Here is a 57,671-nt window from a genome sequence, read left to right on the forward strand (position 1 = left end):
GATCAAAAGGAGCATGTACAACCGGGCGTCCTTCCGGCTCCTCCGGATCCGGATACTCACTCGACCATGAGTTTCACGGAACTGCGGCCAGAACCGTGAACGTCCCCACCCGCTGCTCGGGGTGGCCTCGGAGTTGCTCATGTTGGTTCCTCAGGTGTGCCTTGCTCCCGAGCCAAAGGGCTGGCCAGCCAGGAGGTTTGGGTGACTGTGCACGGCGGTTGGGAACGGCGGTCCGGGGCGAGCGGCCTTCTCGCATAGGCGGCAACGGGTTATGTGGGGCACTTAGGGTTCGATGACGAGGCGTTCGATGAGGCCGTCACGGAGTGTGAACTGGTAGCGCAGATCAATGGTGCCGCCCTGGAAGTTCCCCTCAAGGTGGTGGGTGGCGATGTAGCGAGTCGCGTCGGTCTGCTGGGCGTGGGTGAGGTGGATGGTGTAGGTGAATTCGGTGGCGGATCGGTTGAGCGACGCCTCGATCGCCTCGGTGCCCGCGTAGGTGTTGCCGTCGTCGATCACCGTGGCTTGGTCGGTGAACGCCGTGATTGCGGTGGCGATGTCGTGGCCGCGGTGCGCTTTCAGGTAGCAGGTGATCACCTCGGGCAGTGTGTCCGGGGTGCTGGTGCGGGGCTGGTTGTCGTGCAAGCCGCTCCTTGGGGTGGTGGCGGGTTCAGACGGTGGGGGTGGTGCCGCCGTCGATGACGTGTTCGGCGCCGACGATGGCCGAGGCGCGGTCGGAGACGAGGAAGGCGACGAGCTCGGCGACTTCCTCGGGCCGGTTGGGCCGGCCCAGCGGGATGCCGCCCAGGGAGTCCAGGAGTCGGCCCAGGGCCGCTTCCTGGGTGATGTCCGCGTCGTGGGCGATCCGGGCGACGAGGTGGTCGGCGGCTGAGGTCTGGACGAAGCCGGGCGAGACGGTGTTGACACGGACGCCGTGCGGGGCGACCTCGTTCGCCAGGCCCTTGCTGTAGGTGGTCAGGGCGGCCTTGGCGGCGGCGTAGGCCAGGGTGCCGTTCCACAGCGGCATACGGCGCTGGATCGAGGTGACGTGCACGACCGACCCCTTGCCCGTGGCGATCATGTGCGGCAGGAGTGCCCGGTCCAGGCGGACGGCGGCCAGCAGGTTGATGTTCAGCTCCCTGACCCAGTCGTCCTCGGCGAGCGCCGCGAACCCTCCGGCCGGCGCCTCGGACCCGCCGAGGGTGTTGACCAGGATGTCGACGCCTCCTACGCGGGCGTCCACCTCGGCGGCGACGTGGGCTGCGCCCTGGGCGGTGGACAGGTCGGCGGTGATGAACGTCTTCTCCTCGACGTCGTCGGGGCGGCTGCGGGCGGTGACCAGTACGGTTGCGCCGGCCTGGGCGAGACGTCGGGCGATGGCGGCTCCGGTGCCCTTGGTGCCGCCCGTGACCAGAGCGCGTCGGCCTTCGAGGGATTCGCTGAGGGGTGTGGTCACGGTGTGCTCCTTTCCCGGGCGCGGGCGCGGAAGGCACCGCTCCCGTGGTTACTGCTAAACAAGAATCGCCACCAATGTCACTGGGCGTCCGGGCCGTCCCGTGACATGACCGCCATTGCCTGGCCTCACGCCCGGATGGTGACCAGCTTCTGACCGTTGCCTGCGAGGATCTCAAAATGCTCGATGGCTCCCGGAGCCATGGCGACCGCTCCTGGGATCGTGGTGCTGGGAGGGTACTCGCCTGCCCGCCACGTAGCGCCGTCCGTCCTGGCCCCGCCGGGCCCGACCGCCTGCAGCCGACAGGTGATTCCCGCAGGTGCCCCCCCGGCGGAGATCTGCAGGACACTGCCCCAGGCAGAGGGCGAGACCTTCACCGAGGCGGTGACGCCGGTGGTGGGATCGGTTCCGGAGAAGGTGCGTGAGACAGTCGGCGCGGTCGGCCCGGGCGGCCTCGCCTGACTGCCGACGGATCCGATGGTCGCCAGCCATGTGCCGCCGGCCGCTGCCGCGATGAGCGTCAGCGAGACTGCGGCCCCGGCCAGTTGCAGACGCCAAGACTTGCGGCGCCTGGCCGCGGCCTGCTGGAGCAGCCTCTCCAGCACACCCCCCTCCGGCGTCTGTGACGCCGCGGGCACGGCGGGCTGTTCGGGCAGGGAGCCCTGCGCGCTTTCGGCTGCCCGTGCCACCAGCCGGTCGGTCAGGTCACTGTCGGCCGTCGGTACCGTCCGGCCCGAGGCTTCGGCTTCGGCCACCGTCGCCAGCAGCGCAGGCAATCCCGCCAGCTGGGCGTGTTCGGCCCGGCATTCGGCGCATGCCGCGAGGTGGACGCGCACCTGTTCCATTTCCGCCGAGGGCAGCGTGCCCAGGACGTATCCTCCCAGCGTCAGCCGGAGGGCGTCGTGCTCCGCACTCATGGTCGCCGCCTCCTGCCCGCCACGGTCATGGCTCGATCCCTCGTTCCTGCAGCGCCAGCCGCAGGGCGTGCAGGGCGTAGTACGTCCTCGACTTCACGGTGCCCAGCGGGATACCCAGCACCTGCGCGGCCTCCGCCATGGTCCGGCCCCGGTAGTAGGTCTCCAGCAGGACGGCGCGGTGGTCCGGGGACAGCGACCGGACGGCTTCGGCAACCGCCCAGCTCTGCAGTGCCTGCTCGATCTCGTCCTTGCCCGGTTGCTTCTCGGCGGCTCGCTCCAGCACATCGCCGCCGGCCTCGGCCGGCCTGGACTGCCGGGCCCGGTGGGCGTCGATGACCAGGTGCCGAGCGACCGTACACAGCCATGCCCGAGCCGGGCCGCGTGCGGGGTCGAACGCGGCGGGATGCTGCCACGCTCGCAGCAGTGTCTCCTGCACCACGTCCTCTGCCCATTGCCAGTCTCCTGAGGTCAGTCGCAGCACGTAGTGGAACAGGGCGCCTGCGTGCTCCGCGTACAGAGTGCGCAGCAGTTCCTCATCTACGGTCGAAAGGGTCCCTCTACCAGAGACACGGTGCGCGGAGCGATCCGGATCGGTCCTGGGACCATGTTTTCGGGAACTCCAGGGCATAAGCCGATCATCGCGTATATACGCCGCTTTGTCCTGTACGGGCAGCTCGGCACAGGTCACGCTCTGCGAGTGGCGCGGGTGGCACCTCCTTGCCGGGCGTTACGGCCCCGCCGGGATCAAGCGTGTGTGGGGCCCGGGGGTCGGCTGATCTGCGGCGACCTCAAGAGGTCTCACAAAAGGTGTGTATCCACCGAACCGCAGGACCCTCACCGTCCGTGGAGACGGACAACAACCGACATACGCGCACCTCGTCATCGCTTCCCCATGCGGCAAAGGATGGAACAGAGGCGACCGAAATGCACATGCAACGCACACGCTCTCGCCACCGGCCACGCTCACCCCGCCCCCGCGCATCGGAAACCGGTGCCATCCTGCAGCCCCAGCCCGCGCCCTGCACACACCACGGCGACGGCTCCACGCACAGCGATCGGGGGCTGCGCGACCGCCGGGGCAGAGCTCCATCGGGGCCGGTCTGTGCATCACCCGTATGGGTGACGCCGACCTGCCCCGAGTCACTCGCGGCTGCCTGCGCGGGGGAACCGCCACAAGCCGCCTGCGTCATCGTGGCGTGGCAGGGCGGATGCGTGGCGCGGGCCACGCCGAGGCGGGCGGCCCGGCACGGGGCAGCACCATGCTCGTTCGCTGGGCCCCTGAGGGACGCATGCCCATGAACGCGGCATCCACCACACACATCCCTGCGGTGACGTGCGCCCGAGCCGGCGCAGTTGCTGTCTCCGTCTGATCAGTGAGGAACGGACACCATGTACTTGAACCTTCGCCCACCAGGTCGGCGATCACGTGCTGCGGCCGGGCTGGCCGTCACCGCTATTGCCACTGCCGGTGCGCTGGGGCTCCTCAGCTCATGCGGCCAGTCGTCGCATTCCTCGTCCATCGGGGCCGGCGCCATCACGCCCGGTCCGGGTCAGCACCATACGGCAGGAATGCCCGATGCCACGGGGCCGGGGAAAGCGGTGGGGTCCGCTCCCGGCACCTCCTCGATGCCCAGCATGAGCATGCCCATGAGTCCCTCGAGCACGGGCGCGGCGGCCGCGCCGGTGACCGGGAACGCCGTGGCGATCAAGAACTTCGCATTCTCTCCGGCCACGCTGAAGGTCAAAGCGGGCACGACGGTGACGTGGACGAATCAGGACACCGACGCCCACACCGTCACCAGCGCCGGATCGGGCAGCCCCTTGCATTCGGCTGCCCTGGCCACCCACGCCACCTACAGCTACACGTTCACCAAGCCCGGCACATACACCTACCTCTGCACCATCCATCCGTTCATGACAGCCACCGTGGAGGTGACCTGATGACCGACTACTACGACAGTCACGACGGAGAATCGGCCGACGACGCGGGTCAGCCTGAAACCGAACACGGTATGACTCGGCGTCAACTCATCCGGCACGCAGGGTGGTTCGGCGGCGCGGTAGTGCTGACCGTAGCCAGTGGAGAGGTGATCAGCCACATCGCGGACTCCCGGGACATCAACACTGGGGCCGCCGCCGGGGCTGTCGCATCGGGAAGCGGTGCGCTGCGGTTCGTACAGGTCTCCGACAGCCATATCGGGTTCCAGGGCCCGGCGAACATGGACGTGGCCGGCTCATTCACCGAAGCGATCAACCAGGTCAACTCACTCGGATTCAGGCCGGACTTCGTCATGCACAGCGGCGACCTGACCCATCTGTCCACGGCCGGGCAGTTCGACCAGGTCAAGCAGATGATGGCGGGAATGAAGACAGACCGTGTCTTCACCGTGCCGGGTGAGCACGACTCCATCGGTGATGCAGGCCGCGCCTACCGGCGGACCTTCGGCATGGGCACGCTCGGCGATGGCTGGTACAGCTTCGACACCTACGGCGTGCACTTCATCGCCCTGGTCAACACCCTGAGCCTGGAGAAACTCGGGCACCTCGGCAGCGCGCAGATCGACTTCGTCCGCAAGGACCTGGCGGGACTGTCATCGGACACCCCCGTCGTGATCTTCAGCCACATCCCGCTGTTCGCCATGTACCCGCAGTGGGGCTGGAGCACCGACGACGCCCTCAAGGTCATCGCCCTCCTGCGCCGCTTCTCCTCCGTCACCTGTCTCAACGGGCACGTCCACCAGCTGTTCACCAAGACAGACGGCAACATCACCTTCCACTCCGCCACCACCACCGCCTACCCCCTGCCCAAACCGGGCCGCGCCCCCGCCCCCACGCCCCAGGTCGTTCCTGCCAGGCAGCTCAGAGACGCACTCGGCATCCGCAGCGTCGGCTACCGCCAAGGCGACCGTGAACTGGCCATCAAGGACCAGAGGCTGGCATGAACACCCAAAGGTTCCGCGTCCCCATCCTGCGGGCGGCGACCGCCGTAACCCTCGCCGCCAGCGGATACATCCACGCCCAGCTCTACACCGACGGGTACCGCTTCATCCGCATCATCGGCCCCCTCTTCCTGCTCCAGGCCAGCGCATCCTTCGCCCTCGCTGCCCTGCTGCTGATCGGGAGACCACCCCTGCTGCTGAGGATCGCCGAGGCAGGCGTCGCTCTCGGCGCCCTCGGCGGCTTCACCGCTTCGCGCACCGTCGGCGTGTTCGGATTCACCGAGCACGGTCTGCAGCCAGCACCACAAGCCGTCCTCAGCCTCCTCGCCGAAACGGGCACACTGCTGCTCCTCGCCATCTGGCAGGTGACTGTGACCAGACAACACCGCGCTGTCCGACCGCCCGTCAGCACACCCATTCGGAACCGGGCCACCACCCGTACACCACCCAACTGAACCACCGCCACGAAGAGTCCGCGTAGTCGGTGAGAGCCGTGCGAGAGCTCGTGACACCTCGTGGTGGCCTGGGTGACGCCGGGGATGGTGTCGAGCAGGTCGAGGGTGTCCCGAAAGGGGGTCATCGCCTCCTCGATTCGCCCCGTGAGCTGGTCGATCATGGCGGTGAGCTGGTCGTACTGGTCCAGATACAGACGGACCAGGAACGCGTACGGAAAAGGTGACAGCAGGTCAGATGGGTCTTATGAGAGGAGCCCTGACGATGCCTGCCCCCGAGGAAATACCCGCTGGAGTTGCGTGAGCGTGCGGTTCGGACGTACCGGACCGCCGAGCCGAAGCCCGTGATCCGTCGCATGGCGGAGGAACTCGGCGGAGCTCGCCCGGCTGCGGCGCGAGGTGCGGGAACTGCGCCGCGCCAATAAGGTCCTGCGGAGGGCCGCGACTTTTGTCGCCGCTCGGTTCGACCCGACGCGGCCCAGGTGACCGCGCTCCTTACCGAGCACCCGCACCTGGGGGTCGAGCCCGTACTCCGGGAACTGCACATCCCCTCGTCCACCTACTACCGCTGGCGCCGGTTCGAGGACGTCACTTCGGCTGTCTGCGATCCGGGATGCCTTCTCCCGCAGAGTCGTGGCCTGGGAGACGTCCGCCCATGCGGGCGACGACCTGGTCCTCACTTCGCTCAAGTACGCGCTGGCCAGCCGCGAGGTCGCCCCCGGCGAACTCGTCCACCATGCCGATCGCGGCACGCAATACACGTGCATCAAGCTCATAGCACGCCTGATCAGAGCAGGAGTCCAGGCGTCCATGGGCTCGGTCGGAAACTCCTTCGACAATGCCCTGGCAGAGAACCTGTGGATGCTGGTCAAGACCGAGTGCATCCGCGGCCGAGTCTTCGCGACCAGGACCGAGGCGAATCTCGCGCTTCGAGTACATCGACGGCTTCTACAACCCCCGCCGCATCCAGAAGCCACTCGGCTACCTCAGCCCATCGAGTTCGAGGAGAAGCACCACGCCGACAAGGCAGCGGCCGAACAAGTGAGACGGTGGCGGATGCTTTGTCGGAGAAAAGCGGGCTCCCTGACCGTATGAACGATTCCCGGCCGACAGCGCGGCCTGTAGGCCGGGTTGTACAAATCCCGCCTGGTACGGGTCCGGGTCCAGGGTCCGGTCCCGATTCCGGAGGTGGGTTCAGCGGGCCAGGTGCAGTCGGGTGTGGAAGTACCCCGCCGACTCCTTCCCTGCCGGGTCCTCGCCGAAGGTGGTGACGGTGGCCACCGCGCGCTGCTGCTCCCGGGGGTCCGTGAAGCGCCGCTGCGGCTGGGTGGTGGAAGCCCGCTCTACGGTGAGGCCGTACGACTGCAGGCAGCTGGCGATCGGCCCGTAGTCATGGGTACGCAGGACGAAGGCCGCCACCGGCACGGGGTGGCCGATGGCGGTGAACAGCCGGGCAAAGGTGCGCTCGGTGAGGAAGCTGGTGCCGCCGGTGACGGTGATCAGGCCCGTCCCGGCGAGCGAGCCGCGCAGCCCCTCCCCCGGCTCGGCGCGCTCCAAGTCCACGCAGTGCCCCTCGTCGAGCAGCCCGACGGCCACCGCGTAGTCCAGGGCCGGTCGTGACACGTCGATGCCGATGGCCCGCACGGCGTCGGGACGTCGGCGGGCGGCGTAGAAATCGCGGTCGCGGTGGGCGAGTTCGGCGGTGGTGAGTTCGGCCACCCTGGCCGAGGTGTAGTGCGCGAAGAGTTCGTCGAGGGTGACGTCGTGGTTGAGGAGGGCGGCGTTGATCCCGTAGGAACAGCACATGTCGAGGACCGTGCGCCGCCCCGGCCCGAGTTCGGCGGCGAGCGCGCGGAAGACCGGCTGGGCGTGGCCCGGGGTCTGGTACTCGTACGGCCCGAGGGCGGCGAAGTATCCGCGGGGGTCGGGGAGGGCGTAGACGTCGTCGAAGCTGGTCATGCCGGCTGTGGTCATCGGGGTGCGCCTCCATTGGCGATCGACGGGAGTCCGGGCGGGGGCACGGTGCCCCAGGCGTACCCGGCCACGCGCCGACGCCGAAAGGCCGCCGATCCGGCCACCGGCGGCGACCGGGAACGTCAGCCAGGGGACATCAGCTCGCGCCCTTCGCCGAGCGGGCGAAGAAGCGGGGCGAAGAAGCGGGCCGCGTCCGCCGCCCCGACCCGCTCCAGAACGGCCGGGGACCAGCAGGGGGTGCCCCTTCTAGGTCCTTCGTCCAGGCTGAGTGGGTCAGGCGGGAGCGGTTTCGGAGTCACGATGGCACGAGCCTGCTTGTCGCCGGAGCTGTCAGCTAGGCGCGGCAGGCAAGGGCGGCTTGTCCGCCGGGGCGGAGGACGGCCGTACGCCTCGGCTCCGTCCGTGGGGATTCCTCGCCGGCGGGGAGGGCCCGGTGACCTCTACGGTGGCGGGGCGCAGCAGGTGGTCACCGAGACGGTAGCCGGGCCTGAGGACCGCCGAGCACACCAGGCGGTCCGCATCGGCGCAGACGTGGTGGGTGAGGGCGTCGTGGCGCGCGGGGTCGAACGGATCGCCCACCTCACCGAACGAGGCGACGCCCAGCGAGCCCAGCTGCTGGTCCAAACTGTCGGCGATGTCCTTCAGACCGGGTGTGAGCGGCTCGTGCGTCAACGCCCGGTCGACGGCGTCCAGCACGGGCAGCAGCGTCCGGAGCACGTTGGCCACCGCGATCTCACGCACGGTCAGGCGGTCCCTCCGCACCCGCTTGCGGTAGTTGTCGTACTCGGCCTTCACCCGCTGCAGGTCGGCGGTCCGCTCCTCCACCAGGCTCCGCAGCTGCTGCAGTTCAGTGCTCTGCGGCTCTCTCCCGGTCATCGTCAGCCAGCCTCCGGCTTGTCGTCGTCGACGATCTCGGCGTCCACCACCTCGTCCTCGGCCGGGCCGCCGCTCGTGCCGCCGCCCGCGGAGGCACCGGTGGGCTGCTCGGCGCGCGACTTCTCGTACAGAGCCGTGCCGATCTTCTGCGCGGCCTGTGCGGTGCGGTCGATCGCCTGCCGGATCGCGGCGGTGTCCTCGCCCTTCAGCTTCTCCTTCAGCTCGGCCAGCGCCGTCTCCGTCTCGGACTTGGCGTCCGCCGGGATCTGCTCGGCGTTGTCCTTCAGGAGCTTCTCGGTGGAGTAGACGAGCTGCTCGGCCTGGTTGCGGATCTCCGCCGCCTCGCGGCGCCGGCGGTCCTCCTCGGCGTGCTGCTCCGCTTCGCGGACCATGCGGTCGATGTCGTCCTTGGGCAGCGCGGAGCCGCCGGTGACGGTCATCTTCTGTTCCTTGCCGGTGCCGAGGTCCTTGGCGGAGACGTGCATGATGCCGTTGGCGTCGATGTCGAAGGCCACCTCGATCTGCGGTACCCCGCGCGGCGCGGGCGCGATGCCGGTCAGCTCGAACATGCCGAGCTTCTTGTTGTACGCCGCGATCTCCCGCTCGCCCTGGTAGACCTGGATGGTCACCGACGGCTGGTTGTCTTCCGCCGTGGTGAAGATCTCCGAACGCCGGGTCGGGATCGTGGTGTTCCGCTCGATCAGCTTGGTCATGATGCCGCCCTTGGTCTCGATGCCCAGCGACAGCGGGGTCACATCGAGGAGCAGGACGTCCTTGACCTCACCCTTGAGCACACCGGCCTGCAGGCTGGCGCCGATGGCCACCACCTCGTCAGGGTTGACGCCCTTGTGCGGGTCCTTGCCGGTCAGCTCCTTCACCAGCTCGGTCACCGCCGGCATGCGCGTCGAACCACCCACCAGGACGACATGGTCGATGTCCGACACCTTGATCCCGGCATCCTTGATCGCATTGTGGAACGGCGTCTTGCACCGCTCCAGCAGATCGGCGGTGAGCTGCTGGAACTGGGCGCGGGTCAGCTTCTCGTCCAGGTGCAGCGGGCCCTCGGCCGAGGCCGTGATGTACGGCAGGTTGATCATGGCCTCCGACGAGGACGACAGCTCGATCTTCGCCTTCTCCGCCGCCTCCCGCAGCCGCTGCACGGCCATCTTGTCCTTGGACAGGTCGACGCCGTAGTTGTTCTTGAACTGCTTCACCAGGTGGTCGACGACCCGCTCGTCCCAGTCGTCACCACCGAGGTGCGTGTCGCCGTTGGTGGCCTTGACCTCGATGACGCCCTCGCCCATCTCCAGCAGCGACACGTCGAAGGTGCCGCCGCCCAGGTCGAAGACGAGGACCGTCTGGTCGTTCTCCTTGTCCAGCCCGTAGGCGAGTGCGGCGGCCGTCGGCTCGTTGATGATCCGCAGCACGTTCAGGCCCGCGATCTCACCGGCTTCCTTCGTCGCCTGGCGCTGGCTGTCGTCGAAGTAGGCGGGCACGGTGATCACGGCGTCGGTGACGTCCTCGCCGAGGTAGCCCTCCGCGTCCCGCTTCAGCTTCTGCAGCACGCGCGCGGAGATCTCCTGCGCGGTGTACCGCTTGCCGTCAACGTCGCCGTGCTCGGGGAACCGCCAGGCGTGGTCGCCCATGTGACGCTTGACCGAGCGTGCCGTGCGCTCCACGTTGGTGACGGCCTGCCGTTTGGCGACCTCGCCGACCAGGACCTCGCCGTTCTTGGCGAAGGCGACGACCGATGGGGTAGTCCGCCCTCCCTCCGTGTTGGTGATGACGGTGGGCTCGCCGCCCTCGAGGACCGAGACCACCGAGTTCGTCGTACCAAGGTCAATACCAACCGCCCGTGCCATCTGGTTCTCCCTCCTCACCTGCTTCACATCGGGGCCTGATCAGGACATCGGCTCCCATCGGACAGGACCGGCCCGCAGCGGCGGCGGCTCAGGGTGGGCAGCCCCGAGCACCACGACATATCGCCATGCCGTCCGGCCGGCCGCGGCGGACGCACGTCCGGGCGCGTCCGCAGGCTCGTACGTCTGGTCGTAGGCCGCGCGCAAAGCCGGATCGCGAAGGGTCTCGTACGCCGCCCGCACCTCACCGAACCGGCCCGCGGTGGCCGCATCCACGCGGGTGTCGGGTCGCAGTTCCCGCACGCGGGCGCGGAAGGCGGAAGTGATCGCCTCGGCCGTCGCCGAGGGCTGCACCCCCAGCACCGCGTACAGGTCCGGTTCCTGCTCCCGCGCTGGCATGCGCGGCCACCTCCTCACCCATTCTGAGCTGCGACTTCACAGCCGGCTTGCCTACCTTCATGAAATAAAACTTGAGTCCTGCCTTGTCAAGTCTTGGCGGGGTATATGAGATGTGTCCTCGGTACTCGGTGAACTGCGGAATGCGTTCAGCAGGCGAACGACCTGAACGAGGGAGCCGGGCCGCCGAGCGTGGGCGGCCCGAGCGCCGAGAAACAGAAAGCGGGGTGCGGATCATGGCACTGTTCCTCGCGGCGCACTGGGAGAACGGCTGGGCCGTGCTGGAGATCAAGGGCGTCCTGGACGGGGCCACTGCCCGGGAATTGCGTGACTTCGCAGCCTCCGTAACCGCGCAGCACCGGCACCAGCGCCTGATCCTGGAACTGTCCGAGCTGACGCACGCCGACACCGACGGACTCAATGCCCTGATGTCCGTGCGGACGCTGCTGGGCCAGGACCAAGGGGAGCTGCGCCTGGTATGCCCGGAAGGGCGGACGGAGCGGCTCCTGCACACCAGCGGCGTCGCTTCCGCACTGCCCGTGTATCCCTCCCTCGACGCGGCCCTGTCAGCACCCCGGTCCGCCCCCGCACACCGGATGGGAGGTGCAGTGCAGTGATCACTGAACTCGCCGTCGAACGTGTCGAATTCACCTGCGGCTCGTGCTGGCACAGCTGGAGCGTCGACTACGACGTACAGTGCCTGCGAGCACTGCGGCCGCCGCTGGGTCGGACGCCTGGCAGCGCGTCGGCCCGTGCCGCTGTCCGGTGACGCCCAGGCGCCGTGCAGCCGTGTCCCCGCCGAGGGTGCCCTGCGCCCCGAGCGGCACACCGCACGATGCCGCACGCTGCCGGTCACCCCCAAGCGAAGTCCGGCACGCCAGGTGTCTCCTAGCCGTCCACCCCATCGTCCGGATGATCCGGACAGGCGCGCGCCGGCCTTCAGGGGCGGGCGCGCGCCCTCCGCCAGGAACTCCGTGCGCGCCGGCTTCGTACAGGGCACGTGCCGGGGCGCCCGAGAGCACCTGCGGACGAAGGCGGACATCACGCTTGACTGCCGGGGTGTGAGCTGCGGCATTGTCGGCCCACGTGGCCGGCCTCCACCATGGCCGGACCAGGGATGTCAAGGAAAGCAGCTCCTCATGGGTGATCATGTGCACGTGCGGCTCAGCCAAGGGCTGAGCGTGTCGGAAGAGGGAGAACTGATCGAGCACTCCCGCTGCCGATGCGGGGCCACCTTCACCAAGGTGTTCGACGCCGACGGCGGGGAGCCGGAGCGCCCGTCTCGCTCGTGACTCGCGCCCGGCGCCGCAGCCGAACACCCCCTGCGGGGTCGTCAGGGTACGACGGGCATTGCCGGCCGGTGGTCGGCCACGCCGCTCCAGGGCGGCGTCCTCCGCGATGGGCTTGCGGCACTCGTCCACGGTGGTGGCGCCCATCAGGTGCAGCTCACCGCGGGCGAGGGCGGGCTTGAGCATGTTGCCGGAGATCCATGGCACCCTCGCCGCCACTGCTGACGCCGACGACCGTGTGCACTCATCCATGAGCAGCACCAGTTCGCCGCCGCGTTCGTGAACCTCCCCAGCAACTTCCTTAGCTTCCTCGAACTCGTCCCGATCCTTGGTGGCCGCGGTGTCTTGCTGCGCCTGGAGAGGACCTCGACGGTCTGCTCGACCTCCTCATCCCGGCCTGGTTCCGGGCGGGCGCGGCTCCGCCGTACAGGGCTGGGCTGGGCGGGGCCCACACAATGACGAGCCGGTCCCGGCGCCCGATCCGGCCCGATCGGCCAGGTAACAGGCCGGAGGGTCAGCGGGCCGGGGTGACGGTGACGGGAACGTCCGGGCAGCTGCTGAGGTCCTCCGCGAGCGCGGCGTGCTCGGCGGTGTCGATGCTCAAGCCCCAGCCGGTCTTGTCCGCCACCCAGTCGGTGACGTAGGTGCAGCGGTAGCCGACGGCCGGCGGCAGCCATGTGGACGGGTCCTGGTCTGCCCTGGACCGGTTCGAGGCTGCCGAGACCGCGGTCAGCGCCCGGTCGTCACCCAGGTCGTTGGCGTGGGCCTCGCGTTCTTTCGCCGTTCACGCGGAGGCACCGGAGCGCCAGGTCTCGGCGAGCGGGACCAGGTCTTATCCGCCACCTGCTGAAAGGGTACTGCTGACGTTCGTGACATGAACGATGTGCACCATGTCCTCTTCGTGAGCGGTGCGTTATCCGGCACAGCAGTGGGATGCCGCTGACGGTGATGGCAAAGGGGAGCGTGGTGGCGAGTACGCAGCGCGTGGTCACGGCTCCAGCTGTGACCGGATCGGTCCGTACCCGGACTCGATGAGGCCTGTCGCCACTCCCGCCGCGCCGGTCAGGCTTGGGACCATGAGCCGAGCACTGATCGTCATCGACGTCCAGGAATCCTTCCGCGCCCGCCCGCTGTGGGAGACCATCTCCAACCCGAAGATCGCCGACCAGGTGGACCGCCTTGTCCGGCTCGCCCGCCAGGCCGGGGACCTGGTGGTGTGGGTGCTGCACTCCGAGCCCGGCAGCGGCGATGTCTTCGACCCTGCCCTCGGCCATGTCCGGCTGATGGAGGAGTTGCAGCGCCGGGACACGGAACCACTGATCCACAAGACCTCGCACAACGCTTTCACCACCACCAACCTGCAGCAACTCCTCACAGAGCGCGGCATCCACGAGCTCACTGTCTGCGGCATCCGAACCGAGCAGTGCGTCGAGACCACCACCCGCGTCGCGAGCGACCTCGGCTACCGGGTCTCCTTCGTCATCGACGCCACCGCGACCAACCCCATCCCGCACCGTGACGCTCCCGCAGACCAGAGCGTCGACGAACTGCTGGCCGACCCCCGCACCCTGAGCGCCGAGGAGATCATCAGGCGCACGGAGTACGCCCTCGCCGGACGCTTTGCCACCATCACCACCGTCGGTCAACTGGAGGCCTCGGCCGAGCCTCGGGCATGATGACCGGATCGTGAGCCACATTGCCTTTCTCCTGGTGCCCGGACTCCATCTGCTGGACCTGGCAGGCCCCGCGCAGGTCTTTTCCACGGCCTCCGACTTCGGGCACCCCTACACACTCAGCTACATCGCCGAGCAGCCGCTGGTCCCCACCGCTCAGGGCCTACCCCTGGTGGCCCGGCTCGACTGGCCCGAGCTCGGCCCCGAGGACCTGATCGTGGTGCCCGGCTGGCGGGCGCTCACCCTGGCGGGCGGTCCTGCCATCGGCGCGGCCCCCCTGCAGTCTCTCCGGGACCACCACGCCAGGGGCGGGACCGTAGCCAGCGTCTGCGCCGGAGCCGAGGCGCTCGGCCGGGCCGGCCTGCTCGACGGCCGCCGCTGCACCACCCACCACGATGTGCAGGACGACCTCGCACGCCGCTACCCCAGGGCGACGGTCATCCGCGATGTTCTGTACACCGCCGACGACCGGGTGGTCACCTCGGCCGGCATCGCCAGCGGCATCGACCTGGCTCTGCACCTGATCGCCACCCGGCACGGCCCCGCCGTCGCCGCACAGGTGGCCCGGGACATGGTCGTCTACGCACGGCGCAATGGCCATGAACCGCAGGCCAGCGCAATGCTCCGGTACCGATCCCACCTCGACGACACCGTGCACCACGCCCAGGACCTGCTCGACGCCCGCTTCGACCAACCGTTGCCCCTGTCCGCCCTGGCCGCGGCCGTCGGCGTGAGCGAACGCACCCTCACCCGCCTCTTCACCCGCGCCACCGGCGGCCTCACCCCACTGCGCTACCAGCAAGCCCTCCGTCTCGAACGCGCCGAGCATCTCATCAGCCACGGCGCCACGGTCGATGCCGCCGCCCGCGCGGTCGGCTTCGAGGATCCCCGCATGCTGCGCCGCCTGCGAGCTCGCGAGCACTGACCACTGGCAGCGCACGCCAAAACACAATGCAAAACACTCCTAGAGGTCCTAAGAGGTCGTTCTCACCTGTATCGCCTGACTGGGGGGCGATTTTGGGAGTGTGGGATTGCGGTGCGGAAGAGGTACCGGGTGCGGTCGGGGCCTGCGGGCTGGGCGGGGGGACTGGTGGGGCAGGATGGCTGGTTCCTGTCTCGTCCCAGGACCGGAAGCATGCCGACGCGACGCCCGTATCCGAGTGATCTGTCCGATGCCCGCTGGGAGTTGACCGAGCCGGTCCTGGCGGCCTGGCGCTTCGAGCGCCGCGGCAGAGCCCTGGACTTCGGCCGGCCGCCCGAGTACGACCTGCGCGACATCATGGACGCGATCCTGTACGTGGACCGCACAGGCGTGCAGTGGCGCTACCTCCCGCACGACTTCCCGCACTGGAACACGGTCTACGGCTACTGCACGAAGTGGCAGCAGGAAGGAGTCTTCGCCCATCTCGACGGTCTGCTCAGGAAGTTGCTGCGGGAGAAGGAAGGGCGGGACGCCGGGAAGAACATCGTGGGCAGGAAGCGGAGCATCGTCACCGACACGATCGGCCTGCTGCTTGCCGTGCTGGTCACAGCGGCGAGCGCGACTACTGGCGGGAGGGGGTTGTTCCGACCGTGCACCCCCCTCCGGGCGGCCGGCTGAGCTGGAAAGCTGAAGGGTCCTGGCCTCAGCCGGGATCAGTGGCGATCAAGCCCGCCGTCGGTGGGTTGGGGTCCTCTGTGCGAGTGCCCGAGGCACTCTGCGTGGGGCTGGTGGCCACCAGCAGTGCGGCGAGCACGAGGGGGCGGCTGTCTGGTACCCGATCCACACCTCACCCCCTGCGCTGCTGCCCTGCCACTCCATCAGGAGGCCGGCAAGCGCCGCCAGCACCCAGCCGCTGTCGTAGGCGACCATGATCCGCATGTAAGTGCGCATCGTGCGGCTTCGTACATATCCGATCTCGAACCCGCCACCGATCAGCAAGGCCACGCCAGAGACAACCATCAGCCAGGCGGGCACGCCGAGCAGACGACCGAGCGGGGCAGCGCCGGCGATGTAGACAGCGACGAGCGACACCATCCGACATCTCCCTCATCGATCACGATGCGGACGCTTCGTGATGGTCACTGCAGAAGAGCGCGCCCTTTCCCTTCTTTTCCCTCTTGTTGGCCTCGTCCTCGGCTCGGGCGGCGAGGCACTCGGCCCAGTCGCGTCGGGCGTAGGCGACCCAGCGGAGTGCGGTGTGGCGGTGCGTCCCGGTCACGTCGGCGAGGATCGGGCTGGGAAGACCAGCAGCAACGTAGCTGCGGTGTCCTTGTCGCCGGGCTTGAGGTGCTCAGGCGTCAGATGGCAGAGGCGTTCTGTGGACGGGCCGGACAGCAGAGTGATCGCGCCGGCCGCTCGGACGTCCGTGGGCAGGGCCTCGTCGGTCAACAGTGGAGGAGCGGCCATTCATCGTCCTCGTCGAGCAGGTTCTGGGGATCCTGCCTCGGGATGGAGCGGACGGTGAGTTCACGGTGAGCCGACGGCTTGTGGTCCATCGCGAACGCCCACACGGTCGAGCACTGCCACTGGGTCAACAAGACCGCGGCAGCTCTCCGAGCGGGGTCGGCTCGTCGCACTCAGATACGCGATCACGGCACTGCCCCGTTCCTCTTCGAGTACTTCGCCGGCTCCGGATGCGTCCACCATCCCGGAGACGAAGCGCGGGCGTCTTCTCCGCGCTCTTGGACCACTCCTGCCGGACATCCGCCAGCAGATGAGGGGCTGTTGATGCGACAGGTGTGGTAGCCCACATAAACGGGGAGCTGGTGGTGAGGGAGTCCGACCGGCCGGCGTTCGAGCGGCTGCAGCAGCGCCTCGCCCGGCGCGGGTCCGGTGCGGCGGATGCTGGCCAAGCAGCGGCAGCACACGGTCCGGAGGAGCTACCAGCCGATCCCACGTAGAAACCATCGTGATCAACGGGCATGAGCACGCGGCCAAGCTGGGGGGTGGCGAAGCACCATGCGTAGTCGGCGGGCTTCGCTGCCGCTGGAACAGCGGTAGCCCCTGGCCGAGTCGGGGCTGCTCGACTGACCGACTCGCGGGTGGGTTGTCCGGAGGCGACGAGACGGATACGGAGGGGGAAGCTGTTGCTGGCCGCGGGGCCTTTCGTGTGACTCCGCCGCAGGATGAGATGACGCTGTCGTCAGTCAGCAACCGTCACCGCGCCGTTGTGGAGCCGCGCCGCCGGCCTTTCCTTCGAGGGGCCCAGCGGCTCATCAAGAGCACCTCGCTAGGTCCGGCGTGCCCGGGCTGTGTCGCTGCGCGGAGCGGTCGCGTCGCATCAGCCCGGTGTACCTGGCAGCACACCAGCGCGTCTGCCCACGCCACCAGTCCACGCGCCGGAGGATCACCGAAGGCGGCACGGCCCCGACGCCCGCCTTCGCACGCGAGTTCCGGCAGCGCCCCCGATCCGGCCACACATCCGGCAATCCGTCGGAGCGTGACTGGCCGCACCTGAGGTCTACGACGCTGAGGAGATCCAGCGGGACGAGTACACACGCCCGCTCCTGCGTGCCGCACGGGAGACCACCGGAACGCTCCTCAGCCGTAGCGGTACGGCGGCGGAGCCGGACAGGCCGACCCGCGACGCCGTGTCATCTGACGGTGATTTGACTGAATTCGGGGACGCTGAAGATGTTCAGGGAAACATGGGAGAGTCTGGAGGAATAGCCTGCGGTGCCGTTCTGATACCACAGCGGAATGGACGGAACCTGCTGTGCCAGGATCCTTTCCGCCTGCTGGTAGGTGGCCACGGTCAGAGCAGTGGTCGGTTGGGCGTTCGCCCGGTTGACCAGTGCGTCGAATCGAGGGCTGTGGAAACGGGTGTCGTTGTATGTGCCGTCGGTGGTGTAGTTCGGCTGCAGGGAGTCCTGGATCAGTGGGTAGTCCATCTGCCCGGTGTAATTGAAGAGGCCGGTCTCGGACTTGCCGGCGATCTGGTCGCGCAGCTCGGCGAATGTCCCGACCGGGGCTCCGGCGCACGCGTGGTCGTCTCCCAGCACATTGTTGATGCTGTTGCACACGGCGTTCACCCAGTCCCTGTTCGTGCTGAGGTCGTCGTTGTAGGCGATGGTCATCCGCCCGCCGGGCAGCCCCCCGCCTTCCCTGATCAGCCTTCTGGCCTGCGACGGGTTGTACGTGCACACGGCGCCGCACAGCCCAGGCCGGTATCCCTCCGCTGCGCCGAGGACAGGCATGGTCCAATCGGTGGCCGGGGTGCTGGATCCGTGGAAGATCCGCTCGGCGATCGCTGCCCGGTCGATCGCCATCGAAATGCCTTGACGCAGCATGGCCGATCTCGGACCGGTCCACTTCGGGTCGTACATCGGAAAACCGACGGCGATCAGAATGCCGGCCGGCTGATTGATGAAGCGTGAACCCAGGTCGTGCCTGACGTTGACGAGCTGGTCGGCCGGAATGGTGTCGACCAGGTCGAGGTTGCCGGCCCTCAGATCGAGGTAGGCAGTGTGGGTGTCGGTGTACACCCGTAGGTCGACACCGTCGTTGCGCGCCTTGTCCGGACCCTTGTAGCCCTTCCACGTCCGCAGGCGCATCACCGATCCCTTGCTGTAGGAGGCGACCTCGTACGGGCCGTTGCCGATGGGCTTCTTCAGCCACGCCGCGTGATGGGTGAAGAACGCCCTGGGCAAGGGGAAGAACTCCACCGCGCCGAGTGTGTCGGGCCAGGTGGAGAACTTCTGTGTGAGTCGGACGGTGAATGTATAAGGGCCCGTTGCCACCAGCCCCGACAAGGTCTTGGCCGTCGGCTTGCCGGAGGCCGGGTGCACCCGGTCGTAGCCGTCGATGTAGGAGAAGAACGTGGCGTTCACCTGATGGTTGGTCACCAGAGCGCCATAGTTCCAGGCGTCGATGAACGAATGCGCTGTCACCGGTTCCCCGTTGGAGAACGTCCACCCTTTCTTCAGTCCGACCGTGAAGTTCTGCTGATCGGAGGTGGTGATCGAGTCCGCGATCCAGTTGCGTGCGGCGCCGGTCTTCGGGTCGTACTTCCTCAGTCCCCGGAAGATCATGTTCAGCGCCGTCATACCCCGTGTCTCGTAGGTGTTGGTCGGCGTCAACGGTTTTTGCGGGTCTCCCCACGGGGCACTGATGACGCCACGCGTTTGACCGTCGCCTCCACCGCCGCTGCAGGCCGCTGTTGTGAGCGCGGTGGCCATCATCAAGGCCGCCCAGGACAGGCGCGCGACCGGTCTCATCCGGCGTCTCCCTCACATCGCAGCACCACCCGGAATCCATGCAGTAGGCAACCTACCGGGCACCCGACGGCAGAAGACGAACCCAGGCGGCGGCGCCCAGATGAAAATCCCTCGATCGCTTTCATCGTTTAAGAGAAAACCAATTTGATTGCATTCTCCATTTGCTGGAAGGCACACCGGAGGCACACCCGAAGTTCTTGGGCGCTGCCCGCGGGTGGGGTTCGATGCTCATACGCGGCAGCTCGCCAGTTCCATCGCTTCGCGCAGCGGAGAGTGGAGTTCGTCTTTCGGCACACTGCCAGGGTCAACGCCCTGGTTCAGGGATCGCGGGGTCTCACACATGTCCCTTTACCATCGTCTGTCTCATCAGTCACAGTTCTCTCGGCATGCGGACCAGGCCGGTGGCCTTCCCACCGCACCTCCGGCACCCTCCGGCCGCACCGGTGCGGTCATCTCCGTGCTCCGTTGGCCCGAGCAGGCCAAGGAGATCGAGGCGTGCCGGCGGCGCAAACTTCCTCGCATGCTCCTGGTGGCACCACACGCCGAGCCGCCGCTGTCCGTGGATCCCCTGGAGGACTGGGTGCGCGCGCCGGTCGACGACGCGGACCTGCAGGCGCGGTGGGACGCCCTGACCGCTCGCGTGGCGCCGCGCAAGCCGGTCATCGACGGTCAGGTCCTGCACTTCAGAGGGCGGCGGCTGCTCCTCGCGGCCGGAGAGGCGGACCTGGTCAGGGTTCTGCTCGCGTCCTACCGGACGGTGGTGAGCCGGGAGGACCTCGCGGCACGGATCTGGCCGGCGGGCGGCATCGAACGCCGTAACGCCCTTGATGTGCGGATCCTGCGGACCCGCCGCCGCCTTGCCCCGCTGGGCCTTGCGATCAAGACCGTATGGCGCCGCGGCTACCTGCTCGACGTCACGGCGGAAGGAGAAGTCGTATGAACCACCGCGGCGGCTCGGCGGAACGAGAGACGGCAACGGCGGTGGGGACCGACGCCGGGGTGGAGCCCAGGGTGGGGAACGGGGCGGGGGCCACGGCGGGGGGCTGGCAGACGCTGGCCCATCTGAGCCGGTGGAACGCCCGGCACTGGCCACAGGCTCCGGCGATGCGGTGGCGGGACCCGGATGGCGGGTGGCGAGCGCAGACCTACGCCGAGGCTTGGCAGGCCACGCAGGAGACAGCCCGCGGGCTGCTGGCCCTGGGCCTGCGGCCAGGGGACCGTGTCGCCGTCCTCAGCAGGCTGCGGCCCGAATGGACCACCACTCTGCACGCCGCGGCGGCGACAGGGCTGGTGGTGGTCTCGCTGCTGCCCACCACCGTGCCGGAGGAGATCTCACATGTCCTCGGCGACTGCGAAGCGAGCGTCGTCGTGTGCGAGGACGCGGCGCAGCTGGCCAAGGTCCGTACGGCCTGGCCTCGGCTGCCGACGCTGAGGCAGGCAGTGGTGCTCGACGACCCGCAGGAGGGCGACGCAGTCCTTCGAGCGGAGGTCCTGCCTCAGGGCGAAGCGGCAGTCTCTCAAGCCGGGGCCGCAGCCATGCATGCCGCTCCTGACCAGGGCATCCGGCGCGCCATGACCCTGGCGCGGTTGCGGGAGCTGGGCCGGCGGGCGGTGAGCGCGCAAGAGCTGCAGACGTACGCCGATGCGGTGGGTGCCGAGGACCTGCTGGCGATCATCTACACCTCGGGCACCACGGGACCGAAGAAGGGCTGTGCGCTCACCCACGGCAACTACGTCAGCGTCCTCAGGGCACACCCGCAGCCCCCGCCCACGCCGGACGCCGGCCCCGCTCACACCAACGGCACTCTGCTGGTCGTCACCGGCCCTCATACCATCGCCATGCTGATGCAGATCCTCAGCTGGTGGTCGCGCTACACCCTCGCGTACCCCGGCGGCGGCCCGGACCATGTCGTGCGCGACGTCCAGGATGTGCGGCCCGAGATCCTGCCGCTGGTCCCCCTGGCTCTGGAGAAGCTCTACAGCGCGGTGCTGGCCTCCTTCGCCCCGCAGGATCAGCCGGAGATCAGGCGAGCAGCGCTCACCGGCCTGGCCGTACGGCAGAAACTCGCCAGGGGTGAGTGCGTACCCGCTCGGCTGCGGAACTGGTTCGAGGACATGGACCAGACCGTCTTCCAGGCGGTACGCGAGCACTTCGGCGGCCGCCTGCGCAGGATGACGGTCTCGGGAGCCGCCGTCTCCCAGGACATCCTGGCCTTCCTCCTCGGCTGCGGCGTGCCCGTCGTCGAGTGCTACGGCATGACGGAGACCGCCGCTGCGGCCACCTCCAACCACCCGCACGACTACCGCCTCGGTACGGTCGGCAAGCCGTTGCCCGGCATCGAAGTGGCCATAGCCGACGACGGAGAGGTACTGATCCGCGGCGCCAACGTCTTCGCCGGCTATTGGGGATACGACGAGGGCCGGTTCGGCGCGATTCGCGACGGCTGGCTGCACACCGGTGATCTGGGTGTCATCGACTCCGACGGCTATGTGAGCCTGACCGGTCGCAAGAAGGAACTGATCCAGCTGTCCAACGGCATGGCGGTCACGCCCCATCCGCTGGAACGGGAGCTGCGCACGAGCCCACTGATCTCCAACGCCGTGGCCTACGGCGAAGGAAAGCCTCATCTCGTCGTCCTGCTCACGCTGGACGAAGACGGGGCCAGGCAGTGGGCGGCCGTACGCGGACTGCCGGCCGACGTGCCGAGTCTGGCGCGCACCTCCCAGCTACGCCGCGAACTCGGGCACGTGCTCGAGGCGGCCAACGCACGGCTGCAGGAGTACTACCGCGCGCAGGCGTTCACGGTACTGGACCGCGATCTGTCCCTCGACGAGGGCGAACTGACCGTCTCCCTGAAAGTGGCCCGCCCGGTCGTCCTCGCCCGCTTCCACGACCTGCTGGAGTCGCTGTATGCCTGACGCCACGCCTTGCTCCGCGGCGCCCCGGATCCGCAGACCACTCGGCCGGCCGGTCCCCCGGGGACACCGCGCAGCGCACGGGCAGTCGCGTCTCGCGGGCTGCCTGAAGCACCAGTCCTTCCCGTGACGGAGACAGTCCCATGCACTGCACCACGTTCCCGTCTCACCGCCGGGTCCTGCGGTCCTCGCCCGTCTGTCGCCTTCCCTTCGACGAGGCGTCAGCGAGCACAGCCCGCCAGATGGTGAAGCGGTTCGTCCGCGAAGTGGACCACGGCTCCCTGGCGGACGACAGCCAGCTCGTCGCCTCCGAGCTGGTGGCCAACGCCGTACGACACGGTGTCGGCCCCGTCTGGCTCGCCCTGCGCCATGTCATCGACACCGACGGCGGCCAGGCCCTCCACCTTCTCGTCGGCGACCACGGACCGGGCTGCCGCCTCGACCCGCCGGCAGGCGGCGACCCCCTCAGCTGTCACCGCACTTCGGGCCGAGGCCTGTGCATCGTCGACTCCCTGGCCACCGTCTGGGGGTCCACCCTCATACGCGGCAAGCACGTCGTCTGGGCCGCCCTGCAGATCACACCTGCCGAGTCCGCCTTCGTGATCCTGCCTCGTTGACAGACGGGGCCGGCCCCCGGTGCGGACGCTCTCAGGCCTCGCAAGCGGATGCCGCTGCAGCGAGACGCTTCGTGCGGGCGCGCTGGTCCTGGAGGAACTCACGGACGACCGGTACGTGGCGGTTGTTGTCGAACTTCTGCAGCAGGCGCCGGAAGTGGGCTTCTACGCAGAACGAGGGGGACTGCTCCAACGAGTCCGATGCCTTTCCCGCCCACTGCACGGCCACGTCGACGTCTCCTGCAATGGCATGGACCAGAGCGATATGGACGTCGACGAGGGCGGTGTCCCGATCGGGTATCTCACTGGCGGCGCTGACGTCGAACAAGGGCAGCAGGTAGTCCAGGGCCTTGTCCGTCTCGCCGAGATAGGCATGGGCGAAGCCGGCCTGGATCAGGACGACTTCCCTCGTCATCCACTCCGTGCAGTCGAGATCGTCGTCGTGCCGTTCGGCGGTGTGACGTGCGAACGTCGCGTCGATGAGATGTGCCGTGGCGTCCGCGTCGCCCGCTATGCCGGCGGCCAGGGCGTGGGTGCTGGCGAAGGTGGCCAGCATGCGCGGGCTCGGACGAGAGGACGCGCACAGCCGCCAGGCCGCGTCGAGCAGATCGCGTGTTCCGGAGAGGTCCCACAAGTCGATCTTCTGTTTGGCGGCGACACACATCGCGTACGCCCCGCGCCGGGTGTCGCCTGCGGCGGCGGCGCAGCGCATGCTGGCGAGGAAGGCCGACTGGGCACGCATGTGGTCGCCCGACTCGACGGCGAGCCAGCCGGAGAAGGTCGCTGCGTCCGACGCGAGAGCCAGCAGCCGCGTCCCGGTCTTCTGGTCACAGGAGGCGTTGCGCGACAGATCCGAGATCATCCGCAGTTCGGCGTCCGCGAGCGGGCGCACCGGCCGGCCGCCGATGGCGGCGTAGAGCTGGTGCAGTTGTCTCTGGCGTTCTTCCATGACGGCCACGGTCGAGCCGGTGATGCGCTGACCGCTCTGTGCGGGCAGCCATTCGGGTTCGGCGGCTGCGTCGAGCCAGGACGAGGTCAGCTGCGCGATGCCCTGTTCGTCGGAGAGCAGCTCGTAGCGGTGATCGACCGCGCGCGGCGTGGTCCGGGTGGTGCTCTCCAGGGCCCGCAGGGCATCGGCACAGGTCCAAGGAGCTGTCAGCAGGTCCGCGTGGCCGGTGGCGGTGTACAGCCAGTCGGGCCAGCCCAGCCGGAGAGCCTCCGTCTGCGGGACCTGGTGGACATGGGCCATGGCGAGTTGCGCGGTGGTCTCGGGGGTGACCTTGCCGGATTCCCAGCGTGCGATCTTCTCGCGGCGGGCGGCCATGGTGCCGAGGCCGAGTTCGGCGTGGGTTCTGGCGATGAGCTGTGCGTAGGCGCCGTGTGACAGACCGGTCTGCTCACGCAGCAGGGCAAGGGGATGGCGGGCGGCCTGGAAGGTGTCCATGATGGTGTCTCGCTTGCATCAACGGGCACGCTGTGTGCTGTGTCATTCCCAGCCCCGACGCGGGTGGGGTACGACAAAATGAAACACATCGTTTGATTCCGGTGTAGTGGTGCGGGGGACCTTCTCACGAAGTGGATGGCGGGTCTGGTCGGCGGCCGGTTCGCTCGATGGGGTGTCGGCCAGACCGATGCGCTGGTGGATCCGGCGCAGCCAGCGGGGCGCGTACCAGGCGCGCTCCCCCAGAAGCCCGAGGCTCGCGGGCAGAAGGATGCCGCGGATGATGGTCGCGTCGACGAGGATGGCCAGTCCGCTGCCCAGGCCGAACATCTGCATGAAGCTGACCGAGCTGGTGGTGAAGGCGAGCAGGCTGATGGCCAGGAGCGCCGCGGCGGCGGAGACGATGGCCCCGCTTCGGGAGAGTCCTTGCGGAACGGCCTCGGTGGCCGGCAGGCCGCGGTCGTGGAGTTCCTTGACGCGGCTGAGGACGAAGACCTCGTAGTCGGTGGACAGGCCGAAGATGAGGCAGCACATCAGCAGGGTCATGGCGGTGTCCATCGGCATGGCGGTGAAGCCCAGCACCGTGGACAGGTGCCCTTGCTGGAAGATCCAGGTGAGCAGGCCGAGGATCGCGCCGAGCCCCGAAGCGTTCAGGACGAGGGCGCGAAGGGGCTGTACGAGGCTTCCGGTGAACAGGAAGAGGAGGAGGAAGGTGCTGGCGGCGATCAGCGCGAGGACGAGCGGCAGGCGCTGTCCGATGGCGTGCTTGGCGTCGATCTGTTCGGCACTCGCCCCACCGACGAGCACCGTGCTGTGGCCGGGGGCCGTCAGGGAGCGTATCCGCGCGACCAGGTGCTGGGCCGCCGGCGAGTCCGGTGCGTAGGCGGTGCGCACCGTCAGGTGCTGGAGCCCGTCCGCCGGTGGCGGCGCCGGCGTGGCAGGGGCCCGCCGGCCGGGCGATGCCGTGGCACTGTCGGTGAGGACGGACTCCACGCCGGGCAGTTCCGACACGGTGCGGGCGTAGTGGGCGACCACGGGCTGCCGTGGGGCGTGCCGGAGGACGACGTCGATCGTTCCTGCGCTCGTGGCGGGGGGAAAGTCGGCCCGTACGGAGGTCGCGACCGTCCTGCTGGGGGAGGAAGTGGGCAGGACACGTTCGTCGGGCATGCCGTAGTGCGCGTTCAGCATCGGGGTGGCGCACAGCAGCAGCACGGCCGCGGCGGGGACGGCGGTCATGACCGGGTGGCGTACGACGGTGCGGGCGATGGCGTGCCACCGGCGGCTGCCGCCCACGCAGACCTTGCGGCCCTGCCCGGCGGTGGACGGGGTGGCGTGGCGGGCGACGCGGTGGCCGGTCACGGCCAGCAGGGCCGGGATGACCAGGAGAGCGGCGAGGGCCGCGGTGGTGACGACTGCGATGCCCGCGTAGGCGAAGGACCGCAGGAAGTACAGCGGGAACAGCAGCAGCGTGGCGAGGGCGGCGGTCACGGTGGCCGCGGAGAACAGGACAGTGCGGCCGGCGGTGGCCACAGTGTGCGTGATGGCCTGCTCGGTCCCGGCTCCGGCCGCGACCTGTTCGCGGAACCGGCTGATCAGTAGCAGTCCGTAGTCGATGGCGAGTCCGAGCCCCAGCGCGGTGGTCAGGTTGAGGGCGAAGACCGACACGTCCGTGAAGCTCGTCACCAGGCGCAGTTCGGCGAAGGTGACGAGGATGGCGCTGCCCGCGACGGCGAGCGGGATCAGGGCGGACACGATGCCACGGAAGACGACGACGAGCAGCGCCAGGGTGAGGGGCACCGCGACGCCCTCGGCCACCGCGAGATCCTTGGCCACCTGGGTGGTGATGTCATGGCTGGTGCCCAGCGGTCCGCCCGCACGCACCCTCAGCCCGCCCGGGGCGGCCTTGTCAGCGGTGTATCGGGTGATGAGGACGGTGGCCCTCTCGGTGGCGTGCTGGGTGTCCCCCGTCAGCCGCAGGAGGATCAGCGCGGAACGCCCGTCGCCGGCCTTGAGGGTCTTGACGGGTGTGCGCCAGTAGGAGGCAACGTCCCGGACTCCGGGGCTGTTGGAGAGTTGGTCGGTCAGGGCGCGCCCGGCGGCGCGGGCGGCGGGTGAGTCGACGGTGCCCTCCGGCGGCTGTACGAGCAGCACGAGGTTGGTGCTGCCGCCGAAGTCCTTGGCCACGGCCGCGGCGGCCTTGCTGGAGCTGGATCCGGGATCCTGGAAGCCACCGGCTTTGAGATGCCCGAAGACACCGCCGCCGACGGCCCCGGCAACCAGTGTGGCCAGGCCTGCCGCGACCAGGACGGCGCGTGCGTTGCGGACAGCGAACGTTCCCAGGCGTCGAAGGATGCTGGTTTCTCCTCCGTGTGTCCGGTGCTTCCTGCTTTTTTCGAAGTGCGCCGCAGGGCTTGTCACCCCTGGTGGCGGGGGGCCTATGTGTGGGTGGTCGGGCCGGGCGGCCCGACGGGTCCGGTCCGGCGGCGGGGCTGAGGGTGAGGAGTGCCGGGAGCGGGCCGGCGCGGCTGGGGCGAGCCGTCCACGGCGGAGCGCGGCGTGCCGCCCGCGCTGCCGGGCGTGGCGGGCGCGCCGTTGGGCCGCTCGGCGCGTGTCTTCCGGTGCGGCGCCAAGGCCCCGGCACAGCAGGCCGCACAGCAGCAGGACGCCCATGGGCAGCAGCAGGGCGGTACGCAGCGCATCGACGAAGCTGTGCTGGAAGACACCGTCGGCGAGGGCGCGGAACCGCGCGGCGTGCGCCGGATCCAGGCCGGCCGGGACCGATGGGCGCGTGATGCGGTCAGCGGACAGCCCGGTCAGCGTGTCGGTGAACATCCTCCGCAGGGCCGGGGGCAGTTGGAGCGCGGCGGTGTCGGCGTGTGTGTGCAACGCGGCCGCCAGCCGTGCCCGCAGCAGCGTCCCGACCGTGACGCCGCCGAGGACGCCGCCCACCTGACGAGCGGTGTTGAGCGCTCCGGAGGCGCCGGCGGCGGTCTCCGGTGCGACACCGCTGAGCGCGATCTTGGCGAGCGGGCCCAGGGCGCAGCCGATGCCCGCGTCCGTAACGAGCATCGCGGGCAGCAGGTGCCACGGATTCATGCCCGGGTGTGCCGTGGACGCGATCAGAGCGAGGCCCACGGCATAGGTGAAGAGGCCGCCGGCCAGCAGCGGGACGGCGCGCGCTTCGCCGCTGAGCCGGCCGCTGACGACGGCCACGCCCCCGACGGCCAGTGCGGAGGGGGTGGTGACGACGGCGGCGGCGAGCGGGGTGTTGCCCAGCACGGACTGCAGGAAGAGCAGGAGGGGCAGCGCCGTGCCGACGACAGCGAAGTAGAGGCCCGCGCCGATGAGGGCCGCACGTACGAAGCTGCGCTGTCGGTACAGGGCGTGCGGTATCAGCGGCTCCCCGCCGGTGGCCCACTGCTGTGCGACCAGGGCTGCCAGCAGCACCACGCCGACGGTGAGCGCGGCCTCGCAGGCGTGGGGCCCGGTCAGCGGGCCCGTCGCGGGTTGCCCCCACTGCAGCAGCCCGTAGGAGAGCGCGGCCAGTCCAGCGGTGGTCAGGAGTGTTCCGGCCACGTCCCATCGGTGGCGGATGCCGGGCCGGTGATCGGGCACGAACGCCGCGGCCAGGGCGAGGGCGACGCATCCCAATGGAACGTTGACGAGGAAGATCCACCTCCAGCCGGCTGCCGCGATGAGTGCGCCACCGGCGAGTGGCCCGGCCACCGCGGACAGTCCGATCACACCGCTCCACACGCCGAAAGCGCTCCCGCGGCGTTCGGCCGGGAAGAGCACGACGATGAACGCGCTGGTCTGCGGCGTCAGCAGAGCCGCTCCGATGCCCTGGGCCGCACGCAGAGCGATCAGCTGCCCGGCGCTGCCGGCCGCTGCGCACAGCCCGGAGGAGACGGTGAAGACCACGAGGCCGGTGAGGTACATCCGCTTCGGGCCGAAACGGTCCCCGAGCCGCCCGGCGGTGAGCAGGAACGCGGCGCAGGCCAGTACGTAGGCGTTGACGACCCAGAGCGCCTGTCCGAGGTCGGCGTGGAGCGTTCCGAGCATGACAGGGACGGCGGCGTTGACCATCGTGGTGTCCAGGACGATCATGAAGAGCCCGGTGCACAGGACGGCCAGGACCGGCCACGGCCGGGCGGGGCTGATGAAGGGCTGGCCCATGGTTCACTTCCTTCTGGGCGGAGTGTTGCCGGGGCGGACTCAGCGGGCGGTGTAGCCGCCGTCGACGAGCAGTTCGGCTCCGGTGATGTACGAGGCCGCGGGCGAGGCGAGGAAGCCCACCGCGGCGGCGACCTCGCCGGGGCGGGCAGGTCTGCGCAGGGGTGTGGCCTGCACGGCCTGGGAAATGGCGTCACCGGGGGCGGCGGCGGTCATGGGCGTGTCGACCATGCCGGGACAGACGGCGTTGACGCGGATGCCGGCGGGCGCGAGTTCGACGGCTGCGGCGGTGGTCATGGCCCGTACGGCGCCCTTGGCGGCGTGATAGGCGAAGGAGGTTCCGGAGCCGACGAGCCCATAGACGGAGGCGATGTTGACGATCGCTCCGCCGCCGGCGGACCGCAGGCAGGGGGCGGCGGCCTTCATGCCGAGGAAGGTGCCGCGCTGGCACACCTCGACCACCCGCGACCACTCGCTCTCGCCGACGCCTTCCAGGGGGTTGTGGCCGAGCGCCCCTGCGTTGTTGACCAGGATGTCGAGGTGCCCGAAGCGGCGCCTGGCCAGCCGGGTCGCCCGTTCCCACGCTGCCGCGTCGGTCACATCCAGGGCGCAGCCCAGCGCGCGGCCCGGTCGGCTGCCGTCGTTGAGGCGGCTGGCGGCCTGGTGGCATGCCCGTTCGTCCAGGTCGGTGACCAGCACTCCCATCCCCTGGTCGAGGAAGTGGGCGGTGATGGCCTCGCCGATGCCGCCGAGCGCTCCGGTGACGAGGGCCACCAGGCCCGTCCCGGTGCCCGTCACCAGGCCGGTCCCGGTGCCCGTCATGGCCGGCCCCCCGGCAGCCAGGCGAATGCCGCGGTGTAGCCGCGCGCATGGCTCAAGGAGATGCCGGGGCACGGGACGGCGAGCTCGCTTCGTCTGGCCGCGGCGTGTCCGCGCAGGGCAAGGGTGGGCGGGCTGCCCGGCCGGCGGTGTACCGCCATCTCCTGCCACGGGGCGTGTGCGGCCGGCCAGCCCAGGAGATGCGCGGCGGCCTCTTTGGCGGCCCTGCGCGCGGCCAGGTGTTCCCCGGCGCGTTGGAAGCCGCGGCTGTAGGCGATCTCTTCCGGAGTGAGCCAGGTGTCCCAGCACGGGTCTGCCGGCGGCGGGCAGTCATGGGGGGTGGTGAGCGCCAGGGCCCAGGGCGTCGTGCGCATCAGCCGGCCCTCCCTTCCGGTGTCGCGGGCTGGTGGGAGAAAGGCGCGAGGAGGAGGGGAAGGATCTCGTTCAGGGTGAGCCAGTCGGTCCACCGGTCGAGCGGCCGGTCGGCCGGGCCCGGCGGCTGCGTGCGCGCGGCGGGCTCGCGGCGCGGGAGGTCCGTCATGCTGCCTGCCTTGCGTGGTGCGGGTGCTGTTCCTGGGGGAAGGGCGCGAGGACGAGGGAGGCGTAGGTTCCTCCCCAGTTCGCCGCGGTGATCAGGCAGGGGCCCGCGCCCCCGGGGGCCGAGGGCTTCAGGTACGGGGCGACGGTGTCGGCCGGGTCGGTCAGGCCGGAGATGTCCGGGCTCCAGCCGCTGCGCACGGTCTCGGTGGCGCAGACCGCCGACATCAGTGCTGTCGTGCTGTGGACGTGCCCGACGAACGGACTGATGTTGCTCACCTGGACGGTTCCGGGCTGCCACACCTCGGCGACGGCGTGGGACTCGGCCCGGTCGATGGCCGCGGTGCCGCGGGCGTCGCCGTAGACGGCGGTGATCTCCGCCGGGGTCAGGCCGGCGTCGTCCAGGGCACGGCGGAAGCTCTCCGCCCAGGCCTGGCCGCTCGGATCGTTGCCGGCGACGCGGTAGGCGTCCGAGGTGAGGGCGTGGCCCTTGATCTCCGCGAGGATGGTGGCACCCCGGGCTCGGGCGTGCTCCAGGGACTCGACGACCAAGGCGGTGCTGCCCGCGCCCAGTACGGTGCCGCCGGCGGTGGCGCTGTAGGGCCGGATGGTGTCGTCGGACAGCAGGCCCATGCGGTCGAAACCGCAGTGCAGCAGGGGGGTGAGCTCGTCGGCGCTGACGGCGAGCATGGCGTCGGCCTCGCCGCGGCGCACGAGGTCGGATGCGTAGGCCAGGGCGGTCAGGCCTGAGACGCAGCCGGTGGCCAGGGTGGACAGCGGACCGCGGATCTGCAGGGCGAGGCAGGCGTGCCCGGCGGCGGCGTTCATCACCGAGTTGGGGAACAGCCGGGGGGTGACCCGGTGCGGGCCCAAGGTGCCGATGGTTTCGCTGAGTTGCGCCACGGTCTGCATCGGGCCGCTGAAGGTGCCGAAGACCATGCCGACGCGTTCGGAGTTGGCTCTGGTGATGCGCAGGCCCGCGTCGGTGAGGGCGATCCGGCTGGCGGCGAGCGTGAGCAGGCCGATCTGGTCCAGGCGGCGTGCGTAGGCCGGGTCGACGTGGCGGCGGCAGTCGGCACTGTCTATTTCGGCGGCGCGCCGGGTACGGGACAGCGCCAGGTCGTTCAGGCGGGCGGGGCCGATCGCGCTGGTGCCCTGCCGCAGGGCGTCGATCAGCGTCTGCCGTCCGCTGCCGAGGGCGGTGACGGGCCCGGCACCGGTGATCACCACGCGGTGGTCGGGAGCGGGTGCGGGCGGGGTCGGCGTGCGGCCGAGCACGAGGGCGCAGTTGTTGCCGCCGAAGGCGAACGAGTTGGAGACGACGACGTCGAGATCACCGGGCCGGGAGTGGTTGGCCACGATGTCGCGGGGTGGGCGTGCGTCCGGACCGACGTTCACGGTGGGGGGCAGCACCCCGTCCCGCAGGGCCAGGACACTCGTGGCCGCCTCCATGGCGCCGGCCGCGCCGAGCATGTGGCCCACCTGCGACTTGGTGCTGCTCATGGGCACATGAGGCGAGTCGGCGAACAGGTCGGCGACGGCCTTGGTCTCGGCTTTGTCATTGGTCGGTGTGCCGGTGCCGTGACCGTTGATGTAGTCCACCTGGTCGGTGCTCAGCGCCGCCTGCGCCAGGCCGCGCCTCATCGCCCGCGACGCGCCGTTGCCCGCCGGATCCGGAGCGGTGGCGTGGTAGGCGTCGCTGGTCAGTGCGTAGCCCAGCACATAGCTGAGGATGGGGGCCTGGCGGCGGCGGGCGAGCGACTCCGCCTCCAGGATCAGAAAAGCCGCTCCCTCGCCGAGGTTGAGGCCACTGCTGCGGGAGTAGGGCGCGCATGGCTCGGGGTCCAGGGCGTTGAGGCTGTCGAAGCCGGCGAGGGAGAGGATGTCGAGGATGTCGACACCACCGGCGATCATGATGTCGGCGCGGCCCTCGCGGATGGTGTCGACGGCGTATCCGATGGAGTTGGAGCCGGCCGCGCAGGCGTTGGAGATCACCACCTTCGGCCCTTTGAGCTGCAGGGCGACGCTCAGCGCATCGGCTGAGGTGTACAGCGGGTAGTTCGTGAGCAGGGCCCGGCTGCCGGCGTCGGATCCGTGTTCCAGGATGTCCCAGTGGAACCGCTCTCCCTGGTCGAGGCCGCCCACGCTGGTACCGACGGCCACACCCGCCCGGTAGGGGTCGTACTCGTTCAGCGGCAGCCGCGCGGCTTCGAGCGCCTCGTCCGCCGCGGCGAGCGCCAGCCGGGTGGCGCGGTCCTGCCGTCCGGGGAGCCTGTGGTCGGTCGGGGGCAGGGATGTCACTTCGCCGGAGTACTGACAGCTGAGCGTGGAGACGTCCAGCCGCTGGGTCTTGCCGATGCCGCTGGCGCCGTCGCGGATGGCCCGCCAGACCTGCTGCGCACCGTTGCCCAGTGCGCAACTGATGCCGACTCCGGTGACGGCGACGCTCTCTTCGCGTCGTTTGCTGGGGCTCATGATGACTCCTTCACTGCTGTGGCAGCGATGCGTGGTGGGAGGGAGGCCTAGGTGCGCTGCCGGCCTCAGTCGAGCGGCACATCGAGGCTGGTGGCGGTCAGGAACGGGGCCGAGACGGTACGCACCGCGACCTCGCTGCCAGCGAGGCGGAAGACCTGCCCGGAGGCGGCCACGGCAGGGGCGACGCGGGCGGTGCCGATGTAGCGCTCCAGGGAGGGAGACCACACGGCGTGCGTGACGGCACCGACCTCGGCGTCGCTGACCGCGATCGCGGTTCCGGAGGCCGGGACGGCGGCGCAGTCGGCGTCGGCCACCCAGCACACCGGGGCCCGGCGGGCCTCGTCGTCCCGCAGCTGTTCGAGCGCCGCCCGGCCGACGAAGTCCGCTCCGGTATCGACCATCCACTGCAGTCCGACGTCGAACGGGGTGACCGGGTCACCGGTGTTCTCCTGCTCGAGGTTGGCGAAGCGCACTTCCATGCGGCACACGTCCAGCGCGTCTCGACCGCACGGGACGGCTCCCAGGTCCCGCAGCTCCGCGCACAGCGCGTCGGCGACCTGGGCGGGGACGATGAACTTGTAGCCGTACTCGCCGGTGAGACCCGTACGGGAGAGCGTCACCGCGGTGCCGTTCCATTCGGTGGTGGTACTGCTGCGGTAGGCGAGGGATGCCACGGGGAAGTCGAGGTACTTCTGGGCGATCTTGAAGGAGGCCGGACCTTCGAGGGCGACGACCGCGTGCTGTGCGCTGACGTCCTCGACCTGTAGGTCCTTGCTGTCGTCGGCCATGGCCAGCAGGTGCGCTGTCGCGGAGTCCGCCTGGGCGGGCCAGATCTCCACCAGGTAGTCGCCGCCGAGGCAGTGGATGAGGACCTCGGCGATGACGGTGCCGTCCTCGCGCAGCAGCAGACTGGAGGTGCTCTGTCCCTCCAGCAGGAAGTCGACGCTGCGGGTGCCGACCCGGCCGAGGTAGGCAGCGGCGGCAAGTCCGGTCACCTTGACCAGGCCGGCGCCCTCGTAGTGGATCAGCCCGGTGGCCTGCCGCAGGGCCGTGTACTCCTCGGCGAGGGTGGTGCATGTGGCCTTCATGGGTGTTTCCTTCCATCGAACAGTCGGCTCGGACGGTGCACGGTGCACCGCGCCGTACGGGTGCTGGGGCCGGCGGACTCCAGGCGCATGGCCTGGTGTTCGCGGACGCAGGCGGGGAGATGAGGGCGGGGACGGAGCTGTCAGCCCTCGTGCAGTTCGGTGACGGCCAGGCGTGCGGTCATCACCGGTTCACGGCCGACCGAGGCCTGTCCGGTGACGGAGATCAGGCCCCCGAGGCGGGGGCCGCTGTGGGCGCGGAACGTGACCTGGTCTCCGGGGTGGACCGGCTTCATGAACTTCGCCTGGCGGATCTCAGCGAGGTAGCCCACCCGGTCCGCCACGTCCGCCACCGGCTCCCCGGTCGCCTCCTGTGCGGCGGCACTGCCGTAGATCACGGCGGCGAGCTGCGCGACGCATTCGACGAGCAGCACACCCGGATAGAGCATGCGGCCGGGGAAGTGTCCTGCCAGGACACCGTCGGAGACCGTGACGTTCTTGATGGCTTCCGCGCTCACGCCGGGTTCGAGCGCGGTGACGCGGTCCAGCAGGAAGAACGGGTAGCGGTGTGGCAGCAGTCGGGCGATCTCGTCGGCGCTCAGCACACCGCGGTCCTGTCGGAGTGCGGGCCAGCCCGTCATGAGCGGGCGCCTTCGATGTGGTCGACCAGCCGGTTCAGGGACAGCAGGCTGTGGGTGTCGTCATCGGTGATCGTCACCCCGAAGGTGTCCTCGACCGCCATGGCCAGCTCAAGGGTGTCTATGGAGTCCAGTTCCAGGCCCCGGCCGAACAGCGGCTGGTCGTCGCCGATCGTCGCCGGATCGACCTCCAGCGAGAGCCGGTCGACCAGCAGGTGCTTGACCTGCGAGCACAGTTCCTGTCGTGCGGCCGCCCGGCGGGTGGCCTCGTCAAGCGTCATCACCATGACTGTTCTCCTCATCAGTGGGTGGTGTGGTGGTGGGTCGGGTGGAGTTCGGTCGGCAGGCGGACCCGTCCGGCCGCGTGTGCCGAGGTCAGCAGGTCAGTCCGCCGTCGACGACGACGCAGGCACCGGTGACGTAGGCGGCGCTGTCACTGAGCAGGAACCGCACGACGCCGGCGACCTCTTCGGGCTGCCCGATGCGCCCCAGAGGCACGTGCCGGAGGTTGTCCGCGAGCCGCTGGGCCGGCATCTGGCGGGTCATCGCGGTGTCGACGAACCCGGGAACCACCGAGTTCACGCGGACTCCGTAAGACCCGAGTTCCTTGGCCAGCACCTTGGTCAGCGCCAGACCGCCGGCTTTCGCGGCGGCGTAGTTGGCCTGACCCGCCGGCGGGCTGAGGGCACTTGTCGAGCCGACGGTGACGATCGAGCCGCTGCGCCGCGCGGCCATCAGCCGCCCGGCGGCCCGCGCGCACAAGAACGCACCGGTCAGATTGGTGTCGATCACCGTGCGCCACTTGGCCTCGCCCATCATGACGGCGTAGCCGTCCGAGGTGACCCCGGCGTTGTTGACGAAGCAGTCCAGCTGCCCCAGGTCGTCCCGGATCTGCCGGAACATGCGCTCCACATCACCGGAGTCGGCGACGTCGGCCTGCACGAGCCGGGCGTCCGGACGGATGGCACGCACGGTCTGCAAGGCTTCACGGGCCTGTTCCTGCTTGCCCCGGTGGTTCATCACGACGGTGGCGCCGGCCCGGGCCAGCTCCGCCGCGACGGCCAGGCCGATGCCTTTGGTGGCCCCGGTCACCAGCGCAACGCGCCCTTGGAGATCACTCACGTCAGTTCCTTCGCTCGAGGTTCGTCGCCGCCCGCTTCCACCGGGTGCGATGTGCGGTGCCCGGCGGCCCACGGCGTGGTCCGCAGCGCCTCCCGGGCCGTCAGATGGCGTGCCGTGCGGGCCATTTCCCGGCCCAGACCGCTCAGCACACGGCCGGGTCCGGCCTCGACGTAGGTCTCGGCACCCAGGCCCGACAGGGTCCGTACGGTGTCGCTCCAGCGGACCGGGCGCACGACCTGCGCGAGAAGGTGTGTGCGGTACGCCGCGATGTCCGTGACGCGTTCCGCGGTGACGCTGGAGACGAACGGGATGCGCGGTGCGGCCAGTGGCACGTCGGCCAACGATGTGGCAAGGCTGTCGCGGGCCTCGTCCATCAGGGGGGTGTGGTAGGCCCCGCCGACGGCCAGACGCCGGGCCCGCAGCGCGCCGGCCCGGCCGGCCGCCTCGATGACCTGATCGACGGCGGCCACGGTGCCCGCCACGACGATCTGACGGGGCGAGTTCCAGTTGGCGATGACGGCCAACTGCCCCCGTCCGGAGGCGCCTTGGCACAGGCCGGCCACCGTCTCGGCGGACAGGCCGACGATCGCGGCCATGCTTCCGGGGTTGCGGCGCGCGGCCTTCGCCATGGCCCTGGCCCGGCAGGTCACCAAGGACAGGGCCGCCTCCTGGTCGAGGCTGCCGCAGGCCACCAGCGCCGTGTACTCGCCGAGGCTGTGCCCGGCGACCGCTGCCGGCCGCCAGCCTGTCCGTCGCAGTCCGGCGAGGGCCGCCAGCGACCAGACGAGCACCACGACCTGGGCGACCTCGGGCTCGGCCAGGCGCCGTGCGTCGGCACGGGTCATCAGTTCGGTCAGCGGCAGCCCGGTGACGGCCTCGGCGGCGGTGGTCAGTTGCCGGGCGTGCGGGCCGAGCCGGACCGCTTCGTGCCCCATCCCGGGGAACTGGCTGCCCTGCCCGGGAAAGACGAACACCGCGGGCCCGCTCACCGGGTGGCCCCTGCCGCCTGCGCAGTGGCCCAGGCGAGTGTCATGCCGTCGTCCAGTGGTACGGCGCCGGCCTCGACCTCGACCTGGCGCGCTTGGGCCCAGTCGGCCAACGCACCATGCAGAGTCACCGGCCATCGGGCACCAAGGGAGTCGTCGTCCGGCAGCCGCACGCAGATGTCCGCCAGGCGCCCACCGGGCGGCAGCCCGCCGACGGCTTTGACGACGCTCTCCTTCACCCCGAACATCTGGCCCAGGGCCTCGATGGCACAGCAGCCACGCGATGCGGCGGCCTGCGCACCGCGCCGCTCGTGAGCGGTGAAGTACCTGAGCGAGAGAGCGTCCCCGCACCGGCTGACCGCGCGCTCCCAGCGACGTCCGTCCAGCAGGTCCACGCCCGCGGAATGGATCGGCGCCGGGGCACACCCGTATATGTGGGAAATCTGCATGTCTGGTCTCCGCAGAAAAAGAAAGTGATTCCCTTTCGGGTCACCGCGATTCCGGCACCCGGCCTTCGGTGCCATGAAATTAAGGACGCACCCCGGAGGCTGTCAATCCGGCCCGGAAACATCTTTCTGATTTCCGGTGCGGATGAAATATTCCAGGAGCTCGGTGAAACATGTGAAAGGAGCAGGACATATACGGGGTTCCTGATTGACGTGCGCTGCGGCCGATTTCTAGTGTTCCCGGCATCCCCCAGTGCGACAGCGTCAAGGAGTCCCGTCATGCCACGTCTCGTGCAGTCTGCGCCGAACATCATGCGTGATCTGAGCGTCGAGGTGTCCGCACGTGTCCGGTGGGGCGAGTGCGACCTGCAGGGGCATGCCTACTACGCGAGCTATATTCCCTGGTTCGACCTGGGCCGGGAGAAGTTCGCGCTCGACGTCGGTGTCGACTACCGCAAATACCAGATAGCGACGACGGATCTACAGGTCCGCTATCACGACGCGGCCAAGTATCTCGACGAACTGGTGATCAAGACGTGGGCCGCGGTTCCCAGGACTCTCACGTACTACTACGAGATCTATCGCAAACCTGGCCGGCGGCTCATCGCGGAGGCCCGCACCGTGCACGCCTTCGTGGATCCCGGCCGGGGCGCACTGACCAGCATCCCCGACGAGATGCACGAACAGTTCGTGCGCTTCGTCGAGGAGCGCAGGAAGCAGACACGCGCATCCAGCTGAAACCCGACCGTGAGACCGTGGAGAATTTTCATGAACAACGATGCACTCGACCGCCTGCGCGGAATGCTGCTCGGTGAAGTGGTGGGTCCGGCCGATCCCGGCTATGACGCCGCCCGGGGTGTCTACAACGCGATGATCGACAAACGGCCGGCCGTCGTCGCCCGCTGCCGGGGCACCTCCGATGTGATCGGTGCGGTCCGGTTCGCCCGTGAGGAAGGGCTGCCGATCGCTGTCCGTGGCGGCGGGCACAGCGTGGCCGGCCATGGCACCTGCGACGACGGGATGGTGATCGATCTGTCCCTGATGCGCGGCGTGCACGTCGACCCCGTGCGGCGCACGGCCCGAGTGCAGGCGGGGGCGCTGCTGGGCGATGTCGACCGCGAGACACAGGTGTACGGGCTGGCCGTACCTACCGGACAGATGTCCGAGACCGGCATAGCCGGGCTCACACTCAACGGCGGGCTCGGCATGCTGCTCCACAAGTACGGCCTGACCTGTGACAACCTGCTGTCGGCCGACATGGTCACCGTGGCCGGCGAGGTGGTGACGGCCAGCGAGGACAGCCGACCGGAGCTGTTCTGGGCGTTGCGGGGCGGCGGCGGGAACTTCGGCGTGGTCACCTCCTTCGAGTTCCGCCTCCACCCGGTCGGGCCCACGATGCTCGCCGGCTTCCTCGCCCACCCCGCCGAACAGGCACCACAGGTACTCGAGTTCCTCCGGGACTTCAGCGCCACGAGCCCGGCGCACCTGAGCGTGGACGCCCTGTTCATGCGTGCCCCGGAAGCGGACTTCGTGCCGAGCGAGTTCTGGGGCATGCCGCTGGTCAACCTGTTCGTGCGCTACTTCGGCCCGATGGAGGAAGCGTGGCAGACCGTACAGCCGCTACGCGAGTTCGGCGCTCCGCTGTTCGACGGGCTGCAGCCGATGTCGTACGTGGCGGTGCAGTCGATGCTGGACGCCTTCAGCCCGGCGGGCAACCTCCACTACTGGACGAGTGAGTTCCTCCCACAGCTTCAGGAGAAGGAGATCAACGCGGTCGCCGCCATCGGCGCCGACCTGCCGTCCTCGATCTCCATCGTCAACGTCCACCCCTTCGACACCGCGGCCACCGCGGTCTCCCCGGACGCCACGGCGTTCGCGCACCGTCAGGACAGCTGGCTCATCCATGTGATCGGCCAATGGGAGGACACCGCCGACACCGACCGGTGCCGTACCTGGGTCAAGAAGGCCGGTGCGGCCCTGCAGGCCTTCGGACTGGGCAACACCTACCTCAACACCACGTCCGAGGACGAGCGGACCGACCGGGTCCGCGCCTTCTGGGACGGCGAGCGCCTGGCGCGGCTGGCCCGGGTGAAGGCCGCCTACGACCCGGACAACGTGCTGCGCTTCAACCACAACATCCCTCCCGCGGGCAAGGAGAGCGCGCGGTGACCCGCCGCACCGGGTGCGACCCGGCACCCCGGCGCACGCCGCACGTGGTGATCATCGGGGCCGGGATCAGCGGTCTGGGGCTGGGGATGGCCCTGAAGCGAGCCGGACACCAGCGGTTCACCATCGTCGAGAAGGCCGACGCCATCGGCGGGGTCTGGCGGGACAACACCTACCCGGGGGCCGCCTGCGACGTACCGGCCCACCTGTACGCCTACGCGCGCGAGCCGCACGCCTGGCCCGGCCGGTACGCCGGCCAGCCGGAGATCCTTTCCTACCTGCGCCGCTGCGCGGACAAGTACCGGCTCGACACGCATCTGCGGCTCGGCACCGAGATCGTGCGCGCCGACTTCGCCGAACCGGAAGGACGATGGCTGCTGCACACCACGGCAGGCGAGACCATCGAGGCGGACGTCCTCGTTCCCGCCTGCGGGCAGTTGAGCCGCCCGCGCTACCCCGACATCCCGGGGGCCGAGGAGTTCACCGGCTCCGCCTTCCACTCCGCGCGCTGGAACCACGACCACGACCTGACCGGGCGCAGCGTCGCCGTCATCGGGACGGGCGCCAGCGCCATCCAGATCGTGCCGCACATCGCCCGGCAGGCCAGCCACCTGACGGTCTTTCAGCGATCCGCGCCCCACGTGGTGCCGCGCTGGGACCGCATCTACCCCCGACACGATCGCATCGCGGGCCGACTGGCCGCGAGGGCGGCCAGGTGGGGCTGGTGGCTGTTCAACGAGGTGTCCATACCAGGCCTGACCCGGCGCTGGCCGATCAGCCGCCTGACCACGTACGGCTGCTCCGCACAACTGGCCCAGCAGGTGGACGACCCGCAGCTGCGGGAGCGGCTGCGCCCACGGGACGAGCCGGGGTGCAAGCGGATCGGAATCTCCAGCGACTACTACCCGGCGTTCAACGCGCCGCACGTCGAGCTGGTCACCGAGCCCATCACCCGGATCACCGGGAGCGGGGTGCGCACCGGGGACGGCAGGGAACACCGGGCCGACACGATCATCTACGCCACCGGCTTCTCCGCGACCGATTTCCTCAGCCACGTACGCATCACCGGTCGCGGCGGCCGCACCCTGCAGGACGCCTGGCGGCACGGCGCCCACGCCTACCTGGGCATGGCCGTGCCCGCCTTTCCCAACATGTTCCTGCTGTACGGCCCGCACACCAACATCGGTGCCGGCTCGGTCACTTACATGGTCGAAAGCCAGATCCGCTACATCCTCGACGCCGTACGGATCCTCGCTTCCGGACAGCGCCGGCACCTGGAGGTACGGCCCTGCGTGGCGCGGGCGTTCGCCGCCGAGATGCGGCACCGCACACGGCGGACGGTGTGGTCCACCTGCCGCAACTGGTACCGCGGCCCCCATGGACAGGTCACCACCAACTGGCCCGGCCAGACCGCCGAGTACCGCCGTCGTACCCGCCGGGTGAAGCTCGCGCACTACCAGCCGGTCCCAGCCGGCCTGCCGTCACCTGCGGAGCCATTGCCGCGCGCCACGCCGCGAATCCCCGTGGTGCGGCGCACCCGCTGAGAGCCCGTGAAAGGAGTTCCCGTGTCGTTGCACCCGCAGTCCGCAGCCTTCCTCGACCGTCTGGCCGAGACAGGCATGCCCGAACTCAGCCAGGTGAGCGTGCCCACCATCCGCGAGGTGATGAGCGGCCTACGGCAGGCACAAGGCCCGGCGCAGTCCGTCGAGTCCGTGATCGATACCTATGTGCCCGGGCCCGCCGGTCTCCTGCCGATCCGGGTCTACCAGCCGGCCGCGCATGGCGGCCCCCGGCCGCTGGTGGTGTTCCTGCACGGCGGGGGGTGGATCGCCGGGGACATCGAACTGCTCGACCGGCCCCTGCGGTCGCTGGCCCACGCCACCGGCGCCGTCGTGGCCAGCGTGGAATACCGGCGGTCCCCCGAGACCCGGTTCCCCGGCCCGCTGGAGGACGCCTACGCGGCCGTCAGCGCCCTGGCCGGCCGGGCCGCGGAGTTCGGGGCCGATGCCGGGCGGCTGGTGGTCGCCGGGGAGAGCGCGGGCGGCAATCTGGCCGCGGCGGTCTGCCTGATGGCCCGCGACCGCGGCGGGCCGTCGATCGACCTGCAGATCCTGATCTGCCCGAGCCTGGCGCCGGCGGACGACTCGCCCTTCGCCTCCTACGGCCAGTACGCCACGGGCCACCTGAACACACGGGCCGCCATGACGCACTTCTGGGACCTGTACCTGCCCTCGCCCGCAGAGGCCGAGAATCCCTACGCGGCGCCCTTGCTGGCCACCGACCACACCGATCTGCCGCCGGCACTGATCCTCACCGCGGAATGCGACCCCCTGCGGGACGAAGCGGAGGAATACGGCCGGCGGCTGCGCGTGAGCGGCGTGACCGCCACGACCCGGCGGTACGACGGAGCCCTCCATGTGTTCTTCCTGCTTCCGGCCATGACCGCCGCACAGCAGGCCGTCAAGGACATCAGCCGCGCCCTGCGCACCCACTACCAGCCGTCCGGCACCCCGCACCGGCCCGCCGAAGGAGCATCAAGTGCCCAGCTGTGACCACATCTACCTCAATGGCACCTGGACGACTTCGGACGGGGCGGACACCCTCACGGTCATCGACCCGACGACCGAAAAGACGATCGGGCATGTCCCCGCGGGCACCTCGAGAGACGTCGACGCCGCGGTCCGCGCGGCCCGCGCGGCCTGCGAACCCTGGTCGCGGACACCGCCGGCCGAGCGCGCCGAGTACCTGCGCGCCATCGCCGCGGGACTGGCCCGACACGGCGGTGCACTGGCCGAGTTGGTCACCCGCGACGTCGGTTCTCCCCTGGCCTTCTCCCGCCGGGCCCAGGTCACCTTGCCCGTCAACAGCTTCGCCCACGCCGCGCAGACGGCACTCGCCTACGACTTCGAACGCCTTGAGGGCCCCTCGCTGATCGTGCGGGAACCCTACGGAGTCGTCGCAGCGATCACACCGTGGAACTTCCCCCTGCACCAAGCGGCCGCCAAGGTCGCCTACGCCCTGGCCGCCGGCAACACCGTCATCCTCAAACCGAGTGAGACAGCACCCCTCAGCGTGTGGGAACTGGCCCGGATCATCGACTCGGCAGGGCTGCCGCCGGGAGTCTTCAACCTGGTCAGCGGAACCGGGCCCGTCGTCGGCGAAGCACTCGCCGCCCACCCCGGCGTGGACGCCGTCTCCTTCACCGGCTCCACTCGCGCCGGCCGCCGCGTCAGCGCCCTGGCCGCCGAGACGGTCAAGAAAGTCACCCTGGAACTCGGCGGCAAGAGCCCCGCCGTGATGCTCCCCGACGCCGACCCCGCCCAGGTGGTCCCGCACGTCATGGCCGCGGCCTTCGTCAACAACGGCCAGACCTGCTCCGCACTCACCCGACTGATCGTCCCCCGCACCTTGCTCGCCGACGCGGAGGAACTGGCCCACGAGACCGCACGGGGCTGGCAGCCCGCGGACCCCATGCACGAGGAGACCCGGCTGGGTCCCCTGGCCAGCTCGGCACTGCGCGACCGGGTGCGGGCACACATCGCCGGCGCGCTCGATGACGGCGCGACCCTCATCACCGGGGGCACGACACCACCGGACGACATGAAGGAGGGCTTCTTCCTTCGGCCGACCGTGCTCTCACAGGTCACCAGCCGGATGGGGGTGCACCACGAGGAGGTCTTCGGGCCCGTCCTCGCCCTCGAAGCCTACGACAGCACCGACGAGGCCGTGCACATCGCCAACGACACACGCTACGGCCTGGCCGCGGCGGTATGGTCCGCCGACCGGGAAGCGGCCCTCGCCACAGCCCGCCGCATCCGGGCCGGGCAGGTCCAGATCAACGACGCGCCCTTCGATCCCAACGCACCCTTCGGTGGTTACAAGCAGTCCGGCAACGGCCGCGAAGGGGGCCGCGCGGGCCTGGAGGAGTTCCTGGAGACCAAGGCCGTGCAGCTGTGACCCCACAGGCCGGGGCCGCACCTCCCCGCCACGGCCGACCCCCATCCATCACCAGCCCGCCGCGGGCTCCGCAAGAAAGGCCATCAGCCATGTACTACCGCACCATGTTCAAGTCCAAGGTTCACCGCGCCACCATCACCCAGGCCGACCTGCACTACGTCGGCTCCCTGACCCTCGACGCCGATCTGATGGACGCCGCCGGCATGCTGCCCGGCGAGAAGGTCGACATCGTCGACATCAACAACGGAAACCGGCTGTCCACCTACCTCATCGAGGGCCCCCGCGGTTCGGGCGTCGTCGGTATGAACGGCGCTGCCGCCCGCCTGATGAACGTCGGTGACCTGGTCATCATCATCTCCTACGCCCAGATCTGGGACTCCGACGCCGCCGGCCTGGTCCCGAAGATCGTCCACGTGGACGCCGACAACAGGATCACCTCCCTGGGCTCGGACCCGGCCCAGCCCACCGACGACGGCACCACCGTCCGCGGCGACCACATCTACATGGACTGAACCGCCACCGTCCAAGGCCGGCGGGCGCCGACCACACCCCTCACCGAAGGAGCCACACCATGTGCGGCATCACCGGCTGGATCGCGTACAACGCCGATCTCACCCACCAGCAGGCGAGCATCGACGCGATGACGCAGACCCTCGCCAACCGCGGCCCCGACGCATCCGGAGTGTGGACCTCCCGGCACGCCGGCCTCGGCCACCGGCGCCTGGCCGTCATCGACCTCGACGGCGGCACACAGCCGATGACCGCGACAACCCCCGCGGGCCCCGTCGTCCTGACCTACAGCGGTGAGGCCTACAACTTCGCCGCCCTGCGCCGCCGGCTGACTGCTCGCGGCCACACCTTCCGCACCGCCAGCGACACCGAAGTGGTCCTCAACGCCTATCTGGAGTGGGGCGAACAGCTCGTCGACCACCTCACCGGCATGTACGCGTTCGCGGTCTGGGACGGCCGCAGCGAACAGCTGCTCCTCGTCCGCGACCGCCTCGGCATCAAACCGCTCTACTACTATCCGACGCCCGACGGCGTCCTGTTCGGCTCCGAGCCGAAAGCCATCCTCGCCCACCCCGCCGTCGCTCCCCGCGTCGACCAGGACGGCATGCGGGAGATCCTGCTCGGCGTCAAGACGCCCGGACACGCGATATGGCACGGCATGCGGGAACTGCGCGCGGGGTCCCTGGCCACCTGCGACCGCAGCGGACTGCGGGAACGCGTCTACTGGCAGCTGAGCGCCCGCCCCCACTCCGACGACCCGGCAGCCACCGCCGAGCGCACCCACGACCTGCTCCAGCAGTCGGTGCACGAGCAACTCGTCGCCGACGTCCCCCGTTGCCTGCTGCTGTCCGGCGGCCTCGACTCCAGTGCCATCGCCGGATACGCCGCCCAGCACCTCACCGCACAGGGCCGGCGCCTGCGGTCGTTCTCGGTGGACTTCGTCGGCCACGCCGACCACTTCACCCCCGACGGGCACAACGTCAGCCCCGACGCCCCCTATGTGCAGGCAGTCGTCGACCATCTGGGCGCCGACCACACCAACCTGGTCCTGGACGCCGGCCGTCTCGCCGACCCCGCCATACGCCGCGCCGCGATCCGGGCCCGTGACCTGCCCGTCGGACGCGGTGACATGGACCACTCCCTGCTGCAGCTTTTCACCGCCATACGCGACCACTCCACGGTCGCGCTGTCGGGCGAAGGCGCCGACGAGATGTTCGGCGGCTACTGGTGGTTCCACGATCCCAACCTGCGACAAGCACCCGCATTCCCGTGGCTGGCCGCAACCCTCGGGCACACCCGCCAAGAGCGCGCCTTCCTGCCCAAAGACCTCTCCGCCGCCCTCGACATCCCCGGATACGCCGCCCAGCGCTACCACGACGCCGTGGCCGAAACCCCACTGCTCGACGGTGAGAGCGGCCTCCAGCGCCGCTCACGCCAACTGCTCTACCTGCATCTGACGCGCAGCCTGCCCGGCATGCTGGAACGCAAGGACCGGCTCAGCATGGCCGTGGGACTCGAGGTGCGCGTGCCGTTCTGCGACCACCGCATCGTCGAATACGCCTACAACATCCCCTGGTCACAGCACGTCGCGGACAGCAGGGAGAAGTCGGTCCTGCGCGCCGCCGCAACCGCCGTGATCCCGACCGCCGTCACCCGGCGCGTCAAGAGCCCCTACCCCATGACACGAGACGTCCGCTATATCCACAGCCTCCAGAACCAGGTACGCGAGGCACTCGGCACACCCGGACACCACGTCTTCGCCCTGATCGACAGATCTGCCGCGCACCAGGCGGCCCACACCGACCCCGCACATCATCCCCGCCCACAGGCACACCGCGCACTCCTGGAAAAGTTCCTCGATCTGCACACCTGGTTGGACCTCTACCACCCCCAGCTCACACTGTGACGCGCGGCCCGGGCACCGGCCGGACCAGGCAGAACCACGTCCGATGCCCGCCTTGCGCTCGTAGCGACGGTGCAGGCGTCGGCAGCCGGTGAGCCCGCAGAACCCCGCAAGGACCAGAGCTGCGAGCAGAACGGGCAAGTGAAGCGGATGCAGCAACATGGCGCTTCCTCCGGGACCGACGGCAGCGACGGTCGGCTGCTTGCGGAAACGAGACTCGTGCCCCATGACCCGTTTGGGGCCGGAACCCGAATCTCGCCGAACTCGTGACGGACGGCGCATGTCGGACCGTACGCTTCGGAGGTATTGGCTGAAGCATGCTGAAGGGGTGGGCAGTTGGTCGCACCACCGACGGGTCCCGTCGCGGACTTCTGGATCGAGCTCCGGCGGCTCGTGGAGAAGTCCCGTGTGCCGCAGACGGAGATCGCGTCCGAGCTGGGCCTGAGCCCCGCCTCGGTCTCGGGGCTGCTGGGCGGAGAGCGGAAGAAGACGCCGGACTGGGACGTCGTACAACGAATCGTCAGCCTGTGCGCCCGGCGGTACGGTGCCAAGGCACCGCCACCGCCGGGTATGAGTCTGGACGAATGCTGGTGGAAGATCCGGCACGCTGAGCTGGAGCGGACGGTGGAGACTGCGCCCGCGGCTGCTCGGCGGTCGTACCCGCCTCCTCCCGCTCCGCCCTCGCCGCCTTCAGCCACAGCGCGGGGACTCGGCGTGGCCGACTGTGTGGACATGGGCCTCGACGAGGCCGTGTTCCGGCTGGCCGGCAGTCGGCCGGAGCTGACGGACCATGCGGACCTTCTGCTCGGTCCGTTGTTCGGAGAGCGGGACTCGCCCGGAATCCCCGACGAACTGTTGGAAGGCTTCCCCCAGCGTGTGCGGGCCGCGCACGGTGTCGACCGCAGCGTCCTGCTCCAAGCCGCACGCGTGGTGTTGGTGGCAGTGGCGGTGGTGAAATGCGGGCCGAAACCTGTGAAAGTGCCCAAGTTGATCCAGAACTTGGCGAACGGGGCGTACCCGGCTCACCACTACCCATGGCTCGGCGGGAGAGCTGACCCGGCGTTCATGTCTCCGCTGGCGGACCCCAAGGACAGTGACGTCACCGCCGACATGGTGCAAAGGATCAACGCCCATTTCCTGGAACTCGCCACCCCTCTGGCAGCGTCCTGTCCCGAGTTCGCCCTGACGGCCGGTCTGCCCTGCGCGGGCTTGGACGAAGAGGCCGACGGTCAGGCCGGAACCGGCCTGGCCGATCTCGGGGCGACCCTCACGCACTTCGCGGGCCGGGGCGCGCGCCCGGCTGCCGGCGGTGTCCCGTTGCGTGGGCCGATCGCCTCGCTCGAGGCGCCCGGCTTGCAGGTGCCGAGTCTGGCAGACGGGTATGTCAGCACGCGCTTCCAGCTGGCTGGGCCGTTCCTGAGATCACCCGACGGAATCGCCTCGGACAAATGGTGGGAGCAGCAGCCGTCGCACGAAGCGATCGAACGCTTCCTTGCCGCTCATCTCCTCAGCCTGTCCGCCCTGCTGGCACCCCTCGTGGTGCTGGGTCACCCCGGCGCGGGCAAGTCACTGCTCACCAAACTGCTGACGTCCCGGCTGCCGGCCAACGAATTCCGTCCCCTGCGGGTGGAGCTGCGGCACATACCGGCTGAGGTGGACGTACAGACCCAGCTGGAACACGCCCTGCGCCAGAGCACAGGACGATCGATGAGCTGGCCGGACTGGTCCGAGGCGGAGCCCGGGGCGCTGCCGGTCGTTCTCCTCGACGGGTTCGACGAGCTGCTCCAGGCGGGAGCACAGCGGCTCGACGACGCGCGGCAGTGGGGCTATCTGCGGGACATCGAGCGGTTCCAGGAGCGTGAGGCACAGCTGGGTCGCCCGCTGATCGTCATCGTGACGAGCCGTACCGTGGTGGCAGACCGTGCGGAACTCACCCCGAACAGCCAGGTCCTGCGCCTGGAGCCGTTCGGGACGCCCGAGATGGAGCGCTGGCTGTCCATCTGGAACACCATGAACGGGACGTACCTCGAACAGCGTGGCCTGCGCCCGCTGACAGCGGAGGTTCTCCGGCCTCACCAGGAGCTCGCGGCCCAGCCGCTTCTGTTGCTCATGCTCGCGCTGTATGACGCCGTGAGCAACGCTTTGCACCAGCACCAGCCCGGTGATGAGGGCATCAGCCGCACCCAACTGTACGACCGGCTGCTCAAGGAGTTCGTCCGACGCCAGGTGGCCAAAGAACGCCCCCTGCCACCGGGCGAGCAAGCCGCCGCCGTCGACCAGGAACTGCACCGTCTGTCGGTGATCGCGCTCGGCATGTTCCAGCGCGGAGCGCAGGCCCTCAGCGGCAAGGACGCCGACCAAGACCTCAAAGCGCTGGACGACGCTTGGGCGGGCGTCGAGTCCGCCGCTTCTGGTCTGATCTTCGGGCGGTTCTTCTTCGTGCACGAGTCGCAGGCCGTCGTCACCGAACAGCGGCTACGGAGCTACGAGTTCATGCACGCGACGTTCAGCGAACACCTGGCGGCACGACTGATCGAGCGCGCTCTGTGGCAGTTGTCCCACTCCGAAGACGTGGACGACGGCCAGTTGTACGCCCTGCTGTCGTTCGCCCCACTCACCGACCGGGCGCAGCTGGTGGACAACCTGCGGGACATGCTCGCGGTCTGGCCGACGGAACTGGTGCACGTCAAACTTCCACGTCTGCTCGCTGAAGTGTTCCGAACGGCCGAGTGGGAGCCTGAGCGCCGTACCGACCCGGGGCACGTTCCGGTGCGCGTGACCAGGACCTACCGGAACGCGGTCTACGAGGTCAACCTGCTGCTGATCGGCGTCGTGGCGGCAGGCGAGGTGTACGCCTCGCAGTTCCTCGGGACGGACGAGCTGACTGACGTGTGGCGGCGGCACGCGATGATGTGGCGGTCACAGTTGTCCGAGGGGTCGTGGGATCTCTTCTCCACCACGATCGGTCTCGACCGCTGCTGGAAGTCCGACCCGGGTGCGGTTGGGGGCAGGCGACAGGATCTGCGGATCAGGGCGGGTACGACACCGTCTGCGGACCACGACATCGGGTGGATGCTCGACATGCCCCCATCCCCAGCTGTCCAGACCATCGAGCAGCAGCTCGCCCCCTCCTCGGATCCGGCGCTGAACTTGCTCACGCAAACCACCTTCCTGGGTGAGCGCCATGCCGAGTTGCTCCTGCACGCCCTGTACCCCCTGTTGCGCCGAATGCCCAACAGCCTGCTGGTGTACCAGACCGACCGAGCGGGACACCCTCGGACGGCGGCCCAGTCGCTCCTCGCTCTGCTCACCGAGCAGGTTCACAATCGGGACAGGCTGGCCGAGCTGTATGCCATGTGCTTCGACACCGTCGCGGCGCTGCCGGACGACGAGAACTCCTACCTGGAGGCCGTGAGCCGTCAACTACTGCAGGACATACCTGCGTTGCCGGACCCGGCTCTGGCGTCCGTACTACGCCAGGCGCACCGGTGTGTCTCGGGTGGCGTTCGCCTCACCTCGACGGCACAGCAGAACCTCGTCGACTGTGTGTACGCCGCTGTCAGGCGGCACGTCCCAGAGCTGGCCTCCGTGCTCACCGAACTGCACGAGACCCTCGTCCGGCACGGCCATACCGACGAAGGGGACGTCGCGCTGAGAGCCCTGCTGCTCCTGGCCCAAGCCGGCCGTTCCAGTAGCAGCTGGGAGTTGTCCGGCCTACCCACGGGCGACCGGGCCGGCGAACACCTCAATGAGGTTCTGACCCATGTCGACCTCACCGACCTGGGGGCCCGTCACCCCGACGTCGTCATCTCTCTCCTCCGGACGGCCGCCGACCTGGGCCTAGACGATTGGCTGGCCGCTCGCGCGGCGGAACTCATCCAAGTGCTTCCCGCAAGGTCGTTCGGCCTACTACGGCCCTCCGACCTCTCCTTTCTGCGCGCGGCTCTGCCACCCGGCACCTACGACGCAACGTTCGAGGAGGTGGAGCGGGTCTGGCGCTGAGATCGACCAACATCCCCCCTGAACTGGGGCGTTACGACGACTCCTAGAGCTCAAGGGCGAAGCAGGGGGCGCTGTCAGCGTGACGGTGAGCTCGAGGGGGTCACCACGGGGGCGATTATCGGCCGACCCGTGGATCCATCAATGAGCCTGCGCCCACCCAGGGACCGCGCCAACGTTACCTTGAGCGGAACAAGTGCAGCGTTGGTGGTGCACGCCTGACCTGAGTTCTCTCGGGTGACGACCTTGACCGTCAGGGTCACCGTGCCAGTCGCCTCCCGGGCAGAGAGACGGGGAGTCAGGCAGCCACCCCCTACCGCCTTGACGGACAAAACACGTCCACCCTGACTGACGGAGATCGGACGCGCCGGAGAAATGGACTGAGTGTCCCCCTGGACGATCGGAGCCGTCGAGAGGCCGCCCTCTTGGGCGATCTTGCCTGACTTATCCGCTTTGCCGCATGCGCCGAGCGTCGCGGCGGCCGCAGCGACGAGGAGCACGACCACGGTTCGTCTCATCATGCTGCTTAGACGGAGACGAGCCCGGCCACGTTCCGCATTGGGGCTGTTTTGAGAGAACCTCTATCACCTTCAGACGGTCTCGGTGGCCTCCGGCGCGCTCGGCTGGACGCGTGCGGTCAGCCTGGTCGCGGACGGCTGAACCGGCCAGGACGTCTTGGACGGATACCGCAAGCAAGACGAACCCGGAGCCGGATGAGGGCGGCACGATCAGCTGTTCTGGCGCAGTAAATGCCGGATTCGCTGCGGCAGCGCCGGGAGTGCGGGGCGGGCATGACGATCGAACCCTGACCGCACTCGGAACCGGGGGCGCCCTCCGGGTGCCGCGCGCCCGGGTGGGCCCGGGCCCCTGTCCGCCCCGCCAGCCGCGTACACCACGGCGGTCGAGCGGTACCTCACCGGCGCCGGGATCGCGAAGCCTTCCGCGCGGATCTACCGGATCCCACTGACGACGTGGGGCGGATGCTCGCAGCCGGACCGGCGCCGACCGGACCGCCCGCCGGGGCGCGAAGCCGCCCGTCCTCCCCGTCGTCGCGATCGACGACCCGGCGCTGCCGGAGGTGCTGGCCGAGCGGGCGGACGCCATGGACGCCGGCACCGTCCACCGGGAGCTGTCCCTCGCACGCAAGGCGATCGGCCGGTGGCATCCCGACTGACCTGCCAGACACACCAGTGCGCAGAGAGGCCCCGGACCGTGACAGTGCCCGGGGTCTCGTGCTGCGTCCCGGCTGCGCCCGTGGCCGGGTGGGCTCCTCGTCCAGGCGGGAGGCCAAGACCGATTGTCAGTGGTGCGTGAGACGGTAGGAGCATCGAGTCGGAAAGAGGGGGAGCTGTCATGTCCGGAAGCCAGAACTACATCAATCACGTTGCTCTTGTGTTGGATGCCAGTTCGTCCATGCGGCATCTGAGCGGCAAGGTCGTCGAGGTCGCAGACCAGCAGATTGCCTATCTCGCCCGCCGATCGAGGGAACTGGACCAGGAAACCCGCGTCACGGTGTACGTATTCGCAGACAAGGTGGAATGCGTCATCTACGACAAGGACGTGCTGCGGATGCCGTCATTGAAGCAGCTGTATCGGGTCGGTGGAATGACGGCTCTGCTGGCGGCAGCACTGAAGTCACAGCGGGAGCTCGCGCAGACGGCTCAACTGTACGGCGACCACAGCTTCCTGACGTTCATACTCACGGATGGCCAGGAGAACGTCAGTCATCGCTGCCCGGATGTCCCTGCCAGGGGTCCACGTGAACTGGTTGAGGCTGTGGCCGAGATGATCGAGACACAGGAGGACAACTGGACGCTGGCCGTCCTTGTGCCGGACCAGATGGGCAAGCGCGAGGCCATGCAGTGCGGTTTCCCGAAGGACAACATCGCCGTCTGGGACGCCACGAGCACGCAGGGTCTGGAGGAGGCCGGGCAGGTCATCCGGCAGGCCACCGAGAAATTCATGGTGGGCCGCACCCAGGGCATCCGGGGCTCGCGGGCGGTGTTTTCCACGGGTGCTGAGGCGGTCAACAAGGACACCATCAAGGCGGCCGGCCTCACCCCGGTGAAACCGTCACAGTACGAGCTGATCCCGGTGACTCGTGACGCGGGGATCCGGGACTGGGTCATCGAATGCGGGCACACCTACCGTACCGGTGGCGCGTTCTACCAGCTGAGCAAGTCGGAGAAGATTCAGGCGAAGAAGCAGATTGCGGTGCTGGAGAAGAAGACGGACCGGGTGTACACGGGGCCCGAGGCCAGAGCTCTACTCGGCCTCCCGGACGTGGAAGTTCGCGTCAAGCCGGACCACAACGACGACTTCACGATCTTCGTGCAGAGCACCAGCGTGAACCGGAAGCTCATCCCGAACACACGGCTGCTGCTTATGCTCTGACGTCTTGAGACCCCGTCGGGCATAGTTCGGTACGGGACTGCTGGGACCGGCGAGTGGGAATCCCCGCGGAGGCAGGGATCATCCGGGCAAGGCACCGCCGCCCACACGGGCGCCCTCCGGACCGCGTCCGGCTACCGGGCCCTGGCGGCCTCACTACGGCCCCACCGCCGCACCGGCCTCGCCGGGGCACTGCTCGGGCTGATCGGCAGCGCCCTCGGCCTGGCCCAGCCCCTGGCCGCCAAGCGGTTGATCGACAACCTGGACACGGGGCGCACGGCTGCCCGTGCTGGCACATCGGCGGTCCACCGTCACCACCGCCGACCGCATCGTCGTCATGGAGGCGGCCCTGGTCCGGGCGGTGGGCACCCATGCGGAACTACTCAAAACCGATTCCCTCTATCGCGACCTGGCCACGACTCAGCCGCTCACGGCCAGGCCGGGGCCCGCCGGCGGGGACGTCTGTGGACGCGCAGGTTCCGGCGCAGTCCCCGCCGGTGACGGCGGTGCCATGGGCGTGGTGGGAGGCGGTGACGTCCAGACAGTCGCCGGTCACCCGGGAAGCAAGACGGCTTGCACCACCCCTTGAAGACAGGCCCGGCCACTGATGGGATGCCCGGCACATCGAACCCCACGGCCCGGAGGTTCCCCGTGGTGCTGCGAACGACACTGGCGGCGAGCGCAGTTGTGGCAACGCTGCTTGCCCCCACGTCCGTCCACCCCCAGCAGGCCGCGCACGGCATACCCACACTCACCGACCAACACGGGCGTGCCCTCACGCTGCGCGGCTGGAACATCGAGGACAAGGTGAACCGGGGCGAGAAGGCCCTGACGGCCATCACCGAACGTCACTTCCGCGACATACGGTCCAAGGGGTTCAACTTCGCCCGCTTGCTGATCTTCTGGGACGACCTTGAACCGCAGCCCGGTCGGTACAGCCAGACCTACCTGCGGAAGATCGAACGCCTCCTGAACTGGGCCGCTCGATACGACGTCAAGGTCGTGATCGATGCCCACCAGGACGTCTTCGGACCCGCTTTCGGCCACCGCGGCATTCCCGAGTGGGCGACCAGGACCGACGGACTGCCGTTCACCGCCCATCCGGACGACTGGTTCGCCGAGTACTACGAGCCCGCGGTCCAGCGCGCCTTCACCCACCTCTATCAGGACCAGGACCTCCAACGCGCCCAGGCCCGGGCGTGGCGGGTCCTGGCGAGCCGTTTCGCCCACCACCCGGCCGTCCTGGGCTACGACCTGATCAATGAACCCATGGGTGAGCTGCGGCAGGGGGATGACCCACCGACGGCCGCCCGCCGGATCGAGCACGATCAGCTCACCCCCATGTACAACCGCTTGGCCGCGTCGGTCCGTTCGGCCGACCCGGACGCCTGGGTCTTCGTCGAGCCCACCCCGATCGTGGGTGAAGGAGTACCGACCGGCCTCGGACGCATCGACGATCCGAAGGTGGTGTACGCGCCGCACTTCTACAACGCCGCCATGGAGGCGGGCGCCGACTATGATCCGGGCGCCGGCTGGATCGCGGCCTACGAGCATGCCGTCACCGAGTACCCGAAGCGGTACAAGGTCCCGATCGTGGTCGGGGAGTGGGGTCCGCCCAACAGCTCCCTGCCGAACATGAAGCGCTTCTACCGTGACGCGATGCGCTCGCTCGGCCGCTACAGCTCGGGCTGGGCGGGCTATGTCTGGTGCTACGGCGGCGGATACTGCGCGGTCGACGACTCCGGCGCCTTCCGCACCAACAAGGAGCTGACCGCGCAACCGTACGCCGAGTCGGTGGCAGGCACGATCCGCTCCGCCTCGTACGACCCCGCCGATGCCGTATACCGGATGACCTACAGAGCGGCACGGCACGGTTTGAGGCTGACAGAGCTGTCCCTGCCCCCGCGCTCGTGGCGGATCACGGCAGACGGCAACGCGGTCGTGCTGCGCAGGGCGGAAGGCAAGGCATGGGTCCTGGCCGCCCCGGGCAGCGAAGTCACCATCACCGTCAAGCCTGGCTGAGCAGCCGGCGACCCGACTGCTCTCGCGTCGACACGGCGCAGAGGTGTCGTTCCCTCAAGAACCTAGTGGGCAGTTGGGGACAGGGGGCGGACCGAGGCAGGCCAAGGACGGGTCCTTGACGTCGAGACCGAGCACCACGTCCCGGTACCCGGTACGCGCAACAACGCTGCCGTCCTCAGCCGGAAGGTTCTCGTCCTCGGCCTCCTCCCCCGCCCTGACCAGAACCACCGGGCCGATGGCCTGCGCGACCACCCCGAGGACGACGGACCCACCAGGAACCCGGCGAGACCCGCCGGGCCGCGCGAGCCCATGGGCCCGTCGGGCCCTGTGTGCCGATGCCGGTGACTACGACCATGCGGCGGGGCTGGGCCGGACCGCCGCACCGGGCCGACGGCTCAGCCGGGAGGCAGCCCGGCGGCCATGTGCCTCGCCCGCTCCTCGATCATGGGGACGTCACGGAAGTCATCGCCCTTGCCGTCGCGCAGGAGCATACGGGCGGTCCGCCCCGCATCACGACCGCCGGCCACGAGACCACGCCCGCTCCGCGGTGACCTTCTGGACCGTCAGCCATGTCGTCACGATGCGCATCGTGCCCTTCCCACCCCTCCCGTGCCGTGCCATGCCGTGCGGTGACGGTGTCCCGTGACGAATGGTCAGTGGCCGGCCGTGCGTACGGCTGCCCCCGGCCACCCGGACCGCATGCTCCCGCCCCATTGTGTTGCGCCTTGTGCGCCTTTACTGTTCGACTTTGCCTGAGTCTGTTTGATGATGGTTGCTCAGGCGGTATGGAGGCCGCAGTGCGGAGTAATCGGATCAGTTCAGAAGCTAAGAGACTCGGTCGCCGTCGGTGGTGGAGGGCGGTCCTGGCGACGGCCGCGACCATCGCCCTGGCCACGGGCATGACCGCGCCCGCCGCGGCGCAGGACGTCGGCGGGCGGGCACCCGCCGCCGCGTCTGCCGCCAGTCCGCGGGCGCACACGGTGAGTCTCGACGGATACTCGTTCCTCGTCGACGGCAAGCGCACCTACCTGTGGTCCGGCGAGTTCCACTACTTCCGGCTCCCGAGTCCGGACCTGTGGCGCGACATCTTCCAGAAGATGAAGGCCGCCGGGTTCAACGCCACCTCGTTGTACTTCGACTGGGGATACCACTCGCCGAAGCCGGGTGTGTACGACTTCAGCGGGGTACGTGACGTCGACAAGCTGTTCGACATGGCCCAGGAGGCCGGGCTCTACGTGATCGCGCGCCCGGCGCCGTACATCAACGCGGAGGTCGACAGCGGCGGTCTGCCCGGCTGGCTGACCACCAAGGCCGGGCACAACCGCAGTGACGACCCGCAGTTCCTGAAGTACGCGGACGAGTGGCTGACCCGGATCGACCGGATCATCGCCCGCCACCAGCTGACCAACGGCACCGGGTCGGTCATCGCCTACCAGGTCGAGAACGAGTACTACAACGGCTCGGCCGCCGGCCGCTCCTACATGAAGCACCTGGAGGACAAGGCCCGCGCCGACGGCATCACGGTACCGCTGACCGGCAACAACAACGGCACGTTCAACTCCGGTACCGGCGCCCTGGACGTCGACGGACCGGACTCCTACCCGCAGGGCTTCAACTGCTCGAACCCCGCGAAGTGGAACGGCGTACCCGACATCAGCTACGACCACCCGGACGGCAAGCCGCTGTACTCGCCGGAGTTCCAGGGCGGCGCCTTCGACCCCTGGGGCGGGCCGGGCTACGACAAGTGCGCCCAGCTGATCAACGACCGGTTCGCCAACGTCTTCTACAAGCAGAACATAGCCGTCGGCGCCACCGCGCAGAGCTTCTACATGACCTACGGCGGCACCAACTGGGGCTGGCTGGGCATGCCGGAGAACTACACGTCGTACGACTACGGGGCCGCGATCCGCGAGAACCGCCAGCTCGATCCGAAGTACTACGAGGACAAGCTGATCGGGTACTTCACACAGTCGGTCGCCCCGCTGACCAAGACCGAGGCGATCAGGGCCACGCCGCCGGACGACTCCGCGGTCGTCGACACCGCCCGGATGAACCCCGACACCAAGACGCAGTTCCACGTCCTGCGGCACGGGAACTCCACGTCCACGGCGGTCGACAGGACCCACATATCGCTGGACTTCAACGCCCAGCCCGCCGCGGACACCACCTACACCTGGGACGACCCCGACTCCGCGCTGCAGTACACCGGTTCGTGGTCCCACGTGGCCGACCAGAGCTACACCGGCGGCGACTACAAGCACACCGAGTCGTTCTCCAACAAGGCCGGTGACTCGGTCACCGTCCCCTTCGACGGCACCGCGATCCGCTGGATCGGCTCCAAGACCAACAACCACGGCTACGCCGACGTCTACCTCGATGGCACCAAGGTGGCGACGGTGGACGACTCCGGGAGCGAGGACCAGGCGGTGGTCTTCCAGAAGACCGGCCTGACGCCCGGGGCGCACACGCTGAAGATCGTCGTCGACGGGAACCACAGCTCAGAGTCCACGGACGGCTATGTGTCCATCGACGCCATCGACGTGCCGACGGCCACCGCCTCGAAACCGACCTACCCGGTCGTGCCGCAGCAGCCGGGCACCGCGATCACCCTCGACGGGCGCGACTCGCATGTGATCGTGGCGAACTACCGGCTCGCAGACGCCCAGTTGCAGTACTCGACCTCCGAGATCATGACCAGCGCGACGATCGGGGACCGGGACGTCGCCGTGCTCTACGGCAACCCGGGCAGCGACGGCGAAACCGTCCTTCGCTACTCCTCCGAGCCCACCGTGACCACCAGCGACGGCACGGCCACGACCACGTGGGACGCGGCCACCGGTGACCTGCGGCTCAACTACACACACAAGGGCCTGATCCGCATCAGCATCAGCGGCGGCGGAAAGCCCCCGCTGCTGCTGCTCGTCGGCGACAAAGCCACGGCGAAGACCTTCTGGCGTCAGGACACGGCGACCGGTCCGGTACTCGTGCGCGGCACCCACCTGCTGCGGACGGCGACCAGCCTGGACGACGGCCACACCGTCGCGCTCACCGGCGACAACGCCGACGACAAGAACATCGAGGTGTTCACCGCCGCCGACCATGTCGCCTGGAACGGCAGGAGACTGGCCACCCGGGCCACCGGCACGGGAAGCCTCACCGGGAAGATCCCGGTGGCCGCCCCGGTCAACCTGCCGGCCCTGACGAACTGGAAGCACGCCGAGGAATCCCCCGAAGCAGCCCCCGGTTTCGACGACGCCGGCTGGCAGGTGGCCGACAAGACGACCACCAACAGCGCCTCCGGCGCCAACTCGCTGCCGGTCCTCTACGCAGACGACTACGGCTTCCACACCGGCAACACCTGGTATCGCGGCCGTTTCCGCGCCACCGGCAAGGAGACCGGCATCCACCTGGTCTCGGACTCCGGCGGAGACGCGCAGGCCTTCTCCGCCTGGCTCAACGGCACCTTCCTGGGCAGCTCCACCACAGGCAGCGCCGACTTCACCTTCCCCGCCGGTTCGGTGAAGCCGAAGGGCGACAACGTCATATCCGTGCTCACCGTGAACATGGGCCATGAGGAGGACTACAACTCCACCAACGGCAACAAGGCTGCGCGGGGCCTGACCAGCGCCTCCCTCGTCGGGGCGCCGCTGACCTCGGTCACCTGGCGATTGCAGGGCGTACGAGGCGGCGAGGACCTGCTGGACACGGTGCGCGGCCCGCTCTCGACGGGCGGCCTGTACGGCGAGCGGGCCGGCTGGTCCCTGCCGGGCTACCCGGACGGCACCTGGAATCGGGTGTCCCTGCCGACGACCGACACCCGTCCCGGTGTCTCCTGGTACCGCACCGATGCCAACCTGGACCTGCCCCGTGGCCAGGACACCTCGCTCGGGCTGACGTTCACCGACGACCCGTCACGCAAGTACCGTGCCACGATCTTCGTGAACGGCTGGCAGGTCGGCAACTACGTGAACTACCTCGGCCCCCAGCACACCTTCCCGGTCCCCGACGGGATCCTGAGTCCGAACGGCCGGAACAGCATCGCCATCGCCGTGTGGAACCTGGACGGCAGCACCGGCGGGCTCGGCAAGGTATCGCTCACCAACTACGGCAGCTACGCCTCGTCCCTGCGTGTCACGCAGAACGACAGCCCCCGCTACGACCACCGGAAGTACGCGATGCCGAAGCGTCCGGGAGCGGATGTCACCTTGGACGTGCCGGACACCGCTCAGTCAGGGGCGGCCTTCACCGCCGCGGCGACGGTGCGGTTGCCGAAGGACGGGCCGTCCGCCTCCCGACTGACGGCCTCGCTCTCCGCGCCCGACGGCTGGCGCGTGAGTGCCACGAGTCCCATGTCGGTCAAGCTCCTGCGTCCCGGCGGATCGGCCACCTTCACCTGGAAGGTCCAGCCGCCGACCGGGAAGCTGCCATCCGCCTCGGCAGTCACCGC

General features: G+C 69.3%; 45 protein-coding genes and 6 pseudogenes (1 of these 51 running past the window's edge). 24 read left to right on the top strand and 27 right to left on the bottom strand.

All coding sequences use genetic code 11. The features are described 5' to 3' along the window. Window positions 1–282 precede the first annotated feature (282 nt). The 4 genes from ABZ624_RS32945 to ABZ624_RS32960 all read right to left on the bottom strand — a co-directional run bounded on the left by ABZ624_RS32945 (window position 283) and on the right by ABZ624_RS32960 (window position 2,995). Window positions 283–642 carry a nuclear transport factor 2 family protein gene (locus tag ABZ624_RS32945; RefSeq protein WP_360097330.1) on the bottom strand — a complete coding sequence of 120 codons (360 nt, stop codon included), beginning with the start codon at window positions 640–642 and terminating at the stop codon, window positions 283–285. Window positions 643–667: 25 nt separating this feature from the next. Continuing rightward, window positions 668–1,453 (bottom strand): SDR family oxidoreductase, encoded by a 786-nt coding sequence (locus ABZ624_RS32950; RefSeq protein WP_360097333.1) that lies wholly within the window; start codon window positions 1,451–1,453, stop codon window positions 668–670. 125 nt (window positions 1,454–1,578) lie between these two features. Then, the gene (locus ABZ624_RS32955; protein WP_360097336.1) at window positions 1,579–2,367 is read right to left on the bottom strand and encodes a zf-HC2 domain-containing protein; all 789 of its coding nucleotides are present in this window, start codon (window positions 2,365–2,367) and stop codon (window positions 1,579–1,581) included. Between the two features lie 25 nt (window positions 2,368–2,392). Next, the gene (locus ABZ624_RS32960) at window positions 2,393–2,995 is read right to left on the bottom strand and encodes a sigma-70 family RNA polymerase sigma factor (protein WP_360097339.1); all 603 of its coding nucleotides are present in this window, start codon (window positions 2,993–2,995) and stop codon (window positions 2,393–2,395) included. A 1,019-nt stretch (window positions 2,996–4,014) separates the two neighbouring features. On the opposite strand from ABZ624_RS32960, the gene ABZ624_RS32965 reads away from it, so the two are divergent. The 4 genes and pseudogenes from ABZ624_RS32965 to ABZ624_RS32980 form a co-directional block, all read left to right on the top strand. Next, on the top strand, window positions 4,015–4,308 hold the full coding sequence (locus tag ABZ624_RS32965; protein WP_360097342.1) for a plastocyanin/azurin family copper-binding protein: 294 nt from the start codon (window positions 4,015–4,017) through the stop codon (window positions 4,306–4,308). Next, complete coding sequence (locus ABZ624_RS32970) at window positions 4,308–5,309, top strand: metallophosphoesterase (RefSeq protein WP_360097345.1); 1,002 nt, start codon at window positions 4,308–4,310, stop codon at window positions 5,307–5,309. Before ABZ624_RS32965 ends, ABZ624_RS32970 begins: the two co-directional genes overlap by 1 nt. Further along, entirely contained in the window at window positions 5,306–5,761 is a 456-nt protein-coding gene (locus tag ABZ624_RS32975) for a hypothetical protein (protein ID WP_360097348.1), read from the top strand. Before ABZ624_RS32970 ends, ABZ624_RS32975 begins: the two co-directional genes overlap by 4 nt. 591 nt (window positions 5,762–6,352) lie before the next feature. Then, window positions 6,353–6,853 (top strand): annotated as a pseudogene (locus ABZ624_RS32980) (DDE-type integrase/transposase/recombinase); the annotation flags it as partial. A gap of 99 nt (window positions 6,854–6,952) precedes the next feature. Here ABZ624_RS32980 and ABZ624_RS32985 read toward each other — a convergent pair. From ABZ624_RS32985 to ABZ624_RS33000, 4 genes are all read right to left on the bottom strand, one after another. Continuing rightward, entirely contained in the window at window positions 6,953–7,732 is a 780-nt protein-coding gene (locus ABZ624_RS32985; protein WP_360097351.1) for a hypothetical protein, read from the bottom strand. Window positions 7,733–8,062: 330 nt separating this feature from the next. Then, window positions 8,063–8,608, bottom strand: a complete 546-nt coding sequence (gene grpE / locus ABZ624_RS32990; RefSeq protein WP_360097354.1) for a nucleotide exchange factor GrpE — start codon at window positions 8,606–8,608, stop codon at window positions 8,063–8,065. Window positions 8,609–8,610: 2 nt separating this feature from the next. Next, window positions 8,611–10,470 carry a molecular chaperone DnaK gene (dnaK, locus tag ABZ624_RS32995; RefSeq protein WP_360097357.1) on the bottom strand — a complete coding sequence of 620 codons (1,860 nt, stop codon included), beginning with the start codon at window positions 10,468–10,470 and terminating at the stop codon, window positions 8,611–8,613. Window positions 10,471–10,509: 39 nt separating this feature from the next. Next, window positions 10,510–10,866 carry a J domain-containing protein gene (locus ABZ624_RS33000; protein WP_360097360.1) on the bottom strand — a complete coding sequence of 119 codons (357 nt, stop codon included), beginning with the start codon at window positions 10,864–10,866 and terminating at the stop codon, window positions 10,510–10,512. A gap of 233 nt (window positions 10,867–11,099) precedes the next feature. Between ABZ624_RS33000 and ABZ624_RS33005 the strand changes: the two genes are divergently transcribed. Further along, a complete protein-coding gene (locus ABZ624_RS33005; protein ID WP_360097363.1) occupies window positions 11,100–11,480 on the top strand; it encodes an STAS domain-containing protein in 381 nt (126 codons plus the stop codon). A 522-nt stretch (window positions 11,481–12,002) separates the two neighbouring features. Next, window positions 12,003–12,155, top strand: coding sequence for a hypothetical protein (locus tag ABZ624_RS33010; protein ID WP_360097366.1), 153 nt, complete (start codon window positions 12,003–12,005; stop codon window positions 12,153–12,155). 69 nt (window positions 12,156–12,224) lie between these two features. Here ABZ624_RS33010 and ABZ624_RS33015 read toward each other — a convergent pair. Both ABZ624_RS33015 and ABZ624_RS33020 read right to left on the bottom strand, forming a co-directional pair. Then, window positions 12,225–12,550 (bottom strand): annotated as a pseudogene (locus ABZ624_RS33015) (ATP-dependent Clp protease ATP-binding subunit); the annotation flags it as partial. Window positions 12,551–12,666: 116 nt separating this feature from the next. Then, window positions 12,667–12,903, bottom strand: coding sequence for a hypothetical protein (locus ABZ624_RS33020; RefSeq protein ID WP_360097503.1), 237 nt, complete (start codon window positions 12,901–12,903; stop codon window positions 12,667–12,669). 325 nt (window positions 12,904–13,228) lie between these two features. Between ABZ624_RS33020 and ABZ624_RS33025 the strand changes: the two genes are divergently transcribed. The 3 genes and pseudogenes from ABZ624_RS33025 to ABZ624_RS33035 form a co-directional block, all read left to right on the top strand. Beyond that, on the top strand, window positions 13,229–13,828 hold the full coding sequence (locus tag ABZ624_RS33025) for an isochorismatase family protein (RefSeq protein WP_360097368.1): 600 nt from the start codon (window positions 13,229–13,231) through the stop codon (window positions 13,826–13,828). 10 nt (window positions 13,829–13,838) lie between these two features. Continuing rightward, window positions 13,839–14,750, top strand: coding sequence for a DJ-1/PfpI family protein (locus ABZ624_RS33030; protein ID WP_360097371.1), 912 nt, complete (start codon window positions 13,839–13,841; stop codon window positions 14,748–14,750). Between the two features lie 210 nt (window positions 14,751–14,960). Continuing rightward, window positions 14,961–15,356: pseudogene (locus tag ABZ624_RS33035) on the top strand (transposase); the annotation flags it as partial. Window positions 15,357–15,450: 94 nt separating this feature from the next. Here the strand turns inward: ABZ624_RS33035 and ABZ624_RS33040 are convergent. The 4 genes and pseudogenes from ABZ624_RS33040 to ABZ624_RS33055 all read right to left on the bottom strand — a co-directional run bounded on the left by ABZ624_RS33040 (window position 15,451) and on the right by ABZ624_RS33055 (window position 18,985). Next, a pseudogene (locus tag ABZ624_RS33040) lies at window positions 15,451–15,842 on the bottom strand (hypothetical protein). Between the two features lie 19 nt (window positions 15,843–15,861). Then, entirely contained in the window at window positions 15,862–16,026 is a 165-nt protein-coding gene (locus ABZ624_RS33045) for a hypothetical protein (protein WP_360097374.1), read from the bottom strand. Next, on the bottom strand, window positions 16,023–16,214 hold the full coding sequence (locus ABZ624_RS33050; RefSeq protein WP_360097377.1) for a hypothetical protein: 192 nt from the start codon (window positions 16,212–16,214) through the stop codon (window positions 16,023–16,025). Before ABZ624_RS33050 ends, ABZ624_RS33045 begins: the two co-directional genes overlap by 4 nt. Before the next feature lie 1,187 nt (window positions 16,215–17,401). Then, window positions 17,402–18,985, bottom strand: coding sequence for an ABC transporter substrate-binding protein (locus tag ABZ624_RS33055; RefSeq protein ID WP_360097506.1), 1,584 nt, complete (start codon window positions 18,983–18,985; stop codon window positions 17,402–17,404). Window positions 18,986–19,481: 496 nt separating this feature from the next. On the opposite strand from ABZ624_RS33055, the gene ABZ624_RS33060 reads away from it, so the two are divergent. The 3 genes from ABZ624_RS33060 (at window position 19,482) to ABZ624_RS33070 (ending at window position 22,557) form a co-directional block, all read left to right on the top strand. Continuing rightward, complete coding sequence (locus ABZ624_RS33060) at window positions 19,482–19,964, top strand: winged helix-turn-helix domain-containing protein (protein WP_360097380.1); 483 nt, start codon at window positions 19,482–19,484, stop codon at window positions 19,962–19,964. Beyond that, window positions 19,961–21,943: an AMP-binding protein gene (locus ABZ624_RS33065; protein WP_360097383.1), complete on the top strand. Its 1,983-nt coding sequence runs from the start codon at window positions 19,961–19,963 to the stop codon at window positions 21,941–21,943. The genes ABZ624_RS33060 and ABZ624_RS33065 overlap by 4 nt, the downstream gene beginning before the upstream one ends. A 140-nt stretch (window positions 21,944–22,083) precedes the next feature. Then, entirely contained in the window at window positions 22,084–22,557 is a 474-nt protein-coding gene (locus tag ABZ624_RS33070; protein ID WP_360097386.1) for an ATP-binding protein, read from the top strand. A 31-nt stretch (window positions 22,558–22,588) separates the two neighbouring features. On the opposite strand, the gene ABZ624_RS33075 is transcribed toward ABZ624_RS33070, so the two are convergent. From ABZ624_RS33075 to ABZ624_RS33130, 12 genes are all read right to left on the bottom strand, one after another. Then, window positions 22,589–23,998, bottom strand: a complete 1,410-nt coding sequence (locus ABZ624_RS33075) for a hypothetical protein (RefSeq protein WP_360097389.1) — start codon at window positions 23,996–23,998, stop codon at window positions 22,589–22,591. A gap of 42 nt (window positions 23,999–24,040) precedes the next feature. Then, window positions 24,041–28,171 carry a DHA2 family efflux MFS transporter permease subunit gene (locus ABZ624_RS33080; RefSeq protein ID WP_360097392.1) on the bottom strand — a complete coding sequence of 1,377 codons (4,131 nt, stop codon included), beginning with the start codon at window positions 28,169–28,171 and terminating at the stop codon, window positions 24,041–24,043. 39 nt (window positions 28,172–28,210) lie between these two features. Further along, on the bottom strand, window positions 28,211–28,990 hold the full coding sequence (locus tag ABZ624_RS33085) for an SDR family NAD(P)-dependent oxidoreductase (protein WP_360097395.1): 780 nt from the start codon (window positions 28,988–28,990) through the stop codon (window positions 28,211–28,213). Continuing rightward, entirely contained in the window at window positions 28,987–29,361 is a 375-nt protein-coding gene (locus ABZ624_RS33090) for a hypothetical protein (protein WP_360097398.1), read from the bottom strand. Before ABZ624_RS33090 ends, ABZ624_RS33085 begins: the two co-directional genes overlap by 4 nt. After that, window positions 29,361–29,528 carry a hypothetical protein gene (locus ABZ624_RS33095; protein ID WP_360097401.1) on the bottom strand — a complete coding sequence of 56 codons (168 nt, stop codon included), beginning with the start codon at window positions 29,526–29,528 and terminating at the stop codon, window positions 29,361–29,363. The genes ABZ624_RS33090 and ABZ624_RS33095 overlap by 1 nt, the downstream gene beginning before the upstream one ends. Beyond that, window positions 29,525–31,999, bottom strand: coding sequence for a beta-ketoacyl-[acyl-carrier-protein] synthase family protein (locus ABZ624_RS33100; RefSeq protein WP_360097404.1), 2,475 nt, complete (start codon window positions 31,997–31,999; stop codon window positions 29,525–29,527). Before ABZ624_RS33100 ends, ABZ624_RS33095 begins: the two co-directional genes overlap by 4 nt. 65 nt (window positions 32,000–32,064) lie before the next feature. Further along, window positions 32,065–33,087 (bottom strand): glycine cleavage T C-terminal barrel domain-containing protein, encoded by a 1,023-nt coding sequence (locus ABZ624_RS33105; protein WP_360097407.1) that lies wholly within the window; start codon window positions 33,085–33,087, stop codon window positions 32,065–32,067. Between the two features lie 140 nt (window positions 33,088–33,227). Further along, on the bottom strand, window positions 33,228–33,725 hold the full coding sequence (gene fabZ / locus ABZ624_RS33110) for a 3-hydroxyacyl-ACP dehydratase FabZ (protein ID WP_360097410.1): 498 nt from the start codon (window positions 33,723–33,725) through the stop codon (window positions 33,228–33,230). Next, on the bottom strand, window positions 33,722–34,009 hold the full coding sequence (locus ABZ624_RS33115; protein ID WP_360097413.1) for a phosphopantetheine-binding protein: 288 nt from the start codon (window positions 34,007–34,009) through the stop codon (window positions 33,722–33,724). Before ABZ624_RS33115 ends, fabZ begins: the two co-directional genes overlap by 4 nt. 88 nt (window positions 34,010–34,097) lie before the next feature. Beyond that, window positions 34,098–34,844 carry a 3-oxoacyl-ACP reductase FabG gene (fabG, locus tag ABZ624_RS33120; protein WP_360097416.1) on the bottom strand — a complete coding sequence of 249 codons (747 nt, stop codon included), beginning with the start codon at window positions 34,842–34,844 and terminating at the stop codon, window positions 34,098–34,100. Next, complete coding sequence (locus ABZ624_RS33125) at window positions 34,841–35,833, bottom strand: ACP S-malonyltransferase (protein ID WP_360097419.1); 993 nt, start codon at window positions 35,831–35,833, stop codon at window positions 34,841–34,843. The genes fabG and ABZ624_RS33125 overlap by 4 nt, the downstream gene beginning before the upstream one ends. Further along, window positions 35,830–36,279, bottom strand: a complete 450-nt coding sequence (locus tag ABZ624_RS33130) for a hypothetical protein (protein ID WP_360097422.1) — start codon at window positions 36,277–36,279, stop codon at window positions 35,830–35,832. Before ABZ624_RS33130 ends, ABZ624_RS33125 begins: the two co-directional genes overlap by 4 nt. Window positions 36,280–36,555: 276 nt before the next feature. Between ABZ624_RS33130 and ABZ624_RS33135 the strand changes: the two genes are divergently transcribed. The 11 genes and pseudogenes from ABZ624_RS33135 (at window position 36,556) to ABZ624_RS33185 (ending at window position 53,224) form a co-directional block, all read left to right on the top strand. Continuing rightward, a complete protein-coding gene (locus ABZ624_RS33135; RefSeq protein WP_360097425.1) occupies window positions 36,556–37,014 on the top strand; it encodes a thioesterase family protein in 459 nt (152 codons plus the stop codon). A 30-nt stretch (window positions 37,015–37,044) separates the two neighbouring features. Further along, window positions 37,045–38,445, top strand: coding sequence for an FAD-binding oxidoreductase (locus ABZ624_RS33140; RefSeq protein WP_360097428.1), 1,401 nt, complete (start codon window positions 37,045–37,047; stop codon window positions 38,443–38,445). Next, on the top strand, window positions 38,442–39,986 hold the full coding sequence (locus tag ABZ624_RS33145) for an NAD(P)/FAD-dependent oxidoreductase (RefSeq protein ID WP_360097431.1): 1,545 nt from the start codon (window positions 38,442–38,444) through the stop codon (window positions 39,984–39,986). The genes ABZ624_RS33140 and ABZ624_RS33145 overlap by 4 nt, the downstream gene beginning before the upstream one ends. A gap of 21 nt (window positions 39,987–40,007) precedes the next feature. Further along, window positions 40,008–40,994 (top strand): alpha/beta hydrolase, encoded by a 987-nt coding sequence (locus ABZ624_RS33150; RefSeq protein ID WP_360097434.1) that lies wholly within the window; start codon window positions 40,008–40,010, stop codon window positions 40,992–40,994. After that, the gene (locus ABZ624_RS33155; RefSeq protein ID WP_360097437.1) at window positions 40,981–42,399 is read left to right on the top strand and encodes an aldehyde dehydrogenase family protein; all 1,419 of its coding nucleotides are present in this window, start codon (window positions 40,981–40,983) and stop codon (window positions 42,397–42,399) included. Before ABZ624_RS33150 ends, ABZ624_RS33155 begins: the two co-directional genes overlap by 14 nt. 89 nt (window positions 42,400–42,488) lie before the next feature. Further along, window positions 42,489–42,911, top strand: coding sequence for an aspartate 1-decarboxylase (gene panD, locus ABZ624_RS33160; protein WP_360097440.1), 423 nt, complete (start codon window positions 42,489–42,491; stop codon window positions 42,909–42,911). A gap of 59 nt (window positions 42,912–42,970) precedes the next feature. Beyond that, window positions 42,971–44,815 carry an asparagine synthase (glutamine-hydrolyzing) gene (gene asnB, locus ABZ624_RS33165; protein WP_360097443.1) on the top strand — a complete coding sequence of 615 codons (1,845 nt, stop codon included), beginning with the start codon at window positions 42,971–42,973 and terminating at the stop codon, window positions 44,813–44,815. A gap of 333 nt (window positions 44,816–45,148) precedes the next feature. Then, complete coding sequence (locus ABZ624_RS33170; protein WP_360097446.1) at window positions 45,149–48,814, top strand: hypothetical protein; 3,666 nt, start codon at window positions 45,149–45,151, stop codon at window positions 48,812–48,814. Window positions 48,815–50,164: 1,350 nt separating this feature from the next. Next, entirely contained in the window at window positions 50,165–51,205 is a 1,041-nt protein-coding gene (locus tag ABZ624_RS33175) for a vWA domain-containing protein (protein WP_360097449.1), read from the top strand. A gap of 283 nt (window positions 51,206–51,488) precedes the next feature. Continuing rightward, window positions 51,489–51,791 (top strand): annotated as a pseudogene (locus ABZ624_RS33180) (hypothetical protein); the annotation flags it as partial. A gap of 65 nt (window positions 51,792–51,856) precedes the next feature. Further along, window positions 51,857–53,224 carry a cellulase family glycosylhydrolase gene (locus tag ABZ624_RS33185; protein ID WP_360097452.1) on the top strand — a complete coding sequence of 456 codons (1,368 nt, stop codon included), beginning with the start codon at window positions 51,857–51,859 and terminating at the stop codon, window positions 53,222–53,224. 108 nt (window positions 53,225–53,332) lie between these two features. Here ABZ624_RS33185 and ABZ624_RS33190 read toward each other — a convergent pair. Next, window positions 53,333–53,494 (bottom strand): annotated as a pseudogene (locus tag ABZ624_RS33190) (universal stress protein); the annotation flags it as partial. Between the two features lie 629 nt (window positions 53,495–54,123). Here ABZ624_RS33190 and ABZ624_RS33195 point away from each other — a divergent pair. Continuing rightward, a protein-coding gene (locus tag ABZ624_RS33195; protein ID WP_360097455.1) for a beta-galactosidase crosses the window boundary here: on the top strand, window positions 54,124–57,671 show its 5' portion. 523 nt of this gene lie beyond the right edge of the window; only the first 3,548 of its 4,071 coding nucleotides appear in the window; its start codon is at window positions 54,124–54,126; its stop codon lies off the right edge, out of view.

This window comes from Streptomyces sp. NPDC007205 (assembly GCF_040634095.1).
In the GTDB taxonomy this organism is placed as follows: domain Bacteria; phylum Actinomycetota; class Actinomycetes; order Streptomycetales; family Streptomycetaceae; genus Streptomyces.

Bases quoted from the DNA above. Each gene is read 5' to 3' on its own strand.
- fabZ (WP_360097410.1), bottom strand. From the start codon at position 33,725: ATGACGGGCTGGCCCGCACTCCGACAGGACCGCGGTGTGCTGAGCGCC.
- ABZ624_RS32970 (WP_360097345.1), top strand. From the start codon at position 4,308: ATGACCGACTACTACGACAGTCACGACGGAGAATCGGCCGACGACGCG.
- grpE (WP_360097354.1), bottom strand. From the start codon at position 8,608: ATGACCGGGAGAGAGCCGCAGAGCACTGAACTGCAGCAGCTGCGGAGC.
- ABZ624_RS33140 (WP_360097428.1), top strand. From the start codon at position 37,045: ATGAACAACGATGCACTCGACCGCCTGCGCGGAATGCTGCTCGGTGAA.
- ABZ624_RS33090 (WP_360097398.1), bottom strand. From the start codon at position 29,361: ATGCGCACGACGCCCTGGGCCCTGGCGCTCACCACCCCCCATGACTGC.
- ABZ624_RS33055 (WP_360097506.1), bottom strand. From the start codon at position 18,985: ATGGCCACCGCGCTCACAACAGCGGCCTGCAGCGGCGGTGGAGGCGAC.
- ABZ624_RS32960 (WP_360097339.1), bottom strand. From the start codon at position 2,995: ATGCCCTGGAGTTCCCGAAAACATGGTCCCAGGACCGATCCGGATCGC.
- ABZ624_RS33075 (WP_360097389.1), bottom strand. From the start codon at position 23,998: ATGGACACCTTCCAGGCCGCCCGCCATCCCCTTGCCCTGCTGCGTGAG.
- ABZ624_RS32965 (WP_360097342.1), top strand. From the start codon at position 4,015: ATGAGTCCCTCGAGCACGGGCGCGGCGGCCGCGCCGGTGACCGGGAAC.
- ABZ624_RS33130 (WP_360097422.1), bottom strand. From the start codon at position 36,279: ATGCAGATTTCCCACATATACGGGTGTGCCCCGGCGCCGATCCATTCC.
- asnB (WP_360097443.1), top strand. From the start codon at position 42,971: ATGTGCGGCATCACCGGCTGGATCGCGTACAACGCCGATCTCACCCAC.
- dnaK (WP_360097357.1), bottom strand. From the start codon at position 10,470: ATGGCACGGGCGGTTGGTATTGACCTTGGTACGACGAACTCGGTGGTC.
- ABZ624_RS32975 (WP_360097348.1), top strand. From the start codon at position 5,306: ATGAACACCCAAAGGTTCCGCGTCCCCATCCTGCGGGCGGCGACCGCC.
- panD (WP_360097440.1), top strand. From the start codon at position 42,489: ATGTACTACCGCACCATGTTCAAGTCCAAGGTTCACCGCGCCACCATC.
- ABZ624_RS33175 (WP_360097449.1), top strand. From the start codon at position 50,165: ATGTCCGGAAGCCAGAACTACATCAATCACGTTGCTCTTGTGTTGGAT.
- ABZ624_RS33115 (WP_360097413.1), bottom strand. From the start codon at position 34,009: ATGGTGATGACGCTTGACGAGGCCACCCGCCGGGCGGCCGCACGACAG.
- ABZ624_RS33010 (WP_360097366.1), top strand. From the start codon at position 12,003: ATGGGTGATCATGTGCACGTGCGGCTCAGCCAAGGGCTGAGCGTGTCG.
- ABZ624_RS33080 (WP_360097392.1), bottom strand. From the start codon at position 28,171: ATGGGCCAGCCCTTCATCAGCCCCGCCCGGCCGTGGCCGGTCCTGGCC.
- ABZ624_RS33065 (WP_360097383.1), top strand. From the start codon at position 19,961: ATGAACCACCGCGGCGGCTCGGCGGAACGAGAGACGGCAACGGCGGTG.
- ABZ624_RS33005 (WP_360097363.1), top strand. From the start codon at position 11,100: ATGGCACTGTTCCTCGCGGCGCACTGGGAGAACGGCTGGGCCGTGCTG.
- ABZ624_RS33085 (WP_360097395.1), bottom strand. From the start codon at position 28,990: ATGACGGGCACCGGGACCGGCCTGGTGACGGGCACCGGGACGGGCCTG.
- ABZ624_RS32955 (WP_360097336.1), bottom strand. From the start codon at position 2,367: ATGAGTGCGGAGCACGACGCCCTCCGGCTGACGCTGGGAGGATACGTC.
- ABZ624_RS33095 (WP_360097401.1), bottom strand. From the start codon at position 29,528: ATGACGGACCTCCCGCGCCGCGAGCCCGCCGCGCGCACGCAGCCGCCG.
- ABZ624_RS33100 (WP_360097404.1), bottom strand. From the start codon at position 31,999: ATGAGCCCCAGCAAACGACGCGAAGAGAGCGTCGCCGTCACCGGAGTC.
- ABZ624_RS33105 (WP_360097407.1), bottom strand. From the start codon at position 33,087: ATGAAGGCCACATGCACCACCCTCGCCGAGGAGTACACGGCCCTGCGG.
- ABZ624_RS33070 (WP_360097386.1), top strand. From the start codon at position 22,084: ATGCACTGCACCACGTTCCCGTCTCACCGCCGGGTCCTGCGGTCCTCG.
- ABZ624_RS33025 (WP_360097368.1), top strand. From the start codon at position 13,229: ATGAGCCGAGCACTGATCGTCATCGACGTCCAGGAATCCTTCCGCGCC.
- ABZ624_RS33000 (WP_360097360.1), bottom strand. From the start codon at position 10,866: ATGCCAGCGCGGGAGCAGGAACCGGACCTGTACGCGGTGCTGGGGGTG.
- ABZ624_RS32985 (WP_360097351.1), bottom strand. From the start codon at position 7,732: ATGACCACAGCCGGCATGACCAGCTTCGACGACGTCTACGCCCTCCCC.
- ABZ624_RS33050 (WP_360097377.1), bottom strand. From the start codon at position 16,214: ATGGCCGCTCCTCCACTGTTGACCGACGAGGCCCTGCCCACGGACGTC.
- ABZ624_RS33135 (WP_360097425.1), top strand. From the start codon at position 36,556: ATGCCACGTCTCGTGCAGTCTGCGCCGAACATCATGCGTGATCTGAGC.